51 protein-coding genes and 1 tRNA gene (2 of these 52 only partly in view) are annotated in these 57,671 nt (G+C 44.8%); 25 read left to right on the forward strand and 27 right to left on the reverse strand.

Going from position 1 to position 57,671, the window contains the following annotated elements:
• Together glnE and BSZ04_RS21630 are read right to left on the reverse strand one after the other, a co-directional pair.
• Nucleotides 1–1,542, reverse strand: the 5' portion of a protein-coding gene (gene glnE / locus BSZ04_RS21625; RefSeq protein ID WP_088881343.1) for a bifunctional [glutamate--ammonia ligase]-adenylyl-L-tyrosine phosphorylase/[glutamate--ammonia-ligase] adenylyltransferase. 1,302 nt of this gene lie to the left of the window's left edge; only the first 1,542 of its 2,844 coding nucleotides appear in the window; its start codon is at nt 1,540–1,542; its stop codon lies off the left edge, out of view.
• A gap of 111 nt (nt 1,543–1,653) precedes the next feature.
• Entirely contained in the window at nt 1,654–2,910 is a 1,257-nt protein-coding gene (locus BSZ04_RS21630) for a methyl-accepting chemotaxis protein (protein WP_010445804.1), read from the reverse strand.
• An 83-nt stretch (nt 2,911–2,993) separates the two neighbouring features.
• Between BSZ04_RS21630 and BSZ04_RS21635 the strand changes: the two genes are divergently transcribed.
• Nucleotides 2,994–3,767 carry an ion transporter gene (locus tag BSZ04_RS21635; protein WP_088881344.1) on the forward strand — a complete coding sequence of 258 codons (774 nt, stop codon included), beginning with the start codon at nt 2,994–2,996 and terminating at the stop codon, nt 3,765–3,767.
• A 24-nt stretch (nt 3,768–3,791) separates the two neighbouring features.
• Here BSZ04_RS21635 and BSZ04_RS21640 read toward each other — a convergent pair whose 3' ends face one another.
• Entirely contained in the window at nt 3,792–5,324 is a 1,533-nt protein-coding gene (locus tag BSZ04_RS21640; RefSeq protein WP_010445802.1) for a CYTH and CHAD domain-containing protein, read from the reverse strand.
• 205 nt (nt 5,325–5,529) lie between these two features.
• On the opposite strand from BSZ04_RS21640, the gene BSZ04_RS21645 reads away from it, so the two are divergent.
• The 3 genes from BSZ04_RS21645 (at nt 5,530) to BSZ04_RS21655 (ending at nt 8,391) form a co-directional block, all read left to right on the forward strand.
• Nucleotides 5,530–6,210 carry a TIGR00153 family protein gene (locus tag BSZ04_RS21645; protein ID WP_010445801.1) on the forward strand — a complete coding sequence of 227 codons (681 nt, stop codon included), beginning with the start codon at nt 5,530–5,532 and terminating at the stop codon, nt 6,208–6,210.
• A 130-nt stretch (nt 6,211–6,340) separates the two neighbouring features.
• Nucleotides 6,341–7,600, forward strand: coding sequence for an inorganic phosphate transporter (locus BSZ04_RS21650; RefSeq protein WP_045386495.1), 1,260 nt, complete (start codon nt 6,341–6,343; stop codon nt 7,598–7,600).
• A 179-nt stretch (nt 7,601–7,779) separates the two neighbouring features.
• On the forward strand, nt 7,780–8,391 hold the full coding sequence (locus BSZ04_RS21655) for a TIGR04211 family SH3 domain-containing protein (RefSeq protein ID WP_088881345.1): 612 nt from the start codon (nt 7,780–7,782) through the stop codon (nt 8,389–8,391).
• Between the two features lie 66 nt (nt 8,392–8,457).
• Here the strand turns inward: BSZ04_RS21655 and BSZ04_RS21660 are convergent, their stop codons facing one another.
• Both BSZ04_RS21660 and BSZ04_RS21665 read right to left on the reverse strand, forming a co-directional pair.
• Complete coding sequence (locus BSZ04_RS21660) at nt 8,458–9,180, reverse strand: general secretion pathway protein GspB (RefSeq protein WP_038885786.1); 723 nt, start codon at nt 9,178–9,180, stop codon at nt 8,458–8,460.
• Complete coding sequence (locus BSZ04_RS21665; RefSeq protein WP_088881346.1) at nt 9,180–10,802, reverse strand: ExeA family protein; 1,623 nt, start codon at nt 10,800–10,802, stop codon at nt 9,180–9,182. The genes BSZ04_RS21660 and BSZ04_RS21665 overlap by 1 nt, the downstream gene beginning before the upstream one ends.
• 159 nt (nt 10,803–10,961) lie before the next feature.
• Between BSZ04_RS21665 and BSZ04_RS21670 the strand changes: the two genes are divergently transcribed.
• Complete coding sequence (locus BSZ04_RS21670; RefSeq protein ID WP_088881347.1) at nt 10,962–12,182, forward strand: multifunctional CCA addition/repair protein; 1,221 nt, start codon at nt 10,962–10,964, stop codon at nt 12,180–12,182.
• A gap of 70 nt (nt 12,183–12,252) precedes the next feature.
• Here the strand turns inward: BSZ04_RS21670 and BSZ04_RS21675 are convergent, their stop codons facing one another.
• From BSZ04_RS21675 to folB, 3 genes are read right to left on the reverse strand one after another with little or no spacing between them, the layout of a single operon-like run.
• Entirely contained in the window at nt 12,253–13,056 is an 804-nt protein-coding gene (locus tag BSZ04_RS21675; protein WP_038885790.1) for an undecaprenyl-diphosphate phosphatase, read from the reverse strand.
• A gap of 16 nt (nt 13,057–13,072) precedes the next feature.
• The gene (gene folK, locus BSZ04_RS21680; protein ID WP_038885791.1) at nt 13,073–13,555 is read right to left on the reverse strand and encodes a 2-amino-4-hydroxy-6-hydroxymethyldihydropteridine diphosphokinase; all 483 of its coding nucleotides are present in this window, start codon (nt 13,553–13,555) and stop codon (nt 13,073–13,075) included.
• Nucleotides 13,552–13,911: a bifunctional dihydroneopterin aldolase/7,8-dihydroneopterin epimerase gene (gene folB, locus BSZ04_RS21685; protein WP_088881348.1), complete on the reverse strand. Its 360-nt coding sequence runs from the start codon at nt 13,909–13,911 to the stop codon at nt 13,552–13,554. The genes folK and folB overlap by 4 nt, the downstream gene beginning before the upstream one ends.
• 202 nt (nt 13,912–14,113) lie before the next feature.
• On the opposite strand from folB, the gene plsY reads away from it, so the two are divergent.
• Nucleotides 14,114–14,725: a glycerol-3-phosphate 1-O-acyltransferase PlsY gene (plsY, locus tag BSZ04_RS21690; RefSeq protein ID WP_010445793.1), complete on the forward strand. Its 612-nt coding sequence runs from the start codon at nt 14,114–14,116 to the stop codon at nt 14,723–14,725.
• A gap of 36 nt (nt 14,726–14,761) precedes the next feature.
• On the opposite strand, the gene BSZ04_RS21695 is transcribed toward plsY, so the two are convergent.
• A complete protein-coding gene (locus BSZ04_RS21695; protein ID WP_071234939.1) occupies nt 14,762–15,577 on the reverse strand; it encodes an alpha/beta fold hydrolase in 816 nt (271 codons plus the stop codon).
• 178 nt (nt 15,578–15,755) lie between these two features.
• Complete coding sequence (tsaD, locus tag BSZ04_RS21700) at nt 15,756–16,772, reverse strand: tRNA (adenosine(37)-N6)-threonylcarbamoyltransferase complex transferase subunit TsaD (protein WP_088881349.1); 1,017 nt, start codon at nt 16,770–16,772, stop codon at nt 15,756–15,758.
• Between the two features lie 230 nt (nt 16,773–17,002).
• Here tsaD and rpsU point away from each other — a divergent pair, with 230 nt between their 5' ends.
• The 5 genes from rpsU to BSZ04_RS21725 all read left to right on the forward strand — a co-directional run bounded on the left by rpsU (nt 17,003) and on the right by BSZ04_RS21725 (nt 21,780).
• Nucleotides 17,003–17,218, forward strand: coding sequence for a 30S ribosomal protein S21 (gene rpsU / locus BSZ04_RS21705; RefSeq protein WP_001145625.1), 216 nt, complete (start codon nt 17,003–17,005; stop codon nt 17,216–17,218).
• 28 nt (nt 17,219–17,246) lie between these two features.
• Nucleotides 17,247–17,690: a GatB/YqeY domain-containing protein gene (locus BSZ04_RS21710; RefSeq protein ID WP_088881350.1), complete on the forward strand. Its 444-nt coding sequence runs from the start codon at nt 17,247–17,249 to the stop codon at nt 17,688–17,690.
• Nucleotides 17,691–17,837: 147 nt separating this feature from the next.
• The gene (dnaG, locus tag BSZ04_RS21715) at nt 17,838–19,598 is read left to right on the forward strand and encodes a DNA primase (RefSeq protein WP_010445685.1); all 1,761 of its coding nucleotides are present in this window, start codon (nt 17,838–17,840) and stop codon (nt 19,596–19,598) included.
• Between the two features lie 99 nt (nt 19,599–19,697).
• A complete protein-coding gene (gene rpoD, locus BSZ04_RS21720) occupies nt 19,698–21,560 on the forward strand; it encodes an RNA polymerase sigma factor RpoD (protein ID WP_010445683.1) in 1,863 nt (620 codons plus the stop codon).
• A 144-nt stretch (nt 21,561–21,704) separates the two neighbouring features.
• Nucleotides 21,705–21,780, forward strand: a tRNA-Ile gene (locus tag BSZ04_RS21725).
• Nucleotides 21,781–21,839: 59 nt separating this feature from the next.
• On the opposite strand, the gene BSZ04_RS21730 is transcribed toward BSZ04_RS21725, so the two are convergent.
• Together BSZ04_RS21730 and BSZ04_RS21735 are read right to left on the reverse strand one after the other, a co-directional pair.
• Nucleotides 21,840–22,115 carry a D-fructose-6-phosphate amidotransferase gene (locus BSZ04_RS21730; RefSeq protein WP_088881351.1) on the reverse strand — a complete coding sequence of 92 codons (276 nt, stop codon included), beginning with the start codon at nt 22,113–22,115 and terminating at the stop codon, nt 21,840–21,842.
• Nucleotides 22,116–22,348: 233 nt separating this feature from the next.
• Complete coding sequence (locus tag BSZ04_RS21735) at nt 22,349–23,068, reverse strand: SIMPL domain-containing protein (RefSeq protein WP_045386473.1); 720 nt, start codon at nt 23,066–23,068, stop codon at nt 22,349–22,351.
• A 163-nt stretch (nt 23,069–23,231) separates the two neighbouring features.
• Here BSZ04_RS21735 and BSZ04_RS21740 point away from each other — a divergent pair, with 163 nt between their 5' ends.
• Nucleotides 23,232–23,513: a hypothetical protein gene (locus BSZ04_RS21740; protein WP_088881352.1), complete on the forward strand. Its 282-nt coding sequence runs from the start codon at nt 23,232–23,234 to the stop codon at nt 23,511–23,513.
• Between the two features lie 102 nt (nt 23,514–23,615).
• Here BSZ04_RS21740 and BSZ04_RS21745 read toward each other — a convergent pair whose 3' ends face one another.
• From BSZ04_RS21745 to BSZ04_RS21765, 5 genes are all read right to left on the reverse strand, one after another.
• A complete protein-coding gene (locus tag BSZ04_RS21745) occupies nt 23,616–24,986 on the reverse strand; it encodes a heavy metal sensor histidine kinase (RefSeq protein WP_088881353.1) in 1,371 nt (456 codons plus the stop codon).
• Nucleotides 24,979–25,668: a heavy metal response regulator transcription factor gene (locus BSZ04_RS21750; protein WP_088881645.1), complete on the reverse strand. Its 690-nt coding sequence runs from the start codon at nt 25,666–25,668 to the stop codon at nt 24,979–24,981. The genes BSZ04_RS21745 and BSZ04_RS21750 overlap by 8 nt, the downstream gene beginning before the upstream one ends.
• A 94-nt stretch (nt 25,669–25,762) precedes the next feature.
• Complete coding sequence (locus BSZ04_RS21755; RefSeq protein ID WP_088881354.1) at nt 25,763–26,140, reverse strand: DUF3316 domain-containing protein; 378 nt, start codon at nt 26,138–26,140, stop codon at nt 25,763–25,765.
• A gap of 295 nt (nt 26,141–26,435) precedes the next feature.
• Nucleotides 26,436–28,268 carry a glutamine--fructose-6-phosphate transaminase (isomerizing) gene (gene glmS / locus BSZ04_RS21760; RefSeq protein ID WP_088881355.1) on the reverse strand — a complete coding sequence of 611 codons (1,833 nt, stop codon included), beginning with the start codon at nt 28,266–28,268 and terminating at the stop codon, nt 26,436–26,438.
• 114 nt (nt 28,269–28,382) lie between these two features.
• Nucleotides 28,383–29,144, reverse strand: a complete 762-nt coding sequence (locus BSZ04_RS21765) for a DeoR/GlpR family DNA-binding transcription regulator (RefSeq protein ID WP_010445667.1) — start codon at nt 29,142–29,144, stop codon at nt 28,383–28,385.
• A gap of 432 nt (nt 29,145–29,576) precedes the next feature.
• Here BSZ04_RS21765 and pykF point away from each other — a divergent pair, with 432 nt between their 5' ends.
• Both pykF and BSZ04_RS21775 read left to right on the forward strand, forming a co-directional pair.
• Nucleotides 29,577–30,989, forward strand: coding sequence for a pyruvate kinase PykF (pykF, locus tag BSZ04_RS21770; RefSeq protein WP_010445663.1), 1,413 nt, complete (start codon nt 29,577–29,579; stop codon nt 30,987–30,989).
• Nucleotides 30,990–31,147: 158 nt separating this feature from the next.
• Nucleotides 31,148–31,807, forward strand: coding sequence for a GntR family transcriptional regulator (locus BSZ04_RS21775; protein WP_088881356.1), 660 nt, complete (start codon nt 31,148–31,150; stop codon nt 31,805–31,807).
• Between the two features lie 50 nt (nt 31,808–31,857).
• On the opposite strand, the gene BSZ04_RS21780 is transcribed toward BSZ04_RS21775, so the two are convergent.
• From BSZ04_RS21780 to BSZ04_RS21815, 8 genes are all read right to left on the reverse strand, one after another.
• Nucleotides 31,858–33,738: a sensor domain-containing diguanylate cyclase gene (locus BSZ04_RS21780; protein ID WP_088881357.1), complete on the reverse strand. Its 1,881-nt coding sequence runs from the start codon at nt 33,736–33,738 to the stop codon at nt 31,858–31,860.
• A 112-nt stretch (nt 33,739–33,850) separates the two neighbouring features.
• A complete protein-coding gene (ilvN, locus tag BSZ04_RS21785; protein ID WP_005430438.1) occupies nt 33,851–34,345 on the reverse strand; it encodes an acetolactate synthase small subunit in 495 nt (164 codons plus the stop codon).
• A gap of 1 nt (nt 34,346) precedes the next feature.
• The gene (locus BSZ04_RS21790; RefSeq protein ID WP_088881358.1) at nt 34,347–36,071 is read right to left on the reverse strand and encodes an acetolactate synthase 3 large subunit; all 1,725 of its coding nucleotides are present in this window, start codon (nt 36,069–36,071) and stop codon (nt 34,347–34,349) included.
• 448 nt (nt 36,072–36,519) lie between these two features.
• Nucleotides 36,520–38,328, reverse strand: a complete 1,809-nt coding sequence (locus BSZ04_RS21795; RefSeq protein WP_088881359.1) for an AMP-dependent synthetase/ligase — start codon at nt 38,326–38,328, stop codon at nt 36,520–36,522.
• A gap of 299 nt (nt 38,329–38,627) precedes the next feature.
• The gene (gene calR / locus BSZ04_RS21800; protein WP_010445651.1) at nt 38,628–39,587 is read right to left on the reverse strand and encodes a LysR family transcriptional regulator CalR; all 960 of its coding nucleotides are present in this window, start codon (nt 39,585–39,587) and stop codon (nt 38,628–38,630) included.
• Nucleotides 39,588–40,430: 843 nt separating this feature from the next.
• On the reverse strand, nt 40,431–41,480 hold the full coding sequence (locus tag BSZ04_RS21805) for an MJ1255/VC2487 family glycosyltransferase (protein WP_010445646.1): 1,050 nt from the start codon (nt 41,478–41,480) through the stop codon (nt 40,431–40,433).
• Between the two features lie 3 nt (nt 41,481–41,483).
• A complete protein-coding gene (locus BSZ04_RS21810) occupies nt 41,484–42,032 on the reverse strand; it encodes a phosphatase PAP2 family protein (RefSeq protein WP_038885323.1) in 549 nt (182 codons plus the stop codon).
• A gap of 200 nt (nt 42,033–42,232) precedes the next feature.
• Nucleotides 42,233–43,021, reverse strand: a complete 789-nt coding sequence (locus BSZ04_RS21815) for an SH3 domain-containing protein (protein WP_088881360.1) — start codon at nt 43,019–43,021, stop codon at nt 42,233–42,235.
• 538 nt (nt 43,022–43,559) lie between these two features.
• Between BSZ04_RS21815 and leuA the strand changes: the two genes are divergently transcribed.
• The 5 genes from leuA to BSZ04_RS21845 all read left to right on the forward strand — a co-directional run bounded on the left by leuA (nt 43,560) and on the right by BSZ04_RS21845 (nt 49,335).
• Entirely contained in the window at nt 43,560–45,107 is a 1,548-nt protein-coding gene (gene leuA / locus BSZ04_RS21825; protein ID WP_088881361.1) for a 2-isopropylmalate synthase, read from the forward strand.
• 94 nt (nt 45,108–45,201) lie between these two features.
• Entirely contained in the window at nt 45,202–46,293 is a 1,092-nt protein-coding gene (leuB, locus tag BSZ04_RS21830; RefSeq protein WP_088881362.1) for a 3-isopropylmalate dehydrogenase, read from the forward strand.
• 111 nt (nt 46,294–46,404) lie between these two features.
• A complete protein-coding gene (gene leuC / locus BSZ04_RS21835; protein WP_088881363.1) occupies nt 46,405–47,805 on the forward strand; it encodes a 3-isopropylmalate dehydratase large subunit in 1,401 nt (466 codons plus the stop codon).
• An 11-nt stretch (nt 47,806–47,816) separates the two neighbouring features.
• Nucleotides 47,817–48,419 (forward strand): 3-isopropylmalate dehydratase small subunit, encoded by a 603-nt coding sequence (gene leuD, locus BSZ04_RS21840; protein WP_088881364.1) that lies wholly within the window; start codon nt 47,817–47,819, stop codon nt 48,417–48,419.
• A 133-nt stretch (nt 48,420–48,552) separates the two neighbouring features.
• Nucleotides 48,553–49,335 carry a DUF547 domain-containing protein gene (locus tag BSZ04_RS21845; protein ID WP_088881365.1) on the forward strand — a complete coding sequence of 261 codons (783 nt, stop codon included), beginning with the start codon at nt 48,553–48,555 and terminating at the stop codon, nt 49,333–49,335.
• Nucleotides 49,336–49,490: 155 nt separating this feature from the next.
• Here BSZ04_RS21845 and djlA read toward each other — a convergent pair whose 3' ends face one another.
• A complete protein-coding gene (gene djlA / locus BSZ04_RS21850) occupies nt 49,491–50,351 on the reverse strand; it encodes a co-chaperone DjlA (protein ID WP_010445630.1) in 861 nt (286 codons plus the stop codon).
• Nucleotides 50,352–50,619: 268 nt separating this feature from the next.
• Between djlA and lptD the strand changes: the two genes are divergently transcribed.
• The 6 genes from lptD to apaH all read left to right on the forward strand — a co-directional run bounded on the left by lptD (nt 50,620) and on the right by apaH (nt 57,387).
• Nucleotides 50,620–52,980 carry an LPS assembly protein LptD gene (lptD, locus tag BSZ04_RS21855; protein WP_088881366.1) on the forward strand — a complete coding sequence of 787 codons (2,361 nt, stop codon included), beginning with the start codon at nt 50,620–50,622 and terminating at the stop codon, nt 52,978–52,980.
• Between the two features lie 55 nt (nt 52,981–53,035).
• Nucleotides 53,036–54,319 (forward strand): peptidylprolyl isomerase SurA, encoded by a 1,284-nt coding sequence (gene surA, locus BSZ04_RS21860; protein WP_088881367.1) that lies wholly within the window; start codon nt 53,036–53,038, stop codon nt 54,317–54,319.
• Nucleotides 54,309–55,307, forward strand: coding sequence for a 4-hydroxythreonine-4-phosphate dehydrogenase PdxA (gene pdxA / locus BSZ04_RS21865; protein ID WP_010445622.1), 999 nt, complete (start codon nt 54,309–54,311; stop codon nt 55,305–55,307). The genes surA and pdxA overlap by 11 nt, the downstream gene beginning before the upstream one ends.
• Nucleotides 55,304–56,116, forward strand: coding sequence for a 16S rRNA (adenine(1518)-N(6)/adenine(1519)-N(6))-dimethyltransferase RsmA (gene rsmA, locus BSZ04_RS21870; protein WP_010445616.1), 813 nt, complete (start codon nt 55,304–55,306; stop codon nt 56,114–56,116). Before pdxA ends, rsmA begins: the two co-directional genes overlap by 4 nt.
• A gap of 71 nt (nt 56,117–56,187) precedes the next feature.
• Nucleotides 56,188–56,568 carry a Co2+/Mg2+ efflux protein ApaG gene (apaG, locus tag BSZ04_RS21875; protein WP_088881368.1) on the forward strand — a complete coding sequence of 127 codons (381 nt, stop codon included), beginning with the start codon at nt 56,188–56,190 and terminating at the stop codon, nt 56,566–56,568.
• Between the two features lie 12 nt (nt 56,569–56,580).
• The gene (gene apaH, locus BSZ04_RS21880; RefSeq protein ID WP_088881369.1) at nt 56,581–57,387 is read left to right on the forward strand and encodes a bis(5'-nucleosyl)-tetraphosphatase (symmetrical) ApaH; all 807 of its coding nucleotides are present in this window, start codon (nt 56,581–56,583) and stop codon (nt 57,385–57,387) included.
• 67 nt (nt 57,388–57,454) lie between these two features.
• Here the strand turns inward: apaH and folA are convergent, their stop codons facing one another.
• Nucleotides 57,455–57,671, reverse strand: the final stretch of a protein-coding gene (gene folA / locus BSZ04_RS21885; RefSeq protein ID WP_088881370.1) for a type 3 dihydrofolate reductase. It continues 263 nt past the right edge of the window; 217 of the gene's 480 nt are visible here — the last part of the coding sequence; its start codon lies beyond the right edge, outside the window; its stop codon occupies nt 57,455–57,457.

Consider the following 57,671-nt stretch of genomic DNA (forward strand, 5'->3'; position numbering starts at 1 on the left):
GACTTTTGGCATTAACTTAGTCAACACTTCTCGACCGCGAGGGCCAAGCGTTTTCTTAGCTAAGTCTGCTTTAAACTGCATGATGGTCTTTGCGAGTTCTTCAGAGTTATCCACTTTGATATCCTGCTGCAGAACATTTTCTAACACATCTTGCTTAGTCGCCATATCCCACAACTCATGGAAATGACGAGCGACCGCTTCTGTTTCATCTTCTTCATCGTCACCGATTAAGCTTTCAAACACCTTGTGTACATTTGCCATATGTTGCTGCGTTTGAACAAGCAATTCATCCCAAGATTCAAAACGCATCGCAGTAGCAAGTTTTAGCTGCTCATCTTCACAATCCGGCAAAGTTTGAGTTTGCTTATCGGCCATCGCTTGTAGTAGGTTTTCTAGCTGACGGAGATATTTATAAGCCGCTTCAAGGTTATCGACTTCCGGTTGAGTCAGCTGAGCGAGCTCACCAATGGCATTCAAGGTTTCTAGCAGGCCACGACCACGTAGAGATGGCTCGCGACCACCACGAATCAACTGGAACACTTGAGCGATAAACTCAATCTCACGAATACCACCTGCACCAAGCTTAATGTTGTTACTCAAACCACGACGGCGCACTTCACTGCTGATCATTGATTTCATACGGCGCAGAGATTGGATCGCACTGAAATCGATATAACGGCGGAAAACAAACGGACGCAGCATCTGGCGCAACTCTTGATATTGCGGATACATTTCGCTGCCCATCACGCGCGCTTTAATCATCGCGTAACGTTCCCAATCTCGTCCTTGTTCTTGATAGTAATCCTCTAAAGCCGCATAACTCATTACCAACGGGCCACTTTCACCAAACGGTCGCAAACGCATGTCCACGCGGTAACAGAAGCCATCAAAGGTTTGTTGATCGAGTGCTTTAATGATGCGTTGGCCTAAACGGGTAAAGAACTGCGCATTGGCAATACTGCGGCGCGCGCCTTGCGTCTCACCGTTTTCTGGATAAGTGAAAATCAGATCGATATCGGAAGAGAAATTCAGCTCGCCACCGCCAAGTTTACCCATGCCGATGATCAGCATAGGTTGCGCTTCACCTTCGGCATTAGTTGGCGTGCCCCATTCGTTGCAGCAAATCTTGTATTGCCATTGGTAAGTTTCGAAGATCATCGCTTCGGCCAATTGAGACAAATGACCAAGTGACTCTTCTAGTGTCCAACTATGAGTAAAGTCTTTCCACGCAATGTAGACCATTTCGCGATTACGGAACTGACGCAGCACACGATGGCCAGCCATTTCATCTTGGCATTCAGCTAAAAGATCCGCGAGGCGTGCACGATACGCTTGTTGTCGACTGCTTTCTGCCAGCATGGTTGGCAAGTCTTGTGCAAGTTTCTCATCACGGTGAATCGCTTCGGTAACGAACTTGCTAAGGCCAGATACAAACCGAAACTGCTCTGCAATCTCGGTTGGCCATTGTTGAAAATATCCCGCTTGCTCGGCATTTTGAACCGCAGCATCGGCGACAGAAATCAGTGACGAAGGCAGCTGCATTTTTCTTCCTTGTGTGAAAAGCACTGTGGTATCACCCTTTTATACCAGAGTTGGCACAAATAAAAACGCCCACAAAAGGTTTGTGGGCGTTTTATCAAAGCTTGTCAGCCTTTAGACCTGGAAAGATTTAATCTTCTTGTCTAACTCTTCGGCATTGCCTTGCATCATTTCAGAAGTTTCAAGAAGCTCTGTAACCACCACGACGGAAGCTTCTACAAGCTCACGAACGTTGGTTAGGTTCTGGCTCATTTCTTCTGCCACGCTGCTTTGCTGACCCGACGCTGTCGCAATCTGGAAATTCATATCGTTGATTTGCGTGACTTGGCCGACGATACCATCTAGCTCAGAGCCAGCATTCGATACCAGTTCAACACCTTCAGCGGCTTCAACCACACTCTTCTCCATCAACTCAACCGCTGAAGTAGCGCTCGCTTGAAGCTGAGTGATCATTTCTTGAATTTCTACTGTCGCTTGTTGAGTACGCTGTGCAAGGTTACGAACCTCATCCGCAACGACCGCAAAGCCTCGACCCGCTTCACCAGCACGTGCCGCTTCAATCGCTGCATTTAGTGCTAGTAAGTTAGTTTGCTCTGAAATGCCTTGAATAGTGCCCACGACACTGCCGATCGCATCCACACGCTCTTCGACTTGATTTACCGCACTTGCCGAAGAAGCAATGTCTGAAGACAGTTCGCTCATCTTGGACATAGTGTTTTGTAGGAACTGCTGGCCTGTTACCGCTTGCGTTGATGCTTGTTCCGTGAGGGAAGAAGCCGTTTGAGCGTGATCTGCAACGGTTTGGACCGTCGAAGACATCTCACTCATTGCCGTGGCAAGTTGGTCTATTTCGTTAAACTCTTCTTGTGCCGACTCTTTCGTTTCGGACATGCTCAAAGTCATCACTTCAGTGAGCGTTGCAAGCTCATCGGATGCATTAATCTGCATTTGAATTACGTCGTGTAGTTGGCGACGAGTTTTCTCCAGTTCACGCGCAACGTCACCATATTCATCTTTACAGTCCATCCCGAAAGGTACGGAAAGATCCTTGCTAGCCATGAGTTTAATCGCATCATTCAAATACTGCGTCTGACGCAACATCACGCGTGCTGCTGCTAGAAGTAGTACAACAAATACCGCAATGAGTAATGCAGTTTGCCATGCAACTTGTGTTAAGTAAGCTTCATAATGTTGTTGGGCAACTTGTTCATTCTGTGTTGCCGCGAGTAGTGAATCGTAGAAGGTACTCGCATCCCAAAGTTGTTTCGCCACGATTAAGACGGTACTAAATACCATCAACATGACCATTTTCGGAACGAGCTTAATATCGGAAATTACCCTTTCCCATGGCTTGAATGCCAGCTTTTCCATTGTCAGTTCTCCACCGAGTCTTATATAGTCTTTATATTTCGCCAACTTATAGTCACAGTTGTGCTATTTATTTCGAGCTTCGTATGAAAAGCAATAATACCAAAGACAGCACTAAACCGATGAGCCTGCTGTCACTGATCCTGTCATTTATGGCGCTATTTGTGATCTCAGGCTTACTATTTTTGCCGATTACACATGAAACCCGTCAAGTTCTTATCGGTCTCGATTTTATAATCTGTAGTGTTTTTCTATTACAGCTCACCATAGATTTGATCCGAGCCACAGATCGTTGGTCATATTTCAAACACCACTGGATCGATTTTGTGGCAAGCATCCCAATGATTGAGCCTCTTCGCTTTGCTAGGCTGTTTCATATTTTGCGCGTAATTTTGGTACTTAGATCATCAAAGTTCATTCTTTATCAGCTCAAGAATAACCGCAAAGAGACCACTTTAGCCTCGATTTTATTATTGATGGTGGTTCTGATAACCCTTGGTTCTAGCGCCATGCTGTTTATTGAAGGTAAAAATCCAGACGCCAACATCCAGACAGGCACAGACGCTTTATGGTGGGCATTTGTTACCATCTCAACCGTCGGTTATGGCGATCATTATCCCGTTACAACAGGTGGAAAATTGCTTGCTGTGCTGATCATCATTTGTGGTGTCGGCATTTTCGGTATGATTTCTGGTTTGATTACGTCGATTCTTACCGCGCCAACCAGACAGCAAGACCATCGTTCGAAAAACAAAGAAAAGCTGTTAGAACAGGTATTAGATAGACAGGAACAGATCTTAAATCGACTGCAATCTATAGAAGATGAACTGCATGATCAAAAGCAACAGGCAAAAAAATAGGACCTTGCGGTCCTATTTTCGTTGCTATTCTTGCCAGTATGGCTCGACTTCAACACCGATAGCGCGAGTCTGATCCATCGCATGCAGAATGGAACGCTCTTGGCGATGCAACCAACGTTCTAATTGTTCTTGCTCTTCCCCTTCTAACATACCGACTAAAGGCAGTAGATGATTCAGCATTAGCAAATCATCAATGCCATGAACCAAGTCAGCCCAAGGAAGACGGAAGGTATTGCGCTCTTCTGCATCATATAAGCTCGCAAATCCAATACCTGTGTACAAGTTACGCAGTAAACGGTAGCGCTGATCCACATACTCTTGAGCGGATAGCTCACGCTCCGCAGGGAACGCTTCCATCAACTCCGCCCATGTACGATCCAGTTGCTTCACTGAGAAAGGTTGGATATTACTCGACATCTTCTCACGCGCTTTATCATCTAAGAATGGCTGCCAGCCACGCGTTAAGATCCAACGGCTCAAATCCAATAGCAAACCGGTGTAACGTGCCGAGCTCAGTAGCTCTAACACTTCTTCACGGCTTGGTAACTCACCCAACTGTTGAGTCAGCTCGGATACAAGGAACTTACGCGCGTCCAGCTTACGCAGCACGTTGCCTTTATCATCTAGCAGCTCTTCTAAGTGTGCGTGTTCATCTAGCCACTCAAGCTCTTCTTCTAACCACTTCATTTCTTGGCGCAGAATTGCACTTGCTCGGCGCGGTACCATGCTGCCAAAAATAGTGAAGGTTTGGCGGATAAAGCGAATCGCATTGACGATTTCTCGCAGAGATTCCACACAATCACGTTCTGTAAAGATTTGCTCGTGATAATGCCAATGCGATAGTGCATGCTCTAACGAGTTAATCAGGCAGTATTCCACGGTGTCGTTTTTACTGCTGTCGACCAGTGCTAGCGGTTTTACTTCATCACCCGCATAGCCACTCGCTAATCGGTAACCCTTCGCAGCTTTGCTTAGATTACCAAGGCGCATACCACCCGCTTCGCACAAGCTGCGAGCAAGGGTAAATAGTGCGTCTGTCTGGCCAGATTTCAGCTCAAGCTCAACTTCACAGATAGGGTCTTGCTTCTCTTCTCCGTCCGTACCTTGAGCAATCACAGCTCCTTGGTCGAAGGCAACTTCGATTTGGCTGCCATCAGGCATACCAATCAGCCATTGTTCACGTGTGAAGTTAGTAGAGAATAGAGGCGTCAATTCCGCTTGCAGTGTTGTGACATCTTTACCTGCTGGCCAAATGTCAGAAGGATGAAGCGTGAGGTCTGGCTCATTACTGGTGTGCTCAGCATTGTATTCTGGTCTTTGGTGAAGGCCCGCTACAACGCGTCCTGCTGTTTTTACAGTCTGGACAAAAACATCATCAAAACGGCGAATTCTTAAACCAATGTCGTGCTTTCTTAGCCATTTGTCAGCGGTATCAAAATAGGTGTTACCCAAGTCACGACTACTGTGCTGAAGTACTTTTGTTTCGGAAATTTTAGCTCTTAAAGTTTCTGAAAATTCAGGAGAAACAAAAAACTTCAGTTCTATCTCGGTTTCCATAGCTATACCTTTCAAAGCAGATAGAAACAGGATATTGCCTAATTTCTCACACGGCAAGAAAGAAATATCACCCGAATGATGATCTAAAACAGTTTTAATGAGCGATTTAATGCGTTAACATGCGCGCCTTTATAGCCATCGTTCAACATTTCGCCAAGAAATGGTGTATGTTTTTTTAAGGTTATAGCTATTAGGTTGAATGACCATGCCAGTAAATACAATTATGGGGTTATTTGCAAAGTCCCCAATTAAGCCTTTGCAGCGCCACGTTGTGTGTGTCAACGAATGTTGTTCACACCTAGTTAAGTTCTTTGAAGTCTCTTCAAAGGGTGACTGGGAAAAAGCATCTGAGATCCGTTCTCAAATTTCTCATCTAGAGAAAGAAGCGGACGTGCTGAAACGTGAAATCCGTCTAAAACTGCCTCGCGGTTTGTTCATGCCAGTCGATCGTACTGACATGCTTGAGCTTCTGACTCAACAAGACAAACTTGCGAACTTGGCAAAAGACATTGCTGGCCGTGTATATGGTCGTCAACTTGTCATTCCTGAGGTTCTCCAACCAAACTTCCTCGCATACGTTCAACGTTGTCTTGATGCGGCTGATCAAGCGCAAAAAGTAATCAACGAACTTGATGAACTCCTAGAGACCGGCTTCAAAGGCCGCGAAGTAACGCTCGTTGCTGAAATGATTCATCAGTTGGACGTTATTGAAGATGATACCGATGCAATGCAGATTGAACTTCGTCAACAGCTAATGACGATTGAATCTAGCATGAATCCTATCGATGTCATGTTCTTGTACAAGATTCTTGAATGGGTAGGTGGTATTGCCGACCAAGCGCAGCGCGTAGGTGCTCGTTTGGAAGTCATGCTATCTCGATCTTAAAACATAAGTTAACGACATAACGAAGAGCATTATTAACGCGAGTCAGGTGGACGATGACAATATTCATCGTCTTCTGGTCTGACGCGCGTAAAATTTTGTTCCGCTTGTTATAAAACAACTAGGTATTACGATGGATATCCTTGCGAACTACGGCACTGTCCTGATTATTGTTGCAGCGATTTTTGGTTTCATGATGGCGATTGGTATTGGCGCGAACGACGTTGCTAATGCTATGGGTACATCTGTAGGTTCAAAAGCGCTAACCGTAAAACAAGCCATCATCATTGCGATGATCTTTGAATTTGCGGGTGCATACCTTGCAGGCGGTGAAGTAACCGACACTATCCGTAAAGGTGTTATCGAAACATCTCTATTTGCTAGCCAACCTGACATTCTTGTCTACGGCATGATGTCAGCGCTTCTTGCGGCTGGTACTTGGCTTCTACTTGCTTCTTACATGGGCTGGCCTGTATCAACTACTCACTCAATCATCGGTGCAATCATCGGTTTTGCGTGTGTGTCTGTAGGTACAGAAGCGGTTGACTGGGGCAGTGTTCAAGGGATTGTCGGTAGCTGGATCATTACTCCGGTTATCTCAGGCTTCTTTGCTTACGTTATCTTTGTCAGCGCACAGCGTCTGATCTTTGATACTGAGAACCCACTATTCAACGCAAAACGTTTCGTTCCAGTTTACATGTTCATCACTACCATGGTGATTGCACTAGTAACTATCAAGAAAGGTCTGAAGCACGTAGGTCTACACCTAAGCAATGGTGAAGCATGGATGTGGGCTGCAGCGGTTTCTGCACTAGTAATGGTAGGTGGCTACATCTACATTCAGAAGAAATTCGCAAACCGTGAAGAAGACCGCAGCTTTGCTGGCGTTGAAGGCATCTTCAGCGTACTAATGGTTATCACAGCGTGTGCGATGGCATTCGCTCACGGCTCTAACGACGTAGCGAACGCGATCGGCCCACTATCAGCGGTTGTTTCAACTGTTGAACACATGGGTGAAGTAACAGCGAAAAGCACAATCGCATGGTGGATTCTTCCTCTAGGTGGTTTCGGTATCGTGGTTGGTCTTGCAACACTCGGTCACAAAGTAATGGCGACGGTTGGTACAGGTATCACTGAACTAACACCAAGCCGTGGCTTTGCTGCTCAGTTAGCAACAGCATGTACAGTAGTTCTAGCGTCAGGTACTGGCCTACCTATCTCTACCACACAAACACTGGTTGGTGCGGTTCTAGGTGTTGGTTTCGCTCGCGGTATCGCAGCACTTAACCTAGGCGTGGTTCGTAACATCGTGGCATCATGGATTGTTACACTACCAGCAGGTGCACTATTGGCAGTGGTATTCTTCTACGGTTTGCAAGCGGCATTCTCGTAAGAACCACGAGTCTATAGATTGTTAGCGTATTGTCATTATTGACTCAAACGCACAGAAAGGGAGGCTTTGCCTCCCTTCTTTGTTGCACCAACGTTTGAAACTGCATAATATTCGTCTATTTCCGGCTCCAATAATTCGGTGCCAAAGCTGTATCCAAGAAAATCGTTAAGGGATTTACTGTGAAAAAACTAATCATCACGGTTTTGTTTACTTTGCTAGCAGCGCCAACGGCACTAGCGGCAGACCGTTATATTTCTGATGACCTATTCACTTTTATGCACTCTGGTCCAAACAACACCTACCGCATTATGGGTAGTGTTAACGCAGGTTCTAAAGTACAACTTCTTCAAACAAATAAAGACACGGGTTACACCCAGGTTCGTGACTCACGCGGCCGTACTGGTTGGGTGCAAAGCAAGTTCGTGACCAACCAAGAGAGCATGGCTATCCGCCTACCTCGTGTTGAAAAAGAGTTGAAAGAAGTAAAAGAACAACTAGCAAACGCACGTCAGAATTCAGATACTGAAAAAGCAGGTCTAGTCACGTCACTAGAAACGCGCAACCAACAGATCTCTGATCTAGAGAAAAAATACTCAGAGATCAGTGACCAACTAACGTCGGCACAAACTGAAAACCGCGAACTTCGTGCAAAACTAGATACACAGAAAGATGACATGCTGCTTAAGTATTTCACTTACGGTGGTGGTGTAGCTGGTATTGGCCTTCTGTTTGGTTTGATTCTGCCTCACGTGATGCCACGTAGAAAGAAATCGCCAGCAGGTTGGGCATAGAACATCCTATTTAGATAAAATAAAAGCCAGTCGACTAGACTGGCTTTTTTCGTTTTAAGTACCAAACTAACCTTGCCACTCATACAGAGCCGGAATACGAATTTGTTCACCTTGGAACTCAACAATGACGGCTTGAGGTTGAATTTCTTTTAGCGTGACTTGCCCATCAACAACATCACCTTGGTGGTACTCTACATTATTGATCTTCACCCAGCGTCGCTGAGTATCACTGGAATACATGTGAGTTTGAAGATTTAGGGCAGGAAGACGTCCACGCCATTGTTGAGCATCTCGCTCTAAGTCATTAACCGCTACATCTTGTGTGATTGCTTGCTGCTGATTATTCGCCAAGGCGTTTTCGACTTTCATTGCCAAATCCGGAGATAGTGAGGACAAATCCAAATCATCAAGTGATAGTCCAAGATCATCTTGACTCTGAATGGTTGGGCTCGTTTGTTCCGTACGCATAGACGAAGCTAATAACTCACTCTCACCTTGTACCACATCATTATCAGCGAGCCCCTCTTCAACAAATGTACCAATGTTCTGTGGCCACTCTGCCGTCGGCCATTCGCGAGGCAATTGCGCTAGTTGTTGTTCTTGGGGGTAACTCAGACTTTCAAATCTTGGACTCACTTGAGTTACATCCGCTATAGTCTGCGGGTCTCGAGTCTCTACCGCATCAGATACCGCAGGTGGTTGCGAAAACAAATCTAAATACCAAGCAGCACCAACGGCAGTAAGGCTAACAGGTAATAAGAAGAGTCCGACATGCTTCATTACTGACATTATGCTCCCTCCTTATTGATAAGTTCTAACACCGGAGCATTGGACTGCACACTCTGTTGTAAGCGATCCAATGTACGTTGACCCGCAATACCATCAACGCCAATCCCTTGCCAACGTTGGAACAATTCAACCCGCTCTTTGAGCTGGCGATTAAAGATATCAGTACCTAAAGGCTGTTCACTTACAGCCTCAGCTAAAAGCTGGTCTAGTACTTCAATCGCAGGTCCTTGCATATCCATGCGCAGCGTATCTTTCAGCGGAGCTTGCCATAGCTCGATGATATTGCCCTGCCACAATGGCTTGAGCCATGAAACTGGCAAACGAAGGCGTTGAGTGCCATTAAGCACTTCAACTTTGTCATCACCAATCGCATAAAGAATCACATAGCCAACTTGGCCTTGGTAGTTCAACTCCAAAATAACCGGACGATTTTGCTGCACCAGCAATGGCCATGTCGCCATTTTACGTTCACAACGCATGGTCGATTGAGGCTCCGATAAACACAAGTTGTCACGTACCGAAGCACGATACCCCCAAAGCTTGTAAAGCTCATTCACCGCAAGGTTCGACTGTGTCTGCTCTAACAACGTATCGCGCTGATCATTGGTCAATTGCTCATAAACGACAGGCGCGGCGGCGTGAGGAGTGGTCTGTGCAACTTCAGCAACCACAGGATTCAGGCTCGGCTTCAGAGGCACGTTTTGCGTCACTACCCAACCAATCCCAATTGCAGCACATACACCGATGGCGACAGAGCCCCACGCAGGCCATTCAAAACTGCGGCGAATCGGTTTATCTTGCTGATAAATCTCCGCTTGGAACTGCATCACCTCTTCACAAGCTTGATGCACCGTTTGTTTATCCACGACCACGCTACCTTTGTGGTAACTGATGTTCAGGGACTTATCACAAATCAGGTTTATCAGACGCGGGATACCGTGACTGTATTTTGCAATCAACTTGGTCGAACTGCGATCAAACAACTGTTTATCACCACCAGCAGTATGCAGCCGGAACGTGATGTAGTCTGCGGTTTCCTTTTCATCCAGTGGTAGCAAGTGATAACGACCTGTAATACGCTGCGCAAGCTGACGTAGCTGTGTCGTTTGTAATAAGCGTTGCAACTCTGGCTGACCGACCAAAAGTACTTTAAGTAGTTTTCGAGTATCCGTTTCTAGGTTGGTCAACAGACGCAATTGTTCAAGCACATCTGCTGCTAAATGCTGTGCTTCATCAATCACTAGTAGCGTTTGCCAACCAGATTTATGGTTGTGCTTCAAATATTCATAGATAGCTTGATTGAGCTGCTTAAGCGTCGCTTCTTGCGGATAGGCAACGTTGAATTCGTCACAAATAGCCTCTAGTAAGTCTCGACTTGAGAACGTCGGGTTAAGGATTAACCCTGCTTTAGTGTCCTCATTCAGGTTGGCGAGCATGGCTTTTGCAACCGTGGTTTTACCTGTTCCTACCTCACCGGTTAGCATGGCAAAACCACCACCATCTCCTAACCCCGCCTGAAGATGCGTAATTGCCTCTTTGTGACGTTGACTCAAATACAGATAACGCGAGTTTGGAACAATAGAAAATGGCAGTTCAACAAACCCGAAAAAGTCCTTATACATAGGATCTCCAGCTAAAACCCTCCCGTAATTGAATCGGGAAATTCCTTCATAGACCTAAAAGAGACTCGACATCTTCGTTTTAGTTCTTTTAGGAGTAATGCAAATTACCATTGCTTGCTACAATGTCCAACGTCATATCAATAAATTAAGAGGTAATGCGTGCAAGTTTATTTAGTTGGCGGTGCGGTTCGAGATCATCTACTTGGCATTGATAGCTATGACAAAGACTGGGTTGTGGTTGGAGCAACGCCAGAAATCATGCTCAGCCAAGGTTATACAGCAGTAGGTAAAGACTTTCCTGTGTTCTTGCACCCCAAAAGTAAAGAAGAGCACGCCCTTGCGAGAACTGAGAGAAAGTCAGGCTCTGGCTATACTGGCTTTGAGTGTTTCTTTGATCAAAGTGTTACCTTAGAAGATGATCTGATCCGTCGAGACCTCACCATTAATGCCATGGCAATGGATGATAACGGCAAACTTTACGATCCCTACGGAGGCCAGCAAGATCTACAGGCTAAACTGTTACGGCACGTCTCTAACGCATTTAGCGAAGATCCTCTTCGTGTCCTCCGCGTAGCCCGTTTTGCAGCTAAGTTAGCGCACTTAGATTTCAGTGTAGCAGATGAAACCATGCAGCTTATGCGCGACATGGCGGAATCTGGTGAGCTGAGTACGCTGACACCAGAACGTGTTTGGCAAGAATGGTACAAGTCGCTTTCTACATCACGTCCAGATGTATTCTTATCTGTACTTAAAGAGTGCGGTGCATTAGCAGTCGTATTGCCTGAAATTGATGCACTTTTTGGTGTACCTCAACCTGAAAAATGGCATCCAGAAATCGACACTGGAATCCATACCTTAATGGTGGCAGAACAAGCTGCAAAGCTCAGTAACTCGCTGCCAGTCAGATTTGCAGCGCAAGTACATGATCTGGGTAAAGGTGTGACGCCAGAGAATGAGTGGCCAAGCCATAAAATGCATTCTCACACTGGCTTGAAGCTGATAAAAAAGTTATGTGATCGTGTACGCGTACCGAATGAGTTCCGCGACTTAGCGTTAATGGTGTGTGAGCAGCACTCGAATATCCATCGTGCTGGTGAACTCAAACCACAAACCATCATTAAGATCCTTAACAAATTTGATGTATGGCGTAAGTCCGAACGCTTACAAGATATCTTGATTTGCTGCCAAGCCGACCACGCTGGCCGTAAAGGGTTAGAAAACCAGCCTTACCCACAAGCACAGCTGTTTATGCAAGCTTACCAAGCCGCAGCAGCGGTCGATGTACAAGTGATTATCAAAGATGGCTTCAAAGGCCCAGCGATTCGCGATGAACAAGAGAAGCGTCGCATTGAAGCGGTCAGGGTCACACTAGGAAAATAGACCAATAGGTACATAACGAACAAACAAAAACGCCCGCTATAGAAAGCGGGCGTTTTCATTTGGATTGGATTTAAGCCGTTAGCAGAAACGCAAACAGACCGAAACCTAGAATCAAACGGTAAATCACAAATGGAGTCATACCCATACGTGAAATCATCTTCAAGAAGAAGTGGATACAGATGTAGGCACTGATAAATGAAGTCACGATACCTGTCAGCAAGAAACCGATGTGTACTGGTTCACCACTGGTCACCAACTTCATGCCTAGATAACCACCAGCCAAAGTGATGATTGGAATAGACATTAGGAATGAGAAACGCGCCGCAGCTTCACGGGTGAAGCCTAAGTAAAGTGCTGCCGTAATTGTTGCACCAGAGCGTGACGTACCAGGGATCATTGCCAGCGCTTGTGAGATACCAATAAATAGAGCTTTCTTCCAGCCCGTTTGGTACTCATCGGCAACCAACTTGGCATTCTTATCCACCCACCAAAGTAGCAGGCCGAAAATAATCGTAGTGGTCGCAATAACGTAAGCACTGCGAAGGTAAACCTCAATGATGTCTTTCATCAGCAAACCGAACACACACGCCGGGATCGTCGCAATCACGATCATCCATGCTAGTTTTGCTTCTTTACTGCGATCGCCTTTAAAGATCGAGGCAAATAGCGCTTGGAAAAGCGTGATCACTTCTTGTCGGAAATAGATCACCACCGCCATCAACGTACCAACGTGAACGGCAACATCAAATGCCAAGCCTTGGTCTTCCCAACCAAGAATGGCTGATGGCAGGATCAAGTGAGCAGAGCTGGAAATTGGCAAAAACTCTGTCAGACCCTGAATCAGAGCCAAAATAAAGGCTTCAAAGTAACTCATGTAAACAACTCAAAAATTAAAGCGAAAAAGAAACGGGTTTAAGCGAAGATACTGACTTCATGGTCTGCCAAATATCTGCGATTGTTCGTCCATCGCCGGGGATCACTAAATTTGGTTCGAGATCATATAAGGGCTTCGTGACAAAAGGATATTTGTAGATGTCACTGCGCGGCAGCTCGGGCTTTTGCTGCGATATACTCTCACCGAATAGGACTATATCGAGATCTAAGGTTCGATCCTGATATTTCTGCGCATTTTCCTCACGTCCCCACTTAAATTCAATCTCGCGTAAACGAACACTCAACTCTTCGAGTGACAACTCCGTAACAAAACTAATTACAAAGTTGTAGAAATTTTGACTGCTAAAGCCGATTGGCTCGCATTCATATATCGGCGACACACAAAGATCGAATCCTAGCTTTTGCAGCTCTTGATAAGCAACATGCGCATGATGCTCTCTATCTATATTGGAGCCCACGCCGATATACGTTTTTATCATGCGGCGCCTCGCTCAATGACCACACCAACAGCACGAGCTTGAGGAACTGCGCCTGGTTTTGCCAAACGAATTTTTACCCAAGGCACGGAGAAGCGTTGCATAATTAGCTCTGCGATCTCTTCTGCGACACGCTCAACTAACAAAAAGCGACCATTTTCGATGTGATTCAATACCGCTTCGCTCACTTGAGAGTAATCTAACGCATCTTGAACATCATCACTTTTGCCCGCCGGTTTGTTGTCGTGTGCCATTTCGATATCGAGAACCAGCTTTTGCTTAATCTGCTGCTCCCAATCGTATACACCGATAGTGGTGATTACTTCTAACTGTTCAATAAATACTTTATCCAGAGCCATCTTCTGTCCTTTATTGCAGAGGTCGGATACCCGACTGAAGGGTTTTGATCGTAAAATTAGCTATCTGCGAGAATTCTTTATATACAGAACATGACACAATGCAAGTTCAATCGCAGAGAGTATTTTTGCAATATGTAAATTCGCGGTATGATACCAACAACCGGGGATATGAGCATTAAATTCCAATCCATCAAGGACTTCTATGGACGCACTGGCACTGATAATGACGATGGCAGCCTATTTACTGGGGTCAATCTCTAGTGCGGTGCTGATTTGTCGTCTGCTTAAATTGCCAGACCCAAGGGATGTAGGGTCAAACAACCCCGGAGCCACCAATGTATTAAGGATTGGAGGTAAAGGAGCAGCAGCAGCAGTTTTATTATGTGACATGCTAAAAGGTACCATCCCCGTCTGGAGTGGTTACTTTCTTGGTATCGATCCTATCATTCTTGGCGTAGTCGCTATTGCAGCGTGTCTTGGTCACATGTATCCGATCTTCTTCCATTTTAAAGGTGGAAAAGGCGTCGCAACAGCACTTGGTGCGATAGCCCCGATAGGTTTAGATCTGACAGGACTCGTGATGCTGACTTGGCTCTCAGTAGCCATTCTGTTTCGTTATTCTTCTCTGGCGGCTCTCGTCACGGTATTGGTAACCCCCTTCTATGCTTGGATGTTTAAACCGCAATATACTCTCCCCGTAGCTATGCTCTGTTGCTTAATAGTGCTTAAGCACCATCAGAACATTCGTCGCCTCTTATCAGGAGAAGAACCTAAAATCGGTGAGAAAAAATTAGCAGAAAAAAACTCGGCCTAATGCCGAGTTTTTCGTCTTGAGCCGCTGATAGCTGAACTATGCGTGTACTTTGTTTAAAAAGCTCAATAGCATTTGGTTCACAAAAGCTGGCTGCTCCAGAGAACTAATATGCCCCGCTTCGGGAATCTCCACTAACTCACTGCCCGTAATGCAATCATTCATTAAGTAAGATTCAAAGACCGGACGTGGCTTATCCTCACGACCAACCGCAATCAAAGTTGGCAATGCGAACATTTCAGAATCTTCAATCACATCACGACGGCCAAACACCATACGCCCAACACGAGCCACTTCGACTGCGCGCTCACCTTGCAATGCTGCTAAGCTCTGTTTGAATGAAGCCACCAACTCCGGATTCACTTGCTCGGCATTGTTGGCAAAGAACAGCGGTGTTACGGCTTCAACAATCGGAGCTGGCACGGCTTGAACTTGGCTAATAGTATCTAGCATTGCAAAGTACTTTTTGTGCGTCACTTCTGGCTCTAGACCAATGAATGTATCCATCAAAACTAGTGATTTCACGCGCTGCGGTGCTTGAGCAGTAAGCTCAGCCCCCCACATACCGCCCACAGATAAGCCCACAATAGAAAACTGCTCGATCTCTAAATGATCCATCAACGCCAGCATATGTTGAGCGTAATCCACCAAAGATCGTGTTGAAGCGGGTGCAGCATCCGACTCACCGTGTGCCCAAAGATCTGGCACGATACAACGGTATGATTGGCTCAACACTTCGATCTGTGGAGCCCACATTTGGTTGTCCCACAGGTAGCTGTGACCAAATAGCAAAACTGGACCTTCCCCCTTATCGAGGTAAGCAAGTTGCTGGCCTTCAATTTCAAACTTGTTCATTGTTATGTCCATTTATTATTCTTGCGCACTATCCTATCACTGAAAAGAAACAGAACTGCTCCCATCAGTCGATGCCCTTCATGATATTTTTCAGCAAAATAGCTAAAAATAAAGGCCTCTGATAAGCAGAGACCTTTATTGGCTTATATCTATTTCAAACCTTTACTCAAAAGTTTGATTAAGCGATTGGTGTTAACTGATCAATTGGCCAACGTGGACGCGCTTCTACTGCCATATCTGCTACTTCGCCATTTTTAAGGCGCTGCATACCTGCATAAGCAATCATCGCACCGTTGTCGGTACAAAACTCAGTACGAGGGTAGTAAACCTCACCGCCTACTTTCTTCGCGAGTTTTTCTAGCTCTGCACGTAAACGACGGTTAGCACTTACACCACCGGCAATAACGATGCGCTTCATGCCTGTTTGCTCTAATGCACGTTTACATTTGATTGCTAGAGTAGCGCATACCGCTTCTTCAAATGCGAAAGCAATATCTGCACGCGTTTGTTCATCATCACCATTTGCAGCTATGGTATTCGCAGTAAAAGTTTTCAAACCAGAGAAACTCATGTCCAAGCCAGGTACGTTGGTCATAGGGCGTGGGAATTTAAAGCGACCCGGCGTGCCTTTTTCTGCCAGCTTAGATAATAGTGGGCCACCAGGGTAATCCAAGCCCATTAGTTTCGCCGTCTTATCGAATGCTTCACCCGCAGCGTCATCAATAGACTCACCTAGGATTTTGTACTCGCCGATGCCTTTCACTTCTACCATCATTGAGTGGCCGCCCGATACCAATACCGCCACAAATGGGAACGGTGGTGGATTATCTTCTAACATAGGCGCTAATAGGTGACCTTCCATATGGTGAACTGGCACCGCTGGCACACCCCAAGCGTAAGCAATACTGCGACCAATAGTTGCACCAACAAGCAGTGCGCCCACCAAACCAGGGCCTGCTGTGTATGCTACACCGTCGATGTCTTTAGAAGTCAAATTTGCTTCTTTCAGCGCCTCTTTGATAAGAGGGATGGTTTTCTTAACATGGTCACGTGAAGCCAACTCAGGCACCACGCCACCATAATCTGCGTGAAGTTTTACTTGGCTGTAAAGCTTGTGTGATAAAAGACCTTTTTCATCGTCATAAATCGCGATGCCAGTCTCGTCACAAGAGGTTTCAATACCAATAATGCGCATGGTTATCTCAGTATGCTTTCTATATAGAGGAAATTTGGGCGTCATATTACCCTGCCTTGGTGCTTCAAACAAATTTTGTACAGACAATAAGCGATAAAAGGCTTTACAAAGCCGTGTTGATCGGATTAAAATTCCGCACCATTTTTGATCAAGCTGGTAACTGACCAAACAATTGTGATTTGGTTCATTAAATTCCAGCGTTAACGAATAACCCCTGAGGTGAAAGGCATATGCCAGTAGTTAAAGTACGTGAAAACGAACCGTTCGACGTTGCTCTACGTCGTTTCAAGCGCTCTTGCGAAAAAGCAGGTATCCTTTCTGAAGTGCGTCGTCGTGAGCACTACGAAAAACCAACTACAGTTCGCAAACGCGCTAAAGCAGCAGCTCAAAAGCGTCACGCTAAGAAGCTAGCTCGCGAAAACGCTCGTCGCGTTCGCCTGTACTAATAACTGAGCTCCGGAAAGGAATTTAGTTATGGCTCTGATTGATAAACTCAAAGAAGAGCAAAAATTAGCGATGAAAGCCAAGGACAAATTGCGCCTTGGTACTATTCGTTTAGCTCTATCAGCAATTAAGCAACGTGAAGTTGACGAACAGATCACTCTGGGCGAAGACGACATCCTTGCTGTATTGACCAAGATGGTTAAACAACGTCGCGATTCTGTAACGCAATTTGAAGCAGCGGGTCGTCAAGATCTTGCTGATGCGGAACAAGCTGAAATTACCGTTCTTGAGGACTTTATGCCTCAACCACTGACAGACGAAGAAGTTGCAGCTCTTATTGAGAGTGCAATTGCTGAATCTGGTGCAGCTGGCATGCAAGACATGGGCAAAGTAATGGGCGTTCTGAAACCGCAAATTCAAGGGCGTGCAGATATGGGTAAAGTAAGCGGTCTAGTTCGCGCTAAATTGGCTTAATACCCCACCCAATTGCAGCAAGCCGTGCTATCCTTTGGAACGCACGGCTTGTTTGTATCTGGCAGAATGGAATAACAAAAGCAGTGCTCATGCTTTTCCCTGTAACCCATTCATACCAATCATGATTTTCTTTTTTTGTTAGGTTTTATGGCTGGACACATCCCTCGCAGTTTTATTGATGACCTCCTAGCTCGACTCGATATTGTCGATATCATCGACGCACGCGTGAAACTTAAGAAAAAAGGTAAAAACTACGGTGCTTGTTGCCCGTTTCACAACGAAAAGACCCCATCATTTAGCGTAAGCCAAGAAAAGCAGTTTTATCACTGTTTTGGCTGTGGCGTGCACGGCAATGCCATCGATTTTATCATGGAGTTCGAGCGCTTAGAGTTTGTCGAAGCGATTGAAGAGCTAGCGTCTTATCTTGGTTTGGATGTTCCACGCGAACAGCGCAGCGGCAGCGGTGGTCAATTTAACTCTGGCCCTCAAGCAAGCAGCAGCGAAAAGCGTAGCCTTTACGATTTGATGGGCAGTATTGCTCAGTTCTATCGTAACCAACTCAAGCAACCAGCAAGCAAAGTCGCCATTGAGTACCTAAAAGATCGTGGGCTGTCTGGCGAAATCGTGCAGAAGTTTGGCATCGGCTATGTAGCGGATGAATGGGACTTAGTCCGTAAGAACTTCGGCCAGAATAAAGACAACCAAGACATGCTGGTTACTGGCGGCATGTTGATTGAAAACGATAAAGGTAACCGCTATGACCGCTTCCGTGGTCGTATTATGTTCCCAATTCGTGACCGTCGTGGTCGAGTGATCGGCTTTGGTGGCCGTGTACTTGGTGATGGTACTCCGAAATACCTCAACTCACCAGAAACGCCTATTTTTCATAAAGGTAAAGAGCTTTACGGCCTTTATGAAGTTTTGCAGGCATATCGTGAACCACCACGAGTTTTAGTGGTTGAAGGCTATATGGATGTTGTCGCGTTAGCGCAATATGGCGTAGATTACTCTGTCGCTTCATTGGGCACGTCAACAACTGGCGATCACATCCAAATGCTGTTCCGTCAGACCAATACCGTAGTGTGTTGCTACGATGGTGACCGCGCAGGTAAAGAAGCTGCATGGCGCGCGCTAGAAAATGCACTTCAATACCTAAAAACGGGTAACACCTTGAAGTTCTTGTTCTTACCTGATGGCGAAGACCCAGATAGCTATGTTCGCAAATATGGCAAACAGGCCTTCGAGCAACAAATTGAGCAAGCAACTCCATTATCAAGCTACTTATTTGATAACTTGATTGAATTGCACCAAATTAACTTGGGCAACAATGAAGGAAAGTCGGCACTACGTGCCTATGCTAGCGCCTTGATCGACAAGATTCCTGATCCATACTTTCAGGAGTTACTCGAAAAATTGCTTGATGAGCGCACGGGTTTTGATAACCGCTTACGCCAACCACGTAAGAAAGCAAGCGAAACTCGACCTCAGCCGCACAAAGAGATCAAACGAACTCCAATGCGTGAGGTAATCGCTCTACTTATTCAGAATCCAAGCTATGCTCAAATGGTACCGGATCTTTCCTCAGTGAGAGATTTATCCATACCAGGCCTAAGTTTATTTGTTGATGTACTTGATAAATGTCAGGCACATCCCCATATCAACACAGGCCAATTATTAGAGCATTGGCGAAATAGCCAAAATGAGACCCTTCTGTCTCGTCTCGCGAGTTGGGATATCCCACTTGATGAGGACAACCAAGAAGAAATATTTTTAGACTCACTGGACAAAATAATTGCCCAGTGCGTAGAAAAGCAAATTGAAAACCTGCAGGCCAAAGCAAGAAGTGTCGGTTTATCAGCCGAAGAGAAAAGGGAGCTGCTAGCACTTATGCTAGATTTAAAAGCGTAACCCTGTTTAATTAGTCAGCAACAATTTAATTTGTTATAGTAAGTGGTTTGCATTTCGCATACTGATTCCTTCACCAGATTACGAAGTTGGATACCGTCTATGGATCAAAATCCGCAGTCACAGCTAAAATTACTTGTTATTAAAGGCAAGGAACAAGGCTATCTGACCTACGCCGAAGTAAATGACCACCTACCTGCTGAAATCGTAGATTCAGAACAGGTAGAAGACATCATTCAGATGATTAACGACATGGGTATCAAGGTAGTAGAAACTGCTCCTGATGCTGATGACCTAGCTCTGAACGATGACAACAACATTACCGATGAAGATGCAGCTGAAGCTGCTGCTGCTGCGCTATCAAGCGTAGAGAGTGAAATCGGCCGAACCACTGACCCAGTGCGCATGTACATGCGTGAAATGGGTACGGTTGAGCTGTTGACTCGCGAAGGCGAAATCGACATCGCAAAACGTATTGAAGAAGGTATTAACCAAGTTCAATCGTCTGTTGCTGAATACCCAGGCACTATCCCATACATCCTTGAGCAGTTTGATAAAGTACAAGCAGAAGAATTACGTCTTACTGACCTAATCTCTGGTTTTGTCGATCCAGATGCTGACGATACGACAGCTCCGACAGCAACGCACATTGGTTCTGAACTAACTGAATCTCAGCTAGAAGATGAAGATGATGAAGACGTTGATGAAGACGAAGATGGTGACGATAGCGATGATGATGCAGAGGAAGATGTAGGTATCGACCCTGAGCTAGCGCTTGAGAAATTCAACCAGCTACGCAGCACATACCAAAACCTTCAACTTGCAATCAACGAACACGGCTACGAAAGCCCGAAAGCGACCGTTGCAAACGAATTGATGCTAGACGTATTCAAAGAATTCCGTCTGACACCAAAACAGTTTGATCACCTAGTAAACGAACTGCGTACTTCTATGGATCGTGTTCGTACTCAAGAACGCTTGATCATGAAGTCAACGGTTGAATACGGCAAAATGCCGAAGAAATCGTTTATTGCACTGTTTACTGGTAATGAATCTACAGATGCATGGCTAGATGAAGTTTTAGCTTCTGACAAGCCATACGCTGAAAAGATTAAACGTAACGAAGAAGAGATTCGCCGCTCAATCGCTAAACTAAAGATGATTGAGAATGAAACCTCTCTGACAGTACAAAACATCAAAGACATCAGCCGTCGTATGTCTATCGGTGAAGCGAAAGCTCGCCGTGCTAAGAAAGAGATGGTTGAAGCGAACTTGCGTCTAGTAATTTCTATCGCTAAGAAATACACCAACCGTGGTCTACAGTTCTTGGATCTTATCCAAGAAGGTAACATTGGTCTGATGAAAGCGGTAGATAAGTTCGAATACCGTCGTGGTTATAAGTTCTCGACTTACGCAACGTGGTGGATCCGTCAGGCAATCACTCGTTCAATCGCAGACCAAGCACGTACGATTCGTATCCCGGTGCACATGATCGAAACGATCAACAAGCTAAACCGTATCTCTCGCCAAATGCTACAAGAGATGGGTCGTGAGCCGCTACCGGAAGAACTGGCAGAGCGTATGCAAATGCCAGAAGATAAGATCCGTAAAGTACTGAAGATCGCTAAAGAGCCAATCTCTATGGAGACACCAATCGGTGACGACGAAGATTCGCATCTAGGTGACTTTATCGAGGATACAACGCTTGAGCTACCAGTAGACTCAGCAACAATGACCAGCTTGAAAGGTGCAACAAAAGACGTTCTTGCAGGCCTAACTCCTCGTGAAGCAAAAGTACTTCGCATGCGTTTTGGTATCGATATGAACACTGACCACACTCTAGAAGAGGTTGGTAAACAGTTCGACGTTACTCGTGAACGTATTCGTCAGATTGAAGCAAAAGCACTACGTAAACTACGTCACCCAAGCCGCTCAGAAACGCTGCGCAGCTTCCTAGACGAGTAATCGCAACGATTAAAAGCAAAAAAGGTGACCGAGTGTCACCTTTTTTATTATCCGTGAAGCTAAGTGAATAAAAACTAAGCGCAATTGCCCTACCTAGTGTCTAGACAGCTTGCAACGCTTCCCCTATAATCGTTGACCTATTAAGGCCCCTTAGCTCAGTGGTTAGAGCAGTCGACTCATAATCGATTGGTCCCCAGTTCAAGTCTGGGAGGGGCCACCATATTCTGAAAGGCTCGTAGAGAAATCTACGAGCCTTTCTCGTTTCTGCCCACAACGCTTTTATAATGAGCGTTCTAACTCAAGCTTACTCGCTTGGTACTGCTGCGCTGCTGAAACCAAATCAGGGCGATTGATGAACTTCCATAAGAAGTAAGGTGGGATAAGAAAAGCGATAAAGTAGAATGATTCATGGAAAAAGACATGAGCAATACTGTCTTGATGTTCGCACCATGCCATCAACGCATATAAATCAAGTAAAACACTCAACACTCCAAACACCACAGAAACAACAATGGCTAAGCCAACAAGCTCTCTGAGGTAATATTTGTATGTCATCGTAGTAATTCCTTCTAGCTAATTAGTGCGCTCAAAATTACGCCTCTAATTCACTCGCTGAATTGACTTTTATCAACTTCATCGACAAACAAATAAGAACTTAGTTTTATAAAAAATCGCTTGCACAAAGCCACAAGAGCCCATCAGTCAAGGTGCAATTAACTGAATATAAAAACCAGCACATAAGCGCTGGTTTTGTGTAAGTGTATAAAACTAGGAAAGGAGCGAAAGGCCTAATCCGAGAGGTAATACTGAACGGTCGAAACAACACGTACTTTCTTGATGTAAGGCGTATTGCTATCACGGTCATAGATCGAAAACTGACCTTGCGTTGCACGTTTGATTTTTCCTAGTGAACTCTCTGAATCTTTGGCAAACTTCTCTGCCACTTCACGAGCGTTCTTGGTCGCTTCTTCAATCATATCTGGCTTGATATCATTCAGCTTAGTAAAGCTATACTCAATGCGATTTGAGTATGGGTCTTGATTTAGCAAAATCCCTTGTTTACCTAGCTGTCCAATCTCAGTTATTGCGCCTCTTACAAGCTCTACTTCATGGCTAAACACCGTCACTGTTTGAGAGGCAATGTAGCGGAACTCCGCTTCTTGCTCACTCCCATACTGTTGTGCTTTCTTGTCAAATACGTTTGGAGAAGAAAATGAAATGTTTCCTTTATCCAGCCCTTTACTCGTTAAGTAGCTAACAACCAACTTAGTTTGTTTATCAATTTCATCAAACATGGTACCGACATCATTACTCGCTACCGTAAATTGGATTGGCCAAATTACGGTATCGGCTGGGTACTCTCTTTCAGATAGACCTTTAACAGTAACAACTCGCTCATATGTTCTGTATTTAACTGCGGTCTGCTGGATAAAATAACCTAGAGTACCCAAACCTATAATTAAGCATAGCCCTAACCATATAGACGCGTTATTAGAAATGCGCTCCATTCATCCTCCTGATTTCATTAAACAAAACGATTTGTTATGTAGATAAGATAACTCGCTAATGGCAAAAAAATAGCGATCGAAAGCTAAATTTGTGTCATATCACTCGAAATGATGATCACAATAACATAAAATCGAACAGTGTTTTATTGTTGGGTTTATCATCATGTTAAAAACAAAGTTATTGGTTATGTTCGGCGGATTCTTCATCTCAGCATCCTGCTTTGGCGCCAACGATGTTACCTCTGAAGAGCAAATGGTTGGAAAACCAAGCTCTGAAGAAAACGCTCCAGTAGTTTGCGAAGAAGAGCCTTGTGGAAGTAAAGGCTTTGACGGTCGCTTACTACTTGAGAATGAACCAACCAAGCAAGTACTTAACTCTTTGGAAAGCCTTGGTGAAACACTGAACTCGCTGAGTATCCTTATGTTTGCTGGCGATAAAGCATAAAAACGCTATCTGGCCCAATTTAATAGTAAAACTATCATCAAGAGTGAAGGCAAAATAGTAGCTAAATCCGCATACGACTAAAGGTGCCTCTAAACAATTTGGTTAGACAACTGTATCCGCTTTAATTGTCGGAAAGACTACACAAAACTGGGTTTGGTTATTCTCCGAAGTCACTCTGATTTGCCCATCATAAGCATGAACGATTGATTGAGTGATCGACAAACCCAGCCCTGCTCCCACGCTGCCTGAATGGTGGCGAGATTTGTCGACCCGATAGAAACGGTCAAATAGATAAGGCAAGTTTTGCTTAGGAATCATCTCACCAACGTTGCTGACCTTGATGGTCACACACTCATCATTTTGCTCAACATCAACTGAGATCGTCGTCTCATCATGTGCATGGCGAATCGCGTTGGACAATAAGTTACTGATAGCGCGCTCAAACATGTTTCGGTCCATATACAACATTGCCTCACCTGAAGTGGTAATGGACAGCGCCGAATCTTCCGCGAGTATTTCAAAATACTCGATCAAATGAGCCACCTGCTCATGCACCGCGAAGCGCTCGTTGTGTCGATGAATAAGCTTGTTCTCCGCTTTGGCAATATACAGCAAGTCATTGATGGTCTTGGTTATCCGTTCAAGCTCCTCCAACGTTGAAGCAATCGCTTCTTGATACTCCTCTGGAGTGCGGGCAACACCGAGTATTACTTGGTTTTGAGTCGTTATGTTGGTCAGCGGCGTTTTGAGCTCATGAGCGATATCGGATGAGAACTCACTCAAACGATGAAACCCCATTTGTAAACGATCCAACATCGCATTGTGCTTAATTGCCAACTCTCGCAATTCAATCGGTAATGTTTCGGGAACGATACGAATATCCAACTGTTCCGGGCTGATATGTTGGATATGTTTATTCAAAGTAAGAATTGGTTTCAAACCTCGACCCACGATTGTTCGGCTATACAAAGCAGAGGCTAAAAATGCAAAGCCCAGTGACCAAAATAAGATCCAGCCTAGCTTATTAAGAAACAGAAGATGGTGGTTAATGCTAACGCCAATCACCACGATGACGCCTTTAGCTTCAAAGGCAAACGCGCGAATATCTAGGGAGTCTTCATGCCACTCAATCGCATTATTTTGATTCAATATTTGCGGAGAACTCAGCTTGAGAGAAAGTTCTTTAGGAATTGAGAGTGTCGAGTTTTTATAAGTAAGTTCCCCCTCTTCGAATGCCCACATATAGGCAGAACTGTTATCGATAAGCAAATAGGCTGATTCACGAGAAACCAGCATGGTCTTCTCAATAGAGTTGTATTTGCTGATGGTTTCGTTGTAATCCTGAGTAAAGAAATGGCGCTCGATGGTGTAATAAAGAATAAATGCTAAAACAAGGTAAACCAGCAGTGTCGTGCCGACAAACATCAGCACGAGCTTGTTTTGCATGGATAGGTTGGCAGGCCGCTTAAACATCTGGCGCTTCCAGTTTGTATCCCATCCCTCTTATGGTATGGATTAAAGGTGTTCCAAATGGTTTGTCGACCTTATTGCGCAGTCGTTTGATAGCAACATCAATCACGTTCGTATCGCTATCAAAGTTCATGTCCCATACCAATGATGCAATGGTGGTTCGCGATAATACCTGACCTTCTTTACGCATTAGCAACTCAAGCAGCGCATACTCCTTTGCTGTTAGAGTAACGCTTTGCCCGCCTCGTGTTGCCACACGCCTCATCATATCCAATTCTAAATCAGCGATTTGCAATGTATGGGAAGAGGTCTGTACTCGAGAGGAAGTATGATGACGGAATACGTTCTGAACTCGCGCCAGTAGCTCAGCAAACGCATAGGGTTTAACGACATAGTCATTCGCCCCTAGCTCAAAACCACGCACGCGATCTTCTATCTGTTCTTTCGCCGTGAGCATGATAACTGGGGTATGAATGTCGCTGCTACGTAGAGTATTGAGTACTTGCCAACCGTCAAGCTTAGGTAGCATGATGTCTAGAAGAATTAGGTCATAAGGCTCACTGGTGGCGTGATATAGGCCATCAACACCATCACGAACCCAATCAACAACGTAGCCCGATTCCACCAGACCTTTCTGCAGGTACTCACCAGCCTTCAGTTCATCTTCCACAATCAATAATTTCAATTTCAGCCCTCTATCTTGACGGGTTGTATGCAATGCTTGTGATCGCAAAAAGAGCACGACACACATAGCATCATACTCTTTTCATTCGATGTTTTTATCGATTACTGTCGCGCTGTGCGTAGTGCACTTTAACATTCACCGTGCCTACATATTCCAATTGCCCCTGTTCATTCATGCGTTCTTGAACGGTAACAAACCCACCATCCTTAAGATGTGTGCTGTCAGAGGCAATGTCAAAGCTAAAGATATTTAACTCTTTATTTAACTCTCGAGCAGACAAGTTTTTCAATGACTGAAGCTCAGCCAAAGCGAATTGATATGCAGCGTCAGAGGTTGCCGTTGGTTCCACGGACACAGTTTTCATCTCGACTCTGTCTACGTAATTGCCGCCAGTAAAGTTAGGCTGAGCGAAGGCTGATGCGCTAGTGATTGCGATTGTTGTTACAAGGAGAGCAGTTTTCAGTACTTTCATGTGGATGACCTTTGAGTGTGTTTGTTTTCAATAACTGCATTATTCAACAACACACCTGACACCAGCCTATCGCGAAGATGACATTTTTGTCATAAATCATAATCAGGTTCAAAGGTAGGGAGAGGTTAGAGCGAAACCTAGAGAAGTTATTCACTCAATCGATTTCCTTCGGCATTACCCGATAACGCATTGTTTGACTCAATAAAAAAGCGAAGTCATATGACTTCGCTTTAGGTTTTCGCTACTTACATTGCGCAACATAAACAAGTGTAATCTTAATCACACCTCGCGTTGCTTATTCTACGGTTACCGCTTTCGCTAGGTTACGAGGTTGGTCTACGTCCGTACCTTTGATTAATGCTACGTAGTAAGAGAGCAGCTGCATTGGGATGGTGTAGTAGATCGCAGCCGTGATTTCACTAACGTGTGGCATAGTAATGATCTTCATGGTCTCATCGCCTTCAAAGCCTGCGTCAGCATCAGCAAATACGTAAAGCAGACCGCCACGCGCACGAACTTCTTCAACGTTTGATTTCAGTTTTTCTAGAAGATCGTTGCTTGGTGCAACCACTACAACTGGCATATCTGCATCGATCAACGCTAGAGGACCGTGCTTCAGTTCACCCGCTGCGTAAGCTTCTGCGTGAATATAAGAAATCTCTTTCAGCTTTAGAGATGCTTCCATCGCGATTGGGTAGAACTCACCACGACCTAGGAACAGTGTGTGGTGCTTATCGGCAAAATCGGTTGCCAGTGCTTCGATTTCTTTCTCGAAGGACAGCGCAGCATTGATTTGCTTCGGAAGAGCATGAAGCGCTTCAACGATCTCTTTTTCTTTCTCTTTGCTGATGCGGTTTTGTTGCTTACCAAGAGCAGTTACCAGCATGAGTAGTGCAGAAAGCTGAGTCGTGAACGCTTTAGTTGATGCCACACCGATTTCCACACCTGCACGGGTCATAAATGCAAAGTCAGACTCACGAACCAGAGAAGAACCCGCGACGTTACAGATGGTCATTGCCGCCATGTAACCTTTCTCTTTCGCTAAGCGAAGTGCTGCTAGCGTATCGGCTGTTTCACCAGACTGAGAAAGTGTGATCAATAGGCTGTTTGGACGCGTCACAAACTTGCGGTAACGGAATTCAGACGCAATTTCTACGTCACAGCTGACACCTGCAATATCTTCGAACCAGTAACGTGCTGTCATACCTGCGTTGTAAGACGTACCACAAGCTACTATCTGTACGTGCTCTACTTTGCTTAGGATTTCTGCCGCGTTTACACCGATTGCCTCAGTAACAACAGAATCAGCCGTGATACGACCTTCCATTGTGTTGATCAGCGCTGTTGGTTGCTCGTAAATTTCTTTCTGCATGAAGTGACGGTATTGACCTTTATCACCCGCATCGTGTTCAGCGTTTGATTCGATAATTTCACGCTCTACACGCTCACCAGCTGCGTCAAATACAGTCACTTCGCGACGAGTGATCTCTGCAACATCACCTTCTTCTAGATACATGAAGCGACGTGTCACGTTAAGCAGCGCAAGTTGGTCAGAGGCAAGGAAGTTTTCCCCCACACCAAAACCAATAACGATTGGACTACCTGAACGTGCTACTACAATACGTGAAGGATCTTTACGATCCAGCGCTACTGTGCCGTATGCGCCATCCAGTTGTTTTGCTGTCTTCTGTACCGCTTCTAGTAGCGTTTCTGAAGTGCGAAGTTCCCACTCAACCATGTGTGCGATAACTTCAGTATCTGTTTGAGATTCGAAAACGTAACCGCGAGACTGAAGCAGAGCGCGCAACTCTTCGTGGTTTTCGATGATGCCGTTATGAACGACTGCGATATCCCCTGACATGTGTGGGTGCGCGTTTGCTTCTGATGGCTCGCCGTGAGTAGCCCAACGAGTGTGTGCGATACCCGTACCACCAATCACTTTTGCTTCATCGACTGCGTCAGCAAGTTCTTGTACTTTACCAAGACGACGAATACGCGTTAAATTGGTTTCACCATCAACAATAGCCACACCTGCTGAGTCATAACCGCGGTATTCCAAGCGGCGTAAGCCTTCCACCAAAATTTCTGCTACATCTCGTTGTGCCACTGCACCTACGATTCCACACATGTGTTTATCTCCGTTATTGTTTTGTTCTTCCCTGACCATGGTTTCAAATAGAGGCAGCAAGCAAAGGCCTATATCCAAAGGGAAGTTAAATATGAAACTGTTTACATTATTAGATTAGGCGCAAATGACTTTTACGCCATGTTGTTCAATCTGTACTTTGTCTTCTGGCTGTAACTCTGCGTCGGTAACCAATACATCAATTTGGTCCCAAGCGAGTTCTAAGTTAGGGATCTTGCGCCCTACTTTCTCAGACTCAATCATGACGATAACTTCTCGTGAGACTTCTGCCATCACCTTGCTTAAACCAACCAATTCATTAAAGGTTGTGGTTCCACGCTCTAAATCGATACCATCAGCACCGATAAATAGCTGGTCAAAGTCATAGGCTCTTAATACTGATTCGGCTACTTTGCCTTGGAAGGATTCTGAGTGCGTATCCCAAGTACCACCGGTCATCAGTAATGTTGGTTCACTCTCTAATTCGTTAAGTGCATTGGCGACGTGCAATGAGTTTGTCATCACGACCAAACCACGTTTTTCATTTAATTGCTGGATCAACGCCGCTGTCGTACTGCCACTATCGATCACAATACGGTTATGATCTCGGATCAGTGATGCGGCCGCTTTTGCCAAGCTCAACTTTCGAACCGAAACATTTGAACTCATCTCTTCATGGATAACTTCCGTTGGAATCGCAATTGCACCACCATAACGGCGCAATAGTTGTCCATTTTTCTCCAAAGATGCTAAATCCTTTCTTATCGTGACCTCTGAGGTTTCGAATTTTTGCGCCAGTTCATCAACACTGACTTCCCCAAGCTCATTTACTAGATTAGAAATAGTATGTCTTCTTAGTTGGGTGTTTCGTTTCGACATTTTCTCTTTGACTACAAGTTTCGATTTGAAATTTATTATAGTCAAGTCGAAACTTTTAAGTCCATTTATTTCGATCCAAAAAATTAATATTTCTCGATAAAACCTTGTCCTAAGACAATTCTTAAACAGTGATATTGGATTCATTCAGTGGTAGAATTCGCCACCGAAAAGAAAAAAAATTACAGAATTGACGGTTATTTTTTTGCAACTTTCTGCATATAAAGTGGGATTAGTCACAAAAAGGTAACCAAAATTGCCGATCTTTTAGTCATAAAATGACTAAACTTGGTGAAAGACTTTCAGAATCTGAAGTTCCAATAATGTGGCGAAAAATCGATAGATGGCAGGCTCTAAATGTCGTCAAAACGCCTAAACTTCAGAGTAAACAACCGACTTTCAAATTGTAACAATACTTACCGGAGAGTATCTTCCATGAAAAAGACCAAAATCGTATGTACGATTGGCCCTAAAACTGAATCTGTAGAGAAGCTAACTGAACTAGTAAATGCTGGCATGAACGTTATGCGCCTTAACTTCTCTCACGGTGACTACGAAGAACACGGCACTCGTATCGCGAACTTCCGCCAAGTAATGGAAGCTACAGGCAAGCAACTTGCAATCCTTCTAGACACTAAAGGTCCAGAAATCCGTACTATCAAACTAGAAGACGGCAACGACGTTGATCTAGTAGCTGGTCAAGAATTCACTTTCACAACTGACATCTCAGTTGTAGGTAACAAAGACAAAGTTGCAGTAACTTACGCTGGTTTTGCTAACGACCTAAACGTTGGTAACACTATCCTAGTAGACGACGGTCTAATCGAAATGGAAGTGCTTGCAACTTCTGAAACTGAAGTTAAGTGTAAAGTTCTTAACAACGGTGCTCTAGGCGAAAACAAAGGTGTTAACCTTCCTGGCGTTTCTGTAAACCTACCTGCTCTATCTGAAAAAGATAAGAACGACCTTAAATTTGGTTGTGAGCAAGGCGTTGACTTCGTAGCTGCTTCTTTCATCCGTAAAGCTTCTGACGTTCAAGAAATCCGTGAAGTACTTGCTGCAAACGGCGGCGAGAACATCCACATCATCTCTAAGATCGAAAACCAAGAAGGTGTTGATAACTTCGACGAGATCCTAGAGCTTTCTGACGGCATCATGGTTGCTCGTGGCGACCTAGGTGTTGAAATCCCAGCTGAAGAAGTAATCTTCGCTCAGAAGATGATGATCGAGAAGTGTAACCGTGCACGTAAGATGGTTATCACTGCAACTCAAATGCTTGATTCTATGATCAACAACCCACGTCCTACTCGTGCGGAAGCAGGCGACGTTGCTAACGCAGTAATGGACGGTACTGACGCAGTAATGCTTTCTGGTGAAACTGCTAAAGGTAAGTACCCAGTTGAAGCGGTAACTATCATGGCTCAAATCGCGAACCGTACTGATTCAGCTCTAAAAGCTGAGCTAGGTTCTCGTCTAGACAGCCCACGTCTACGCATCACTGAAGCAGTATGTAAAGGCGCAGTAGACACAGCTGAGAAACTAGCTGCTCCACTTATCGTTGTTGCAACGGAAGGTGGTAAGTCTGCACGTTCAGTACGTAAATACTTCCCAACTGCAAACATCCTAGCACTAACAACTAACACTAAGACTGCTGCACAGCTAGTTCTAACTAAAGGTGTTACTCCAGTAGTTGTTGATTCTATCCAAAGCACTGATGCGTTCTACGTAACAGGTAAAGAGCTTGCTCTAGAATCTGGTCTAGGTAACAAAGGCGACATCGTTGTTATGGTTTCTGGTGCTCTAGTAGCTTCAGGCACAACAAACACAGCTTCTGTACACGTTCTATAAGACTGAAGAATTCAATCATCAGTTAAATAAAAAAGAGGGCTTCGGCCCTCTTTTTTTATATATTTCACTTGCCCTAGTATTCAGTACGCTATATTATCAACCACAACAGAACTACGTACTGTTTAATTGTCGTCACGATAAAAATCTATGAGGTGCATGTGTCTAGCCCAACTCTTACTGATAAAGTCTCGAAAATGATTCGCCAAGACATCCTGACAGGCGAATTAAAGCCAGGTCAAAAGCTCGTTGTTGCCGAACTAAAAAATAAATACAACGTTGGGGCATCACCAATTCGAGAAGCCTTAGTACAACTATCTTGGACTAAATACGTCAAACTTGAACCACAAAAAGGTTGTTGGGTCGCTCCAGTATGCAAAAAAGAGCTCAACGATCTTTATGAAAGTCTGCGTGTCGTCTCTTCAGTACTATTGAAAAAGGCAATTCTTGCTGGAGATGAAGCTTGGGAACTAGATGTACTAACCTCTTACCATAAACTTTCTCGTGTTAATTTTGACGACACTTTTTGCTGGCAAGAATGGGAAGAGCGACATCATCAGTTTCACGTATCGCTGTTAGAAGGTGCTGATTCTCAAAACATGTTTGAGTTCTTCAGTGATTTGATCCACCAGATCAAACGTTACCGTTACTTTGCTATGCAAACTCTTAGTTCGGAGAAAGGCGCAATATTTGATATCGATGAACATGAGATGATCATGAAACTCGTGTTAGCAAAAAACAGCGAGGAAGCGATGCAATTACTGGATGATCATTTACTAAAGTCGATGCAGCGCATCGAATCTGTACTTGAGATGGCGTAACGCGTACTTCGTAGTAAGAACGACTATAAATCGGGCACATACCCGATTTTTTACGCAATATCATCACCACTATAGCAAAACGAAACACAGTTTCTTCCGCTGCTTTTTGCCTCATAAAGCGCAATATCTGCACACTTGTAGCTTCGTGTACTGTTCGCTGTTAAATCCGTATAACCAAGACTAATAGTCACACTAAGTTCTGCGTGTATATCGACAGCGACTCTCAATCGATTCAATACGATCTCAGCTTCTTTTGCACTGGTATGCGGCATAATGACAGCGAACTCTTCGCCACCGACCCGCGCAACAAAATCGGTATTTCGTACGCCTTGAAGAAGCACTTTCGAAACAAGTTTTATGACTCGGTCGCCTTCGTCATGCCCACGTTCATCGTTTATACGTTTAAAATGATCGATGTCGACCAGTGCTAAGCAAGATGTCGGCGTCTCTGGGTATCGCTCTAACATATTCGCATTATATGTCAGTTGCTCTTCAAACTTACGGCGGTTCCAAAGGCCAGTGAGACCATCTTTTTCACTCAATTTACGCAACTGATCTTCGAGTTGCTTACGTTCAGAGATATCAACAAGTGAAGTAATGTAATAACGGACCTTACCAGACTTTGCTTTGATCGCTTGCACACGCATAATTGCAGTAAACACATGGTTGAGCTTGGTTCGACAACGCACCTCTCCTTCCCACATATTTTCTTTACCAAGCTGTCCCCAAATTTGCAGAATGTATTCGAAATCTTCAGGCAAAAAGAGCAGCTTCTGAGCATTCCACCCTTCGACCCTATTGGTGGAATACCCCATCATATTCTCGAATTCTTGGTTGATCATCATGATGCGATGAGAAGTATCTGTAATCATCACCGCCGTCATACCATCCAATGCCGCACGAGCGAGCTTAGATTCGATACTAAAGCGGCGATAGTGCAACGCGACGCCGGTAATAGGCAAAGCAAACACGAGCATCAAGCTAAGAACAAATAATGCCTCTTGTACCAAATCATCTATGTCGCGTTCCGCACGCTGTAATAATTTTTCTTGGGATAAATCAATAACAAGATGTAGATACTCACCTCGCACAAACTCAATTGTGTTGAACACAATCAAATGCTTACCAATGTACTCATAACCTATTTTCTCAGTTCCCATTTGTTGCCATATCTGCGGGTAAAATAACCCAAGGTTAAAGCGTGAACGGTCTGGAATAATATCGCCATATAGCTTTTCGCTATGCGGACTAGTGACGTAATAACCCGCTTGATTAAGCAGCTCGATATTAAAATCCTTCACTGGAGAGTAGTTTAGGCGAGATGACAAATACTGGACATCGATATTGAGAATAAGGTACCCCTGACGGATTCCATCCATAGCAACGGGCATCATGATCCGGACAGATGGACTATAAGGGTATATTGGCACACCATCATTTTCTTCTAGCTCAATACCCCATGACCCGATTTGCCCATCTTTTAAATTTTTTGCGTATTGGAAGTAACGACGACCAGAACTGTCTCGTAACTTGTCCGCTGATGTCACTTGTCCTGTTTTGAAGTCATAATTGATACGTACACGCTCTTGCCCTTCAAGGCTTAGAAAACGAATCTTACGATACCACTTCTGGTTAACGGCAACGGAGCTCCATACCTCTTCCAAAATAGCAAGATTCTTTTGGTTGGGCTGGTGTAAGTAGTCATAAAGGCTTTGGCTGTGACCGAGAAGATCACTGATAGAAGAGATTTGATCCAGAACGTTTTCATACTCACGTTCAGAGTAAGCTAACTGATGTAAGGCTTCTTTTGCCGTACTCTCAATGTTATTTGCCAGCAGATTTTGGTACTTCTGATAGTAGTAGACTGAGATGAGCGCGCTAAAAAATAGCGTCGTTGCCAGCAAGGCGCTGACTAACTTCCTGACTTTCACGCGTTCTACTACTCTTACTGGTTACTAAAGCAGCAATTATATCACTGTTTACTAATTTCTAAACAAAAAGCCATCGACTAGCGATGGCTTTTCTAAAATGTGTCCATTTGCATCACGGTTTGAGGCAACGCTCTCCACGCGCAATGCCCACAACACCACTTCGCGCAACTTCCACCACTTCAGTAACTTCTGAAATCGCTTGGATAAAAGCATCCAATTTCTCACTGGTTCCCGCTAACTGAACCGTATACTGAGAAGCGGTGACATCGACGATTTGACCACGGAAGATATCAGCGGTGCGCTTGACTTCAGCACGAGCAAAACCGCTTGCTTTCACCTTCACCATCATCAGTTCACGCTCGATATGCTCAAACTCTGTCACTTCTTGAACTTTGAGCACATCGATCAGCTTATGAAGCTGCTTTTGAATTTGCTCAAGCTGCATTTCATCGGATGTAGTCGTAATGTTTAAACGCGACAGTGTTTCGTCATCGGTTGGTGATACGTTCAAAGACTCAATGTTGTAACCACGCTGAGAAAACAAACCAACAACACGAGACAAAGCACCAGGTTGGTTTTCCATTAGCAAAGAAATAATGTGTCTCATATTAAGTACGCTCCGTTTTGCTTAGCCACATCTTGTCCATACCCTCGCCTTTGATCTGCATTGGGTAAACGTGTTCAGTTTCATCTACATTGATGTCAACAAACACCAAACGATCTTTCATATCTAACGCTTTTTGTAGACCCGCTTCAAGCTGATCTGGCGTTTCGATACGAATACCGACGTGACCATAAGCTTCTGCAATCGCTGCAAAATCAGGAACAGAACTCATGTATGAATTGGAGTGACGACCTTGGTAAATAATGTCTTGCCACTGTTTTACCATGCCTAAGAATCGGTTGTTCAGGTTGATGATCTTCACAGGGATGTCGTATTGCATTGCCGTCGACAATTCCTGAATGTTCATCTGAATACTGCCATCACCAGTGACCACGACCACTTCTTCTTCTGGCATTGCGAATTTCACGCCCATACCGGCAGGTAGGCCGAAGCCCATCGTGCCAAGACCACCTGAATTAATCCAACGGCGTGGCTTATTAAATGGGTAGTAAAGCGCAGCAAACATCTGGTGCTGCCCCACATCCGATGCAACATAAGCATCACCATTGGTTAGCTTATGTAGCGTCTCAATCACTTGTTGAGGCTTAATACGTTCAGAAGATGTTTCGTAAGCTAAGCAATTACGGTTGCGCCAAACTTGTATCTCTTCCCACCAGTTAGTGATTGCATCCTGATCGCTGCTGCTACCCTGCTCGTTTAATAAGCTCACCATGGTTGCTAAAACCTTGTCGGCAGAACCTACGATCGGAAGATCCACTTTTACGTTTTTCGAGATAGAAGAAGGATCGATATCGATATGCATCACTTTCGCGTTAGGACAGTACTTTTCTAAGTTGTTGGTGGTACGATCATCAAAACGCACACCAATACCAAAGATCAGATCCGCTTCATGCATTGCCATATTGGCTTCATAGGTACCATGCATGCCTAGCATACCCAATGAGTTCTTGTGCGTACCAGGGAAAGCACCTAACCCCATCAATGTACTCACTACTGGTAAGTTCAGTTGCTCTGACAACTCTTGGATATATTCAGAAGCGCCAGAAATCACCGCACCACCACCGATATACAATACCGGCTTCTTCGCTTCAACCAACGATTTCAGCGCTTTCTTGATCTGACCTTTATGGCCAGATGTCGTTGGCTTATAAGAGCGCATCGAGATGCTTTCAGGATACTCGTAAGGGAGCTTGATTTGCGGATTCAAAATGTCTTTTGGCAAATCAATCACAACCGGGCCAGGACGACCAGTTGTCGAGATGTAAAACGCCTTTTTGATCGTCTCAGGAATATCTTCCGCTTTTTTCACTAGGAAGCTGTGTTTAACGACTGGGCGAGAAACACCCACGATGTCACACTCTTGGAAGGCATCATTACCGATCAGGTTGTTCGGTACGTTACCAGAGATAACGATCATTGGAATGGAGTCCATATACGCGGTTGCAATACCTGTGATGGTATTGGTCGCGCCTGGACCTGAACATACCAGTACTACACCAGGCTTGCCCGTTGCTCGTGCGTAGCCATCTGCCATATGGGTAGCTGCTTGCTCGTGTCGTACTAATACGTGTTTGATTTGGTCTGTTTTGGCGTGCAGCGCATCGTAGATATCTAATACGGAACCACCTGGGTAACCAAAGATTTGTTCTACGCTCTCTTCAATCAGAGATTGCACAACCATCTCTGCGCCTGACAACATTGCTGTCATAATTGCTCTCCTTACCAGTATTCCTCTCCGTAAGGCCAACGGTTTGGTCTGGTTTTACATAGTCTAGGTCTTATTCGTAGCCTAATAGAAATACTTCCACTTTTTCAGCTATGTCTTGCGCCTGTCATAACAAAACGCAAGGTAACACAACAAATGTAACGTTTTATTATCAACGGGTCTAATGAGAGTTGAATCAAATTTTAAACAAGATGCTACAAATCAGAACAAAGGCAGGGTTAGACGCTACCAAGAACGACCAAATCAGAACCAATAGAACAAACAAGCCAAAAATAAAGTGAATAATTTCACTCAAAATAGCGGCGTAGAGTGTTTTTTCCTCTTTACTGAGAGGAAAGAAGTGTGAAAAGCGGTCATAAAAAATCCCCAGCAGCACAATACTAGGCAACTGGGGAGTTTTTCATCAATCTGAAATCTAAGTCAGCTTAAGTTACTTTTTATCTGACTTTTCTTTGTACATTTCTTCAATTTCATCTTGGTATTTGTCATTAATGACTTTACGACGAAGTTTTTGTGTTGGGGTCAACTCACCATCATCCATCGAGAACGCTTTTGGTAACAATTTGAATTTCTTAACTTGTTCAAATTTTGCCAGTTCTTTTTGTAGGTCATTCACTCGCTTCTCAAGCATCTCAACAATCTGGTGATGCTTAATAAGTTCAACACGATCGTGGTAAGCGATATTCAGTTCTTTTGCGTACTCTTCTAATGAGTCATAACAAGGAACAATCAGGGCAGATACAAACTTACGAGTGTCAGCAATCACAGCAATTTGTTCGATAAAGTGATCTTTACCGATTGCGCCTTCTACAACTTGCGGAGCAATGTATTTGCCGTTGGAGGTCTTCATCAACTCTTTGATACGGTCAGTAATGAACAAGTTACCATTTTCATCAATGTAACCCGCGTCACCTGTTTTTAAGAAACCGTGCTCATCAAACGTTTTTTCGGTTTCTTCCGGCATTTTGTAGTAACCGCGCATCACCATAGGACCACGCACTAAGATCTCGTTATTTTCACCGATCTTAACTTGCGCACCCGGCATTGCCATACCGATAGAGCTTGGGTCAAAACACTGGTCATCCCAACATGAAACCGTTGCAGTGGTCTCAGTCATACCATAACCAAGTTTTACGTTAATACCGATTGCATGGAAGAAGCGACCAATGGTTTCATCAAGCTTTGCACCACCACATGGCATGAAGTTAATACGTCCACCCAACAATGCACGTAGCTTACTTAGAACCAACTTGTCAGCTAAAGCGTATGACTTCCGCAGCATAAGTGATGGCTTGCGCTTCTCTTGATGACAAGCAGCCATCTTCGCGCCCATATTCACTGCCCAAGTAAACATAATCTTACGGTGGAATGGAGCACGCGACACTTTTTCGTGGATCGCAGAGAAAATCTTCTCATAGAAGCGAGGAACGGCACTCATTACGGTCGGACGCACTTCGCTCAGCGCATCTCGCACTTGCATGGTGTCTTGTAGGTAGCAGTTAGTACCACCTTTATAGAGTACGTAAAATGTCCACGCACGCTCAAATACGTGTGATAGTGGCAAGAAGCACAGCGATACGTCATCTTCAGTCAAACTCAAACGCTCATCGTGGCCTTCAAGCTGAGCAGAGATGTTAGCGTAATCCAACATCACACCCTTTGGCTGCCCCGTTGTACCCGAGGTATAGATCAGCGTCAGCAAGTCTGCTTCTTGCGCCTGCTCTAAACGAGCATTAAGTTCTGGTTGATGACAATTGTCACCTTTTGCAACGAAGTCTCGCCAAGTCATGACAAATGCATGCTCACCCAACTCAATATCGTCAGACATCGCTACGACTAGCTCAAGCTGCTTACATTCATCGAAAATACTGACGGCAGCATCAAACTGCGGCTGCTCACCAACAAACAGCACTTTTACATCAGCGTTATCAATAATGTAAGCCGATTGTGCAGCGGTATTAGTTGGGTAGATAGGAACAGTCACACCACGTAATTGCAACGCCGCGAAATCAGCGATGGTCCATTGCGGCATGTTGTTTGAGAAGATACCGATCTTATCTTGAACGCCCAATCCTTGAGCCAAAAGAGCAAGTGACAAAGCATCTACTTGCTGCCCAAACTGCTCCCAAGTAATACCCTGCCACGCATCACCCACTTTATGTTTGAGTGCAACACGGGTACCACCTTTCGCAATTTGTTCACGAATACGTTTAACGATATGAAAATCTAACTTGGCCATTCTCTACATTACCTTTTGGCTTACAGGCGTAAGCTATTTGAGCGAACAAGTGTAACCTCGACGCCTAAAAACGCAACTGACCATTATCAAACTTATCATTATTAAGAGAGCACTATCACTAATGAGAGCTTAGCATGCCTTTAACTGCTGAAGGTTTAATCAAGTTAAGTCGCTGTTTCAGCTATTAATTGGTAGAAATAAAAAGACCCCGAGAGACTAAGTTCTCTCGGGGCCAAGGAATTGTAAAAATTGATGATTACAAATCCAGTCTGACCAGTTAGTCAGGCTAAAAATTCAGCTTATTTAAGCGCTACCACTTCACCACAAGTGATCATAAGTTGATCACGTAGCCAAATGTGACCTTTATCTTTCTCACTTGATTCATGCCAGCTTAGGTAACCACTGATTTCTTTGTTTTCAAATGGGAAATCTAGGATTTGTAGTTGATCGCTGTTTACTGCGTTCTCAGCCATCCAGCGTGGTGCGATAGTCACAAGCTCAGATTGGCTCACTACGTATAGTAGGTTGCTTAGGCTTGAACCTTCGTATGCTGCTTGGCAATCAAGCTCACGGTATGCTTGCTCAGAGAAGCTACGTTGACCGTGTACGCGTGATAGTTTTGCGTGTTTCTCGTTGATCAGTAGCTCTGCAGAAACACCGCCTTGGATACGAGGGTGAGTCTTAGAAGCGATCACAACCAACTCATCTTTGAAGATCTCAGTACTTGAGAAGCCCTGATCATCGAAGCGCGCATAGTCAATTACAAAGTCGATTTCTTGGTAGCGCATACGCTCAGATAGAAGACGGTCGAACTCTGCATCCAAATGAAGTTGCACACTCGGTGCCTGCTCATTAATGCTAGCCATAATTTTAGGTGCGAATCGCATATCACACGGGCTGCAAATCGCCAGTTTAAATAGACGAGTCGAAGACTCTGGTTGGAATACTGAGCTTGGTAATTCGTTACGAATAAGCTGTAGTGCTTGGCGGATTGGGCCAAACAGTTGGCGAGCGCGTTGTGTTGGCTGAATACCACGGCCCTGACGCATAAATAGCTCATCGTTGAACATCACTTTTAGACGTGCAACGGCATTACTAACCGCTGGCTGTGACATACCTAGGTTATGCGCTGCGCGGGTAATATTCTGTTCTTGCATCACTGCATCAAAAACCGTTAATAGGTTCAAATCTACCCCACGTAGGGTACTTTCCATACGGTAGCTTGCAATTGCGCTCATCGCGTCTTTTTTGTCTAACATTGAGTGCGCCTCTTGTGTAATCGTCAATTTGGTTCAGTGAATTCTTATTAAATATGGACTCAAGTTTACGCACCACTGGCACTCATTGAGTTCTCACATATTTAACGAATAGAAAACCGAGTTATTATTATATTTATCGTCCGGATAATTCCGGCTCGACCCGTACTATCAACTAATCAATCATGGTTTATCAACTAGATTGATATTTAATCACTATATTTTAGCCTTTTTATTATTTAATCATTAAAAATCAATTATTTGATAAAAACATAAAAAACCATAAAAAAGATAAAATGAGGAAGTAAAGCAATCTATTGAGGAGAGTTATGGCTATCGAATGGCCGAAGAATACAAATTGACGGCAACTATTAATTCGACAAACTTTTACAAACTGGGCGTTATGGTTCCGATGCAAATCTCAACAGTTAAGCCAGATCATAACCAATTTATTCAATCTAGATATATATGCAAGGCAGGAGTAATTCTCATCCACTGAGAGAAGGTGGAGAAAAGGGACACTTTTTCAGCTGAATAAGATGAATGATAGAAAGCGTAAATATATATACTCAAGTCACTTCAAGATCGAGGATTCAGAGCGTTGTCACTGTTTCCCTGTCTAGCGAAAGTAAGCAAGGAAAACAACGTGGAAATAGCTCACTCTTTCCACGTTGTTTGGCGATGCGACTTAGTTATCAAAGAACGAGCTTCAAATTGTTGCCTCGCCTTCAAACCAAATCATTCTCATTAAACCAAGCATCTCGAGGTTACTTGAGTATAAGTCTAGAAGCGCACGGGCAAACGCTCACTGATAAGTCATATTGACTGATTGTATTAATCAAATAGCTATAGAGACACTTCTGCATAACTGGGGAAATCCACTTTATCCCATAACTGTTTTGCAAGAGATTCAGGTGAGTCCCATACGCCCTGAACAACCCATTCGGCAATCGCACTGGCTACATCCGGATAATGAATACTTTCAGCTTGCTCCTCACATAGCCATTGCCTCACCGTCCCAACATCTAGAGCGTCCATAGAATATGCCAGGCCTAACGCTTCCAATGTTGCAACATTGCTTTGTTGCTCGAACTGCCCGGATAAAGGTTTGAGTAATAGCTTCTTTCCTAAAGAGAGCGCCTCTGATGGCAACTCAAAACCACCATTCGCAATCACTCCAATACAACTTTGGAGGTGATGTTGAAAGTGAGTGTGACTCAGCGGCCTCAATTCAACATTCTCAATACGTTCACTTTCAATTACATCAGGGTGATAACAGATGAACGCTTGTTGATTGAAGTGGAATAACAAATCGCAAATGTCTTCTATTGACTCAAATGGCAAGTACACTAAAACAAAATCTTGATTATCAGCTGTATAGTCAAGCGTATGAACGATAGGCGGCAAGATGGGCTGCTCAAAATGATACCAATGTAATCCAAGCAGATACTGTGATGGAGCAAAATGCTTAATCATCGACTTATCAAGCCAGTTAGCGCCCTTTGAAGGTACTGGGTAGCGGAATGCATTCTGATGGCTAATGCCAATGCAAGGTGTATTTTGCTTGCGTGCCGCCCATGCCGAAACAGGTTCAAAGTCATTGATAACCAAATCATAGGGCGATAAATCAAGCTGATTCACCTCTTTGAGAAACTGAATAAAGTTGGAGTTCAATGCCGTTTTAACGTAATTAACTGACCCCTTTTCAGTAATAAAAGAAAAGCCTCGGCGAGTTTGATAATCTCCAAATGACTCCATCGAAAAGTACTTCTCTGGAGCGCGGCCAGAAAACAAAAAATCAACCTGCACATCGTGAACCTTAAATGCTTCACTCATGGCTCTTGCACGTGCGATATGACCATTTCCCGTCCCTTGAACACCATAAAGTATTTTCATGAGTTAGCCTCCTACGAGAGCAATAGCAAGCGAACCACACATGCTACCTAGCAGTGCTCCAATAATGATATCGGTAAAGAAGTGAACACCGAGCAATATACGCGATATCCCTATCAAACTAGCCCAAGCAACAGCAAACATACCTAACTCTGGGTAGAAATGGTGGATAAGCGTAGCCATCAAAAAACCAGCTGCGGTATGACCTGAAGGTAAGCTATAACGATCTGAAGGGGTGATAAAAGCAGGCAGTAAAGCACTTAACTCTTCAGGGCGACGTCGCTTAAAACTATTTTTCAACATCCAGTAAATGGGTAACTCGATGGCAAATGCGGTCAATCCAGCAAATAAGAACCAATGACCATGTTGCTTATCAAGAAGCCAAGCCAATAGACCTAACACTATGTAGAGATGCCCATCACCACTGTGGGAAACACCTTTACTAATATTCGCGACTTGCTGATTGAAGCGGTGTTGCAAACACACACTGGAAAATGCCAAATCAAACTTGGCAATGCTTTCGATTGGTTGGGTAATTGTCTCTAAAGCTCGCATGTAACTGTCCTTTACTTTGACAACGACTTTGTATGAAAAAGTAGGCGTTGAAGGTGACAACTACATGACGAGAAGTTGGACAATTAATGACACTTAGTACTTTGAAGCTGTACTCAGAACATGACGTGATTTAACGACATGAATAAGCTCGGTAATAATGGCTAATCTACCGAGCTTGTAAAAATGGGGATGTTAAGAAGTTAAGACTGATCTGAAGCGGAAACTGGTGCATCGATATACCAGATTTTTCGTTGCTTACGACATGCTCTAAGTGAGCCAGTAGTAATTTGGTCATCCTTGGTCAGCTCATAACTCAGATCACGGCAAGTGTAGCTACCAACCAATTCATTTTTTCCTTGTTCGTTTGGTACTACGTTACTGGTTAACAACGGATTAGGCTTAATCGACAAAATATCTCGGTTAACCACGTTACTTCGAGCATAGTCTTTATGAACATAACCTCTAATCATGCCCTGTTGCTCAACCAGTAACCATGGTTCTCCTTCCACTTTCGCTAATGCGTTAAACACCTCACCTTTTGTTAACTCCCCAAGCTTTTCTCCTTTTAAGCTCGGTTTCGCACGCAAGTTGAGGGTCGTCTTAGAGCGGTAAGATACATCCATAAATTCAAGCGTATTTGAAGTATCTACTCCCTCGACGATAGGACGACTGACTTCTACTTCTTTCCATTGATTAGGCTTAACACGGATCTTCCACCAAGAGTAAGTATCTGGATCTTTACCTTTAAATTTATCGCGACTGTCCGACTCTAATGCCACCAACATTTGATTTAAGAATGATTCACGCCCATCTTCACTCAGATACCGATCCATTTGATCATTAATAGCTAGCACACACTGAGTATGATCCCCCTCCATCATCGGAGTCGTCATTTCTGTATGTGCGCCAAACTGAAGCAGTTGGCATCCAGATAAAGAAACCACTGCTAGAGCGAGCGTCGAACGTCCAAGATGTTTCGCGAAATCCATGAGCCTCTACCCTATTTGCCTCTAAGTCTATAAATGCGACAGCGCTACTCGTTACTATAAAACGCCCTGATGAAAATACGCCAATCAATTGACTCCTTTGTGTGATAGCTCGCAAAGCGTGCGGTATAGAATGGGTGAGAATAACGCTTTGGTCGTGATCTTCATCGCGAGCACAAACTTTGTAGCACATCAAAAACACAAAGCTGTCTTAGGCAATGCCGTATTTATTTGCCCATTATGTAAATCACTCATCCGATATGAATAAAAAATCAACTTTAGGGTTGACGTGTTCCATTGAGTGCGGTACTAATTTGTTAACTTAATTTTGTGGAATGCTTAACAACTATGTCAGCACGTTTTTCTATCCTGCTTAGCCTCCTCCTGATCGTGACCAATTCGCGCGGGTAGGCTGTGGAAGAAAAATAACCACACCAATTTCTAAGAAACCCGCATGCAAATGCGGGTTTTTTTATATCTAAATACCGGAAGTAAACGATTAAATTGCACGAAAAGTGCAGAAATCATGAAGGAAGCAAACATGAACGATCAGGTCATTATATTCGACACCACATTGCGTGATGGCGAACAAGCGTTGTCAGCAAGCTTGACGGTTAAAGAAAAACTGCAGATTGCCTATGCGCTGGAAAGGCTAGGCGTTGATGTTATCGAAGCGGGTTTTCCTGTTTCTTCTCCAGGTGATTTCGAGTCCGTACAAACCATCGCAAAACACATTAAAAACAGCCGAGTTTGTGCCCTTTCGCGTGCCGTTGCGAAAGACATCGATGCTGCCGCTGAAGCGCTAAAAGTCGCAGACGCATTCCGAATCCACACTTTCATCTCGACTTCGACTGTTCACGTTCAAGACAAACTGCGCCGTAGCTACGACGATGTTGTAGAAATGGGCGTGAAAGCCGTAAAACACGCACGTAACTACACCGATGACGTTGAGTTTTCTTGTGAAGATGCAGGTCGCACCCCTATCGACAACCTATGCCGTATGGTTGAAGCGGCTATCGATGCTGGCGCAAGTACCATCAATATCCCAGATACCGTTGGCTACACAGTTCCAAGTGAATTTGGCGGCATCATTGAGACGCTATTCAACCGCGTACCAAACATCGACAAAGCGATCATCTCTGTTCACTGCCACGATGATTTGGGCATGTCTGTTGCCAACTCTATCGCTGCCGTGCAAGCGGGTGCTCGTCAGGTAGAAGGGACTATCAACGGTATCGGTGAGCGTGCGGGTAACTGTTCTCTGGAAGAAATCGCGATGATCCTAAAAACGCGCCAAGAATTCATGGGCGTGCACACGGGCCTAAAACACGACGAAATCCATCGCTCCAGCAAGTTGGTCAGCCAGCTTTGTAACATGCCAATCCAGAGCAACAAGGCGATCGTTGGTGCCAACGCATTTAGCCATTCTTCAGGTATCCACCAAGATGGCATGCTAAAGAACAAAAACACTTACGAGATCATGACGCCTGAGTCGATTGGCCTTAAGAACCAAGCATTGAACCTAACCAGTCGCAGTGGCCGTGCTGCGGTTAAGAGTCACATGGACGCAATGGGCTACAAAGAAGAAGAGTACAACTTAGATGCGTTGTACGAGGACTTCTTGAAGCTTGCTGACCGCAAAGGTCAGGTGTTCGACTACGATCTAGAAGCGCTAATGCACTTCTCGAATTTGCGTGAAGAAGACGACTTCTACAAGTTGAACTACCTAAGCGTGCAATCTGGCAGCGTAATGGCAACCACCAGCGTCAAAATGCAATGTGGCGATGAAGAAATGTGTGAAGCTGCCGTCGGTAATGGCCCAGTTGATGCGCTATACCAATGTATCTACCGCGTGACTGGTTACGAGATCGTCCTAGACAAGTTCGACCTAACCGCAAAAGGCGAAGGTGAAGATGGCCTAGGCCAAGCAGATATCATCGCCAACTACAAAGGCCGTAAGTACCACGGTACTGGTGTTTCCACCGACATTGTAGAAGCTTCTGGTCAAGCGCTATTGCACGTCATCAACAGCATTCATCGTGCCGATAAGATTGAAGAGATGAAGCAAAAGAGAATTGCGACGGTTTAATCATTAATTCAAGGAGCTTGAGTCCCACAGCGCAGGCTCCAACCAAATTCGTTTTAGACAAGCTCAAAAAAATTAGAAAATTTAAAGGATTAACATGACAGACAAATCATACAAAATTGCCGTTTTACCAGGCGACGGCATCGGCCCAGAAGTAATGGCGCAAGCACATAAAGTGTTGGATGCAATCGAAAAGAAGCACGGCATTGCGTTTGAGCGTGACGAGCACGATGTAGGTGGTATCGCGATCGATAATCACGGCTGTCCACTTCCAGAAAGCACAGTAAAAGCGTGTGAAGAGTCTGATGCAGTCCTATTTGGTTCAGTTGGCGGCCCTAAGTGGGAACACTTGCCACCAAATGACCAACCTGAACGCGGCGCCCTACTACCACTACGCAAACACTTCCAACTATTCTGTAATCTACGCCCGGCACAAATTCACTCAGGTCTTGAAGCCTTCTCACCACTACGTGCAGACATCTCAGGTCGTGGTTTTGACATCGTGGTAGTCCGTGAACTAACAGGCGGTATCTACTTCGGCCAACCAAAAGGTCGTGAAGGTGAAGGTCCAACAGAAAAAGCGTTCGACACTGAGGTGTACCACCGCTTTGAGATCGAACGTATTGCAAAAATCGCTTTTGAGTCTGCTCGTCTACGCCGCAAGAAAGTGTGCTCAATCGACAAAGCGAACGTTCTACAAAGCTCTATCCTATGGCGTGAAGTAGTCGAAGAAATCGCAAAAGACTACCCAGATGTTGAGCTGTCACACATGTACATTGATAACGCAACCATGCAGCTTATCAAAGATCCTGCACAGTTCGACGTAATGCTATGTTCAAACATCTTCGGCGACATCATTTCTGATGAGTGCGCGATGATCACGGGCTCTATGGGTATGCTGCCTTCAGCGAGCCTAAACGAAAGCAAATTCGGTCTGTACGAGCCAGCAGGCGGCAGTGCACCAGATATCGCAGGTAAGAACATCGCTAACCCAGTGGCGCAAATCCTATCTGCTGCACTGATGCTGCGTTACAGCCTAGGTGAAGAAACGGTGGCACAAGACATTGAAGCAGCAGTTTCAAAAGCGCTATCAGCTGGGGAGCTAACGGGCGATCTTGCTGGTGATAACCCTGCACTTACAACATCTGAGATGGGCGATAAGATCGCTGAATACATCTTAAACTCATAATACAGAACAGATTCATAATAAATACTAAATCCTCTATCCACCAATGGCTTACCTCTAAGTCATTGGTGCTAAAACAAAGCGACAAGGATAACGAGGAAAGGAAGCAAACCAATGGGCAAAACACTATACGAAAAAGTCTACGACGCACACGTTGCCGTCGCAGCAGAAGGGGAAAACCCAATCTTGTACATCGACCGTCACTTGGTACATGAAGTGACGTCTCCGCAAGCATTTGACGGCTTGCGTGAAAAAGGTCGCAAAGTGCGTCAGGTCAGCAAAACTTTTGCCACCATGGACCACAACGTTTCGACAACCACCAAAGACATCAACGCCTCCGGTGAGATGGCTCGTATCCAGATGGAAACGCTATCGAAAAACTGTGAAGAGTTTGGTGTTACGCTTTACGACATCAACCACAAATACCAAGGTATTGTCCACGTTATGGGCCCAGAGCTTGGTATTACCCTACCGGGCATGACCATTGTTTGTGGTGACTCACATACCGCAACTCACGGTGCATTTGGTTCACTTGCATTTGGTATCGGTACTTCAGAAGTGGAGCACGTGCTAGCAACTCAAACACTAAAACAAGCGCGCGCTAAGACGATGAAGATCGAAGTGAAAGGCAAAGTGGCGCCGGGCATCACGGCGAAAGACATCGTGCTAGCGATCATCGGTGAGACCACAGCTGCTGGCGGTACAGGCTACGTGGTTGAATTCTGTGGTGAAGCGATCACCGACCTTTCAATGGAAGGCCGCATGACCGTATGTAACATGGCGATTGAGCTAGGCGCGAAAGCCGGGTTGATTGCACCAGATGAAACCACATTCGAATACATTAAAGGCCGTAAATTCTCACCTCAAGGTGCGGACTTTGATGCAGCAGTAGAATACTGGAAGACATTAAAAACTGACGATGATGCTCAGTTTGATGCGGTCGTGACGCTAAACGCAGCGGACATCAAACCACAAGTCACTTGGGGTACTAACCCAGGCCAAGTGATCGCGGTAGACCAACCGATCCCAGCACCAGAAAGTTTTGCGGACCCTGTAGAAAAAGCCTCGGCAGAAAAAGCATTGGCTTACATGGGTCTAGAAGCGGGCAAGTCATTGTCTGATTACAAGGTCGATAAAGTCTTCGTTGGTTCTTGTACTAACTCACGTATCGAAGACATGCGCGCAGCCGCTGAAGTAGCGAAAGGTCGCAAAGTCGCGTCTCACGTTCAAGCGCTCATCGTTCCTGGCTCTGAGCAAGTAAAAGCGCAGGCAGAAGCGGAAGGCTTGGACGTTATCTTTAAAGACGCGGGCTTTGAGTGGCGCCTACCTGGTTGTTCAATGTGTCTAGCAATGAACAACGACCGTTTGGGTCCACATGAACGTTGTGCGTCTACTTCAAACCGTAACTTTGAAGGCCGCCAAGGTCGTGATGGCCGTACCCACCTAGTGAGCCCTGCGATGGCAGCGGCGGCAGCAATTGCTGGTCACTTTGTAGATATCCGTGAACTAGACTAAGGAGCAAACAAATGTCAGGGTTTAAACAACACACAGGCTTAGTTGTTCCTCTAGATGCAGCGAACGTTGATACTGATGCCATCATTCCAAAACAGTTCCTGCAAAAGGTCTCTCGCCTAGGGTTTGGTAAGCACCTATTCCATGACTGGCGCTTCCTAGACGATGCTGGCGAACAACCGAACCCAGAGTTCGTGATGAACGCTCCTCGCTACCAAGGCACTTCTATCTTGCTAGCGCGTGAAAACTTCGGTTGTGGTTCTTCTCGTGAGCACGCACCGTGGGCACTGGCGGATTACGGCATCAAAGCGATGATCGCACCAAGCTTTGCCGATATTTTTTACGGTAACTCGATCAACAACCAAATGGTGCCAGTTCGTTTGACTGAGCAAGAAGTGGATGAAATCTTCCAGTTTGTTGAAGCTAACGAAGGCGCAGAAGTAGAAGTGGACCTAGAAGCGAATGTGGTTCGCGCCAACGGCAAAGAATATGGTTTTGAAATCGATTCGTTCCGTCGTCACTGCCTGCTAAACGGTTTGGACAATATCGGTCTTACCCTTCAACACGAAGACAAGATTGCCGAGTACGAGGCGAATATCCCGAGTTTCTTGAGCTAATTCAAATCGTAATTGAAACAAATACAAGGTTGGCATTGGCCAACCTTTTTTCTTTATATTCATTGTGCCAGGAAAGAAATCCCATCGTAGACAGGTCTACACTATCAACAAGGTTTAACCCAAAGGTCTCTCTATGAAGCGTCTGTTATTGCTATTGTGTGCTCTGGTTTCTTTACCAACATTTGCCGCACCTAAATCCGACTTATGGCCGTATTGGAAACAATCGAATCAGGCTAATCAAAGTCAAATCTCTCATCAAGATTGGCAGCAATTGCTCGATACTTACTTAGTTGAACAAGGCGAGAATACCTTGTTTCGTTACAGCCAAGTCACCTCGACGGATAAAACGAAGCTGAAACAGTACATCCAACGTTTGGCAAAACTCAACCCTCTACAATACAACCAAGCAGAGCAATACGCATACTGGATAAACCTTTACAACGCCATCACGGTTGATCTGATTTTGGATAACTATCCCGTCCAATCGATAACCAAACTGGGCGGCTTATTTAGCTTTGGACCTTGGGGAGATGATGTGGTCGAGATAAATGGGAAGAACTTGACTTTAAACGATATTGAGCATCGAATTTTGCGTCCAATCTGGAATGATCCAAGAACCCATTACGCGGTGAACTGTGCCAGCTTAGGTTGCCCAAATTTACAGACTCAAGCATTCACTGCCGACAACTCTCAAGCCTTACTCGAAAGAGCTGCAAAAACATTTATCAACAGCAGCAAAGGCGTATCCATCCAAGGTAACACGGCACAGCTATCTTCTATTTATGATTGGTTTGCCGAAGATTTTGGCGGTAAGAAGCAAGTATTCAACCACATTGCTCAATATGCCCCGCAATACAAAAACTTCTCAGGCAACGTGAAATACGAATACGATTGGGACTTGAATCAAGCTAACTAGAGAGCTTAAAAGCAGGCGAAAGCGCTTTTGGGTCACCATAGGTCAAAAGATCACAAGTTCAAACGCTCGAAGCTATCGACAAGCCAAAGACTAGACAGAAAATAAAAAAGGGCACTAGGTGCCCTTTTTTATTGAGATTTGGTAGGAATACGCACTTATTTAAAGCCTTTGACCTTTTTAATCAGATCGTAAGCATTCTGAATTTCCTGCGACTTTTCTTTCGCGACGTTCATCATTTCTGGTGGTAGACCTTTTGCCATCAACTTATCTGGGTGATGCTCATTCATCAGTTTACGGTAAGCACGCTTCACTGTTTTGCCGTCGGCATCTGAAGACACATCCAGAATTTTATAAGCATCAGCCAATTGATCCGCTTGCGAAGCTTGTTGCCAACCTGAACCTGATGACTGGTACTGGCCTTGATGTTGTCCTTGGAATCCCCCCTGACTTTGGAAACGGAACGCCGCTTCTTGCATGTGCAGACGACGCTCTAGTTGCTCCGAAGAAAACCCGAGGCCACGTGCAATTTTATGTAGTACATTTCGCTCACTTGGATGAATCGAACCGTCAGCAAATGCTGCCGAAATCTGCAGCTCTAAGAAGAACTGCAATAAATCGAAACGACCGCCTGAAGATATCTTTACACGTACCAACACATCATCTAGAGGGAAGTCACTTTCTTTCCCTTCACGAAACGCATCTTGTGCTGCGCGGCGCTGGTCGCCATGAAGACTCATGCGGTCCATCATCGCTGATGCTAGTTGAATCTCTTCTTTAGTCACTTGACCTTTGGCTTTTGCTAGGTGGCCCATTACCGCAAACGCCGCTTTGAAGAACTCTTCTTGCCGCTGTGCTTGGCTAGGCCCTTTACCGAAACCACCTGTAGAAAATCCAGCTTGGCTTAAACGGCGCGCTTTATCGAATTGATGACCGATAAATAGGCCAAACAATAAACCGAATGGTCCTCCAAGCAACAAGCCAAAAAAGGCTCCTAATATTTTGCCAAAAATATGCATTATGTGTTCTCTATCAATGAATTTTTATCGACGACGACGGTCTTATAGTGCTGGACGCGATGATTTCCTTTATGATAAGGGAATTGTTTTTATTTCGGCCAGGCCATTTCGCCTTTTTATCTTTGTGACTTATGTATTTGGTAATTATGCCATAACTATATGAGCTCAGAGATACGCGCCGCTATAGTTAGATTCATTTGGCTATGTAGCGAAGGGATTACGACCCCAATAGCCATCGAGCAGCAGTGACACAGGACAGTTCAATTCCATGCAACATTTCTCCCGCACGTTTTTAGCGGCCTCTATCAGCACCGCTCTGTTTGTACCCACAACTTACGCTGAAACAAATATGCATGATAGTGTGCAGGAAATGCCCACCACAGATCAATGCTTGGTCCAAACCAGTGATAGTGAAGATTCACTAAACACGCCCGTTGTTGTTCAAGCGGATAGCCTGCAAGCCATTAATGGCGATAAAGCCATGTACTCCGGCAACGTCGAGGTCACGCAAGGCTACAAAAAGATTACTGCTGATAGCGTTACGCTTCATCAACAAGACAATGTCGTCGTCGCTGAGGGCAATGTTACTTTCAATGATGGTCAAGTAAAGGCAAAATCTGACAAGGTCACTAACGATATAAATCGAGATACTTTCTCTCTAGAGAACACCGATTATCAGTTCTTATGCCAGCAAGGCCGCGGTACTGCCGCGTACATAGCGCGAACTGGGCAATCGGTCTATGAGCTAGAAGATGGCTCAATCACCTCTTGCCCTCAAGGCGACAATTCTTGGCGCTTAGTCGCATCAGGAATAGATGTGGATCAGGACGAAGAAACAGCGACACTGCATCACCCAAGATTTGAAGTGCTCGACGTACCCGTTTTCTATGCGCCCTACTTAACCCTACCAATTGGTGATACTCGTAAAACTGGCTTCTTATTTCCATCGATCTCTTATGGTTCAAGCGATGGCTTAGAGCTTGAAGTTCCATTTTACTGGAATATGGCCGCTAACTACGACATGACCCTTACCACGCTGTACATGCAAGAGCGTGGTACTAAACTCGACACAGATTTTCGTTACCTCACCGATGGTTGGGGAGCCGGCGAAATCAAAGGCGAGTACATGAATAGCGATAAAAAGTACCAAGATGAACGTCGTTGGGGTTATCAGATTAAACACGACGGCATTATTGATAAGCAATGGGTTGTAAAACTAGATTACTCTCAAGTCAGTGATATAGATTATTTCCGCGACCTAGACTCAGATATTGGTAACCGTGAAGATGGCCAGTTGGTTCAAGAGGGGCAAGTCAAATACCGTTCGAACAACTGGGATATGGCTCTTACCGTTCGAGACTTCCAAATTCTACTTAAGGAAGAGAACCAGCCATACCGCTTGCTTCCACAAATAGATCTGAATTACTACACCCCTCTCTGGGGCCAATACTTGAACTTTGATGTAAAGAGCCAAATTAGCCAATTTGATACCAGCGATACTGCAAAACCTGATGCAACTCGTGTGCACGTAGAACCAGGGTTGACCATACCGCTATCTACATCATGGGCGACTTGGACCACTGAGGCCAGAGTACTTTCAACCTACTACTCACAGAACATCGATAGCCTTACCGATGCAAAATTGAGAAACCAACTGGACGACAGCGTATCTCGCGTTATTCCTGAGTTTCGCTCTCACGCTCGAGTTTACTTGGAGCGCGATACTAGCTGGTTAACGGGGTATACTCAAAGCTTAGAGCCTCAGGTGCAATATCTGTATGTACCCGATGAAGATCAAACCAATATCTACAACTACGACACCACCTTACTGCAAACCGACTACTACGGCTTGTTCCGCAGTCGCAAGTACAGTGGCATCGATAAAATCGCATCAGCAAACCAGCTAAGCTATGGTGCAAGTACGCGCTTTTTTGATGATGAGTACAAAGAAAGACTCAACATCTCTTTTGGCCAAATCTACTACTTTGATAAAAAGACCAAGATCAGCAATAACCCAACTGAGCCTGATAAAACCACCAATTACTCATCATGGGCAATTGAAGCGGACTTTAACTACAACGATTACCTGTTCTACCATGGCGGGGTTCAATACGACATTGATATGAATGCTATGCAACTAGCCAACAGCACATTGGAATATCAATTTAAAAATGGCTTTATTCAAGCCAACTACCGTTATGTCACTTTAGATTACATAATAGAATCAATCCAAGATACTGACGATGAAAGAACCGATTGGCCAAAAGTAACCAGAAAAGGCATATCTCAAGCAGGACTAGTTGCTTCTTATGATATTAATCGCAATTGGTCTACAAGCGGACAATACTACTACGATCTAAACGAAAGTAATGCACTAGAGTGGCTAGCAAGTCTTCGTTACCAATCTGACTGTTGGTATATTGGTTTCACGTACTCGAACCAATTGCTAGGTTGGGATAACGCAATCATCGGTGCAGACGGTGCATCAGCTGAATATGAAAACAACGTTAGCGTTAACTTTGGTATTCAGGGCTTTGCAACCAATCAACGTGCTGACACCGCAGCAAAAGAACTTGACGGCTCAGACAACGCGATCAAATACGGCCGACCATTCTATCTGAACAATTAATCAAATTAAGCGTCATATATATCGATGACGCTCAATTTTAACAACGGAATATTTAATGAAAATTTGGAAATCCATCTTATTCACCACCCTACTATCGTGTGGTGTTGTAGCTGCACCTGTTGAGCTAGATAAGGTTGCCGTAATTGTAAACGATGGTGTGATACTACAAAGTGACATCAACACCGCGATGAAAACGCTTCAAGCCAATGCTAGACAGAGCGGGCAAAGCTTACCTTCTGCAAGTGTACTGAAGGAGCAAGTCGTTGAAAAACTCATCATGGATACATTGCAAGAGCAAGAAGCAGAACGTATTGGTGTCCGCATTGACGACAACCGCCTAAACCAAGCCATTGCGGAAATTGCGCGTAACAACAACCAAACGATTGAGCAGCTAACGACTTCAATCCAGCAAGACGGCTTAAGCTACGCGGAGTTCCGAGAGCAAATTCGTAAAGAAATTGCTGCATCCGAAGCTCGCAACGCGCTAGTCCGTCGCAGAATTAATATCCTTCCTGCTGAGGTAGATGGTCTTGCTGAGCAACTTGCACAAGAAACCAACGCGACGGTTCAATACAAAATTGGCCATATTCAGCTACGATTCTCCGATGACAAGCAAAAGTCAGAAGTTGAAGCACAAGCAAAAGAACTGGTCAAAGAGTTGAACAAGGGTGCCGACTTTGCAGAAATGGCATACGCGTATTCTAAAGGCCCTAAAGCGTTGCAAGGTGGTGACTGGGGTTGGATGCGTAAAGAAGAAATGCCAACCATCTTTGCTGACCAAATCAAAATGCAAAATAAGGGCAGCATCATCGGTCCATTCCGTAGCGGTATTGGCTTCCATATCCTAAAAATTGAGGATGTAAAAGGTCTTGAGACTGTTGCAGTCACCGAAGTAAATGCTCGCCACATTCTTATTAAACCAACGGTTATTCTCAGTGACGATGGTGCGAAAAAACAGCTAAACGAGTTCATTCGTCGTATTAAAGCTGGTGAAGCAACGTTTGCTCAACTGGCAACACAATACAGCCAAGATCCTGGTTCAGCAGCACAAGATGGTGAGCTGGGCTACCAAACTCCGGATCTTTACGTGCCAGAGTTCAAACATCAAGTTGAGACATTACCAGTCGGCTCAATCAGTGAACCGTTCAAAACGGTACATGGCTGGCATATTGTTGAAGTGCTAGACCGCCGTCAAGTAGACCGCACTGACTCAGCGATGAAGAACAAAGCTTACCGTATTCTATTTAATCGAAAGTTTAATGAAGAAGTAGGCGCATGGATGCAAGAGCTTCGAGCGAGTGCATTCGTTGAAATCGTGGATGACAATGATGAAAACTAATTCGATTCGTAGAATCGTCGTCACCGCAGGTGAGCCTGCGGGGATTGGCCCTGATTTGGTGCTGGCCCTATCTAAGGAAGACTGGGCACACCAAATTGTCGTTTGTGCAGACAAAAATGTATTGGCAGAAAGAGCCAATCAGCTCGGCATAGACGTTCAACTATTTGATTACAATCCAGAAGAAGCACCTAAAGCACAGCAAGCAGGTACATTGATCGTTGACCATATTGAAATCGCGGAGACTGCGGTGGCTGGTCAACTTAATGAAGCCAATGGCCACTACGTGTTAAAAACGTTAGAAAGAGCCGCTTTGGGCTGTATGAATGATGAATTTGATGCTATTGTCACCGGCCCTGTACATAAGGGGGTGATTAATCGCTCAGGCGTTGCGTTCAGCGGTCATACTGAATTCTTCGCCGAGAAGTCCAACACACCGTTGGTCGTGATGATGCTGGCAACTGAAGGTCTGAGAGTGGCACTTGTCACTACACATATTCCTTTAGCTTATGTTTCAAAAGCCGTCACGGAAGAGCGATTAGAGAAAATCATCGATATTCTTCATAAAGATCTTGTAGAAAAATTTGCCATCTCTCAACCAAACATCTATGTTTGCGGGTTAAATCCACATGCGGGAGAAGATGGCTGTTTGGGTCGCGAAGAGATCGAAACCATCACTCCGACATTGGAAAAGATTCAAAAAGAAAAAGGAATCAATCTGATCGGCCCTTTGCCGGCAGACACCATTTTCAATGAAAAGTATTTAAACGATGCTGATGCTGTTTTAGGTATGTACCACGATCAAGTGTTGCCTGTATTAAAATACAAAGGCTTTGGTCGTTCAGTAAACATTACGCTTGGTCTACCATTTATTAGAACGTCGGTGGATCACGGTACTGCATTAGAACTGGCAGGGACAGGTCAAGCGGATACAGGGAGCTTCCGAACAGCGCTCACGCATGCGATAGAATTGGTAGAGAAGAAACAATGAGAAATGATGTCCATTTAGGACACAAAGCGCGTAAACGTTTTGGTCAAAACTTCCTGAACGACCCATACATTATTGATGGCATCGTATCAGCAATTAACCCAAGACCAGGTCAGAACCTTGTTGAGATCGGCCCGGGCCTTGGTGCAATTACTGAACCTGTCGGCCGTGAAGTCGATAAGTTCACCGTAATCGAGTTAGACCGCGATCTAGCAGAGCGTCTACGCAACCATCCAGAATTGGCTGACAAGCTGACTATTCACGAAGGCGATGCGATGCGCTTTGACTTCACTCAATTAGTGAAGCCAAACAACAAGCTACGTATCTTCGGTAACTTGCCATACAACATCTCTACACCATTGATGTTCCACCTATTTGAATTTCATAAAGACATTCAAGACATGCACTTTATGCTTCAAAAAGAAGTGGTAAACCGTTTGGCAGCAGGCCCTGGTAGCAAGGCTTACGGCCGTCTAACGGTAATGGCTCAATACTACTGTAAAGTTGTGCCCGTACTAGAAGTACCGCCGACGGCATTTGTTCCGCCACCGAAGGTAGATTCAGCTGTGGTTCGCTTGGTTCCTTACGAAGTCCTTCCTCACCCAGCAAAAGATTTGCGTTTGTTGGAGCGTGTATGTCGCGAAGGCTTCAACCAACGCCGTAAGACAGTACGTAACTGCTACAAATCACTGTTGAGCACTGAAGTATTGGAAGAGTTGGGCGTAAACCCAAGTATGCGTCCAGAGAACCTGACGCTACAGCAGTTTGTCGCCATGGCAAACTGGCTTGCGGATAACCCGCAGCACCAATAACTCAAACGATGAGCCAAACCCTTTGCGGTTTGGCTTATTATTATTGAGATAGTCGTTTACGAGGAGTGCACATGGACGTCATTCAACCTTGCATCAAGATTCAAGTTCATACCAAATACATTGAAGAACAGTCCAACCCTGAACTACAACGCTACGTTTTTGCTTACGTCATTACGATAAAAAACCTCAGTCAACAAACCGTACAATTAATCAGCCGCCGCTGGTTGATTACCGATTCCAATGGCAAGCAAATGACCGTAGAAGGCGAAGGTGTTGTCGGTCAGCAACCTTTTATTCCCAGTAGCGACGAATACACCTACAGCAGTGGCACCGCACTTGAAACCCCCGTTGGTGTCATGCAAGGGCACTACATACTTCTGGACGAAAAAGGGCAGGAATTTATCACCGAAATTGATCCATTCCGCTTGGCTGTTCCCAATGTTTTAAATTAATCAGGAGAGTCAGTGGCTACCTATATTGTTGGTGATATTCAAGGCTGTTTCGATGAGTTGTTACAACTGTTAGAGCAGGTCAACTTCTCAGCCAGCCACGATCAACTGTGGTTAGCAGGCGACCTTGTCGCTCGCGGGCCTAAGTCTTTAGAAACACTACGCTTTGTTAAATCTCTCGGAGATAACGCAAAAGTCGTACTGGGTAATCATGATTTGCACCTAATGGCCGTCTCTCAAGGGCTAAAAAAAGTCAAAGATAAGGATAAAACCGCGCCTATCTTCTCAGCACCAGACAAAGAAGAACTGCTAACTTGGCTATCACAACAACCACTGTTGGCAGAACACGATGACTTTGTCATGTGTCATGCGGGCATCTCTCCTCAATGGGGCTTGGTGACCGCTAGAAGCTGCGCTCGTGAAGTGGAAGCAATTATTCAAAGTGAGCAATTGCCTTGGCTGCTAGAAAATATGTACAGCAACCAACCTGACCTATGGGATGAATCCCTATCAGGGCTCGACCGTTACCGCTACACCATCAACGCCTTTACTCGTATGCGTTTTTGCTTTCCAGATGGCCGCTTAGATATGGATTGTAAACTGCCACCACAAGAAGTGTCAGAAGATGAACTTGTGCCATGGTTTAAACTGCCGCAACGTGTTCCTTTAGAAAAAGCGGTGTTGTTTGGCCACTGGGCTGCACTGCAAGGTCATATAGATGAAAACATCATTGGTCTTGATACTGGCTGCGTTTGGGGTGGTTCATTAACCATGATTCGTTGGGAAGACAAGCAAGTCTTCACTCAACAAGCTCTCACTTAACGGCTCTGATTGCCGGACTAGAAAACAAAAAGCACCGCATTTGCGGTGCTTTTCTAATTCTATCCGATTACTTTTCTAGGACAGTAAAACGCATGTTGTAAGCGTTTTTCTCATCCGCTTGGTACGCTTCAGAGTATGTTTCTTTGAACTCACTTCCCCAATCTGGGAACTGAGTATCTCCATCAATTTCGGCTTCAATATGAGTGATATACAGCTTGTTAGCCATTGGTAAACAAGCAGAATAAATCGCCCCGCCACCAATGATCATCACTTCGTCTACCGCG

This window comes from Vibrio rotiferianus, from assembly GCF_002214395.1.
Classification (GTDB): Bacteria; Pseudomonadota; Gammaproteobacteria; order Enterobacterales; family Vibrionaceae; genus Vibrio; species Vibrio rotiferianus.

Excerpts from the sequence above, each read along its gene's own strand:
- leuC (WP_088881363.1), top strand. The coding sequence starts at position 46,405 with ATGGGCAAAACACTATACGAAAAAGTCTACGACGCACACGTTGCCGTC.
- rsmA (WP_010445616.1), top strand. The coding sequence starts at position 55,304 with ATGAGAAATGATGTCCATTTAGGACACAAAGCGCGTAAACGTTTTGGT.
- dnaG (WP_010445685.1), top strand. The coding sequence starts at position 17,838 with ATGGCTGGACACATCCCTCGCAGTTTTATTGATGACCTCCTAGCTCGA.
- tsaD (WP_088881349.1), bottom strand. The coding sequence starts at position 16,772 with ATGCGCATTATTGGTATTGAAACCTCTTGTGACGAGACTGGCATCGCG.
- leuD (WP_088881364.1), top strand. The coding sequence starts at position 47,817 with ATGTCAGGGTTTAAACAACACACAGGCTTAGTTGTTCCTCTAGATGCA.
- BSZ04_RS21640 (WP_010445802.1), bottom strand. The coding sequence starts at position 5,324 with ATGGAAACCGAGATAGAACTGAAGTTTTTTGTTTCTCCTGAATTTTCA.
- leuA (WP_088881361.1), top strand. The coding sequence starts at position 43,560 with ATGAACGATCAGGTCATTATATTCGACACCACATTGCGTGATGGCGAA.
- BSZ04_RS21645 (WP_010445801.1), top strand. The coding sequence starts at position 5,530 with ATGCCAGTAAATACAATTATGGGGTTATTTGCAAAGTCCCCAATTAAG.
- folK (WP_038885791.1), bottom strand. The coding sequence starts at position 13,555 with ATGATAAAAACGTATATCGGCGTGGGCTCCAATATAGATAGAGAGCAT.
- BSZ04_RS21630 (WP_010445804.1), bottom strand. The coding sequence starts at position 2,910 with ATGGAAAAGCTGGCATTCAAGCCATGGGAAAGGGTAATTTCCGATATT.
- BSZ04_RS21740 (WP_088881352.1), top strand. The coding sequence starts at position 23,232 with ATGTTAAAAACAAAGTTATTGGTTATGTTCGGCGGATTCTTCATCTCA.
- BSZ04_RS21805 (WP_010445646.1), bottom strand. The coding sequence starts at position 41,480 with ATGAAAATACTTTATGGTGTTCAAGGGACGGGAAATGGTCATATCGCA.
- BSZ04_RS21755 (WP_088881354.1), bottom strand. The coding sequence starts at position 26,140 with ATGAAAGTACTGAAAACTGCTCTCCTTGTAACAACAATCGCAATCACT.
- BSZ04_RS21735 (WP_045386473.1), bottom strand. The coding sequence starts at position 23,068 with ATGGAGCGCATTTCTAATAACGCGTCTATATGGTTAGGGCTATGCTTA.
- djlA (WP_010445630.1), bottom strand. The coding sequence starts at position 50,351 with ATGCATATTTTTGGCAAAATATTAGGAGCCTTTTTTGGCTTGTTGCTT.
- plsY (WP_010445793.1), top strand. The coding sequence starts at position 14,114 with ATGGACGCACTGGCACTGATAATGACGATGGCAGCCTATTTACTGGGG.
- folB (WP_088881348.1), bottom strand. The coding sequence starts at position 13,911 with ATGGCTCTGGATAAAGTATTTATTGAACAGTTAGAAGTAATCACCACT.
- surA (WP_088881367.1), top strand. The coding sequence starts at position 53,036 with ATGAAAATTTGGAAATCCATCTTATTCACCACCCTACTATCGTGTGGT.
- lptD (WP_088881366.1), top strand. The coding sequence starts at position 50,620 with ATGCAACATTTCTCCCGCACGTTTTTAGCGGCCTCTATCAGCACCGCT.
- BSZ04_RS21815 (WP_088881360.1), bottom strand. The coding sequence starts at position 43,021 with ATGGATTTCGCGAAACATCTTGGACGTTCGACGCTCGCTCTAGCAGTG.
- BSZ04_RS21845 (WP_088881365.1), top strand. The coding sequence starts at position 48,553 with ATGAAGCGTCTGTTATTGCTATTGTGTGCTCTGGTTTCTTTACCAACA.
- BSZ04_RS21650 (WP_045386495.1), top strand. The coding sequence starts at position 6,341 with ATGGATATCCTTGCGAACTACGGCACTGTCCTGATTATTGTTGCAGCG.
- glmS (WP_088881355.1), bottom strand. The coding sequence starts at position 28,268 with ATGTGTGGAATCGTAGGTGCAGTGGCACAACGAGATGTAGCAGAAATT.
- pdxA (WP_010445622.1), top strand. The coding sequence starts at position 54,309 with ATGAAAACTAATTCGATTCGTAGAATCGTCGTCACCGCAGGTGAGCCT.
- pykF (WP_010445663.1), top strand. The coding sequence starts at position 29,577 with ATGAAAAAGACCAAAATCGTATGTACGATTGGCCCTAAAACTGAATCT.
- ilvN (WP_005430438.1), bottom strand. The coding sequence starts at position 34,345 with ATGAGACACATTATTTCTTTGCTAATGGAAAACCAACCTGGTGCTTTG.
- BSZ04_RS21730 (WP_088881351.1), bottom strand. The coding sequence starts at position 22,115 with ATGACATACAAATATTACCTCAGAGAGCTTGTTGGCTTAGCCATTGTT.
- BSZ04_RS21790 (WP_088881358.1), bottom strand. The coding sequence starts at position 36,071 with ATGACAGCAATGTTGTCAGGCGCAGAGATGGTTGTGCAATCTCTGATT.
- BSZ04_RS21710 (WP_088881350.1), top strand. The coding sequence starts at position 17,247 with ATGGCTCTGATTGATAAACTCAAAGAAGAGCAAAAATTAGCGATGAAA.
- rpoD (WP_010445683.1), top strand. The coding sequence starts at position 19,698 with ATGGATCAAAATCCGCAGTCACAGCTAAAATTACTTGTTATTAAAGGC.
- leuB (WP_088881362.1), top strand. The coding sequence starts at position 45,202 with ATGACAGACAAATCATACAAAATTGCCGTTTTACCAGGCGACGGCATC.
- BSZ04_RS21745 (WP_088881353.1), bottom strand. The coding sequence starts at position 24,986 with ATGTTTAAGCGGCCTGCCAACCTATCCATGCAAAACAAGCTCGTGCTG.
- BSZ04_RS21795 (WP_088881359.1), bottom strand. The coding sequence starts at position 38,328 with ATGGCCAAGTTAGATTTTCATATCGTTAAACGTATTCGTGAACAAATT.
- BSZ04_RS21635 (WP_088881344.1), top strand. The coding sequence starts at position 2,994 with ATGAAAAGCAATAATACCAAAGACAGCACTAAACCGATGAGCCTGCTG.
- BSZ04_RS21810 (WP_038885323.1), bottom strand. The coding sequence starts at position 42,032 with ATGCGAGCTTTAGAGACAATTACCCAACCAATCGAAAGCATTGCCAAG.
- rpsU (WP_001145625.1), top strand. The coding sequence starts at position 17,003 with ATGCCAGTAGTTAAAGTACGTGAAAACGAACCGTTCGACGTTGCTCTA.
- BSZ04_RS21695 (WP_071234939.1), bottom strand. The coding sequence starts at position 15,577 with ATGAACAAGTTTGAAATTGAAGGCCAGCAACTTGCTTACCTCGATAAG.
- BSZ04_RS21665 (WP_088881346.1), bottom strand. The coding sequence starts at position 10,802 with ATGTATAAGGACTTTTTCGGGTTTGTTGAACTGCCATTTTCTATTGTT.
- calR (WP_010445651.1), bottom strand. The coding sequence starts at position 39,587 with ATGTTAGACAAAAAAGACGCGATGAGCGCAATTGCAAGCTACCGTATG.
- BSZ04_RS21660 (WP_038885786.1), bottom strand. The coding sequence starts at position 9,180 with ATGTCAGTAATGAAGCATGTCGGACTCTTCTTATTACCTGTTAGCCTT.
- apaG (WP_088881368.1), top strand. The coding sequence starts at position 56,188 with ATGGACGTCATTCAACCTTGCATCAAGATTCAAGTTCATACCAAATAC.
- BSZ04_RS21675 (WP_038885790.1), bottom strand. The coding sequence starts at position 13,056 with ATGAGTTACTTTGAAGCCTTTATTTTGGCTCTGATTCAGGGTCTGACA.
- BSZ04_RS21765 (WP_010445667.1), bottom strand. The coding sequence starts at position 29,144 with ATGTCGAAACGAAACACCCAACTAAGAAGACATACTATTTCTAATCTA.